49 protein-coding genes and 2 pseudogenes are annotated in these 57671 nt (G+C 53.8%); 20 read left to right on the top strand and 31 right to left on the bottom strand.

Going from position 1 to position 57671, the window contains the following annotated elements:
* Positions 1-248: 248 nt before the first annotated feature.
* From ebgA to A6U95_RS21460, 3 genes are all read left to right on the top strand, one after another.
* Positions 249-3320, top strand: a complete 3072-nt coding sequence (gene ebgA / locus A6U95_RS21470) for a beta-galactosidase subunit alpha (protein WP_065685942.1) — start codon at positions 249-251, stop codon at positions 3318-3320.
* Positions 3321-3323: 3 nt separating this feature from the next.
* Entirely contained in the window at positions 3324-3776 is a 453-nt protein-coding gene (locus tag A6U95_RS21465; protein WP_065685941.1) for a beta-galactosidase subunit beta, read from the top strand.
* A gap of 90 nt (positions 3777-3866) precedes the next feature.
* Positions 3867-5282 (top strand): amino acid permease, encoded by a 1416-nt coding sequence (locus A6U95_RS21460; protein ID WP_065685940.1) that lies wholly within the window; start codon positions 3867-3869, stop codon positions 5280-5282.
* A gap of 41 nt (positions 5283-5323) precedes the next feature.
* On the opposite strand, the gene A6U95_RS21455 is transcribed toward A6U95_RS21460, so the two are convergent.
* A complete protein-coding gene (locus A6U95_RS21455; RefSeq protein ID WP_065685939.1) occupies positions 5324-6025 on the bottom strand; it encodes a GNAT family protein in 702 nt (233 codons plus the stop codon).
* 373 nt (positions 6026-6398) lie between these two features.
* On the opposite strand from A6U95_RS21455, the gene A6U95_RS21450 reads away from it, so the two are divergent.
* The 4 genes from A6U95_RS21450 to A6U95_RS21435 all read left to right on the top strand — a co-directional run bounded on the left by A6U95_RS21450 (position 6399) and on the right by A6U95_RS21435 (position 11077).
* Complete coding sequence (locus A6U95_RS21450) at positions 6399-7118, top strand: gluconate 2-dehydrogenase subunit 3 family protein (RefSeq protein WP_083196438.1); 720 nt, start codon at positions 6399-6401, stop codon at positions 7116-7118.
* Positions 7119-8897, top strand: a complete 1779-nt coding sequence (locus tag A6U95_RS21445) for a GMC family oxidoreductase (RefSeq protein ID WP_065685938.1) — start codon at positions 7119-7121, stop codon at positions 8895-8897. It abuts the gene before it with no gap.
* A gap of 17 nt (positions 8898-8914) precedes the next feature.
* Complete coding sequence (locus A6U95_RS21440; RefSeq protein WP_065685937.1) at positions 8915-10186, top strand: cytochrome c; 1272 nt, start codon at positions 8915-8917, stop codon at positions 10184-10186.
* A 126-nt stretch (positions 10187-10312) separates the two neighbouring features.
* Positions 10313-11077 (top strand): GntR family transcriptional regulator, encoded by a 765-nt coding sequence (locus A6U95_RS21435; RefSeq protein WP_065685936.1) that lies wholly within the window; start codon positions 10313-10315, stop codon positions 11075-11077.
* On the opposite strand, the gene A6U95_RS21430 is transcribed toward A6U95_RS21435, so the two are convergent.
* The 3 genes from A6U95_RS21430 to A6U95_RS21420 are packed head-to-tail and all read right to left on the bottom strand — an operon-like array spanning position 11064 to position 14356.
* Positions 11064-12038 carry a PfkB family carbohydrate kinase gene (locus tag A6U95_RS21430; protein WP_065685935.1) on the bottom strand — a complete coding sequence of 325 codons (975 nt, stop codon included), beginning with the start codon at positions 12036-12038 and terminating at the stop codon, positions 11064-11066. The two genes, A6U95_RS21435 and A6U95_RS21430, sit on opposite strands and share 14 nt — an antisense overlap.
* Complete coding sequence (locus A6U95_RS21425; RefSeq protein WP_065685934.1) at positions 12035-13054, bottom strand: ADP-ribosylglycohydrolase family protein; 1020 nt, start codon at positions 13052-13054, stop codon at positions 12035-12037. Before A6U95_RS21425 ends, A6U95_RS21430 begins: the two co-directional genes overlap by 4 nt.
* A 51-nt stretch (positions 13055-13105) precedes the next feature.
* On the bottom strand, positions 13106-14356 hold the full coding sequence (locus A6U95_RS21420; RefSeq protein ID WP_065685933.1) for a nucleoside permease: 1251 nt from the start codon (positions 14354-14356) through the stop codon (positions 13106-13108).
* Positions 14357-14708: 352 nt separating this feature from the next.
* On the opposite strand from A6U95_RS21420, the gene phoP reads away from it, so the two are divergent.
* The 3 genes from phoP to A6U95_RS21405 all read left to right on the top strand — a co-directional run bounded on the left by phoP (position 14709) and on the right by A6U95_RS21405 (position 18045).
* Positions 14709-15380 carry a two-component system response regulator PhoP gene (gene phoP, locus A6U95_RS21415; protein ID WP_021804688.1) on the top strand — a complete coding sequence of 224 codons (672 nt, stop codon included), beginning with the start codon at positions 14709-14711 and terminating at the stop codon, positions 15378-15380.
* 5 nt (positions 15381-15385) lie between these two features.
* Positions 15386-16843: a two-component system sensor histidine kinase PhoQ gene (phoQ, locus tag A6U95_RS21410; protein WP_065685932.1), complete on the top strand. Its 1458-nt coding sequence runs from the start codon at positions 15386-15388 to the stop codon at positions 16841-16843.
* A gap of 80 nt (positions 16844-16923) precedes the next feature.
* Positions 16924-18045 (top strand): cupin domain-containing protein, encoded by a 1122-nt coding sequence (locus tag A6U95_RS21405; protein ID WP_065685931.1) that lies wholly within the window; start codon positions 16924-16926, stop codon positions 18043-18045.
* A gap of 402 nt (positions 18046-18447) precedes the next feature.
* On the opposite strand, the gene pepT is transcribed toward A6U95_RS21405, so the two are convergent.
* Positions 18448-19680, bottom strand: coding sequence for a peptidase T (gene pepT, locus A6U95_RS21400; RefSeq protein WP_065685930.1), 1233 nt, complete (start codon positions 19678-19680; stop codon positions 18448-18450).
* A gap of 333 nt (positions 19681-20013) precedes the next feature.
* Between pepT and potA the strand changes: the two genes are divergently transcribed.
* The 4 genes from potA to potD all read left to right on the top strand — a co-directional run bounded on the left by potA (position 20014) and on the right by potD (position 23902).
* The gene (potA, locus tag A6U95_RS21395) at positions 20014-21120 is read left to right on the top strand and encodes a spermidine/putrescine ABC transporter ATP-binding protein PotA (RefSeq protein WP_065685929.1); all 1107 of its coding nucleotides are present in this window, start codon (positions 20014-20016) and stop codon (positions 21118-21120) included.
* The gene (potB, locus tag A6U95_RS21390; RefSeq protein ID WP_024485242.1) at positions 21104-21964 is read left to right on the top strand and encodes a spermidine/putrescine ABC transporter permease PotB; all 861 of its coding nucleotides are present in this window, start codon (positions 21104-21106) and stop codon (positions 21962-21964) included. The genes potA and potB overlap by 17 nt, the downstream gene beginning before the upstream one ends.
* A complete protein-coding gene (gene potC / locus A6U95_RS21385) occupies positions 21961-22737 on the top strand; it encodes a spermidine/putrescine ABC transporter permease PotC (RefSeq protein WP_021804693.1) in 777 nt (258 codons plus the stop codon). Before potB ends, potC begins: the two co-directional genes overlap by 4 nt.
* A gap of 118 nt (positions 22738-22855) precedes the next feature.
* The gene (gene potD / locus A6U95_RS21380; RefSeq protein ID WP_065685928.1) at positions 22856-23902 is read left to right on the top strand and encodes a spermidine/putrescine ABC transporter substrate-binding protein PotD; all 1047 of its coding nucleotides are present in this window, start codon (positions 22856-22858) and stop codon (positions 23900-23902) included.
* A 184-nt stretch (positions 23903-24086) separates the two neighbouring features.
* Here the strand turns inward: potD and cobB are convergent, their stop codons facing one another.
* Genes cobB through lolC form a run of 5 tightly spaced genes read right to left on the bottom strand, consistent with a single transcriptional unit; the run spans position 24087 to position 29052 of the window.
* Positions 24087-24926 (bottom strand): Sir2 family NAD+-dependent deacetylase, encoded by an 840-nt coding sequence (gene cobB / locus A6U95_RS21375; protein WP_065685927.1) that lies wholly within the window; start codon positions 24924-24926, stop codon positions 24087-24089.
* Positions 24927-24935: 9 nt separating this feature from the next.
* A complete protein-coding gene (gene nagK, locus A6U95_RS21370; RefSeq protein WP_065685926.1) occupies positions 24936-25853 on the bottom strand; it encodes an N-acetylglucosamine kinase in 918 nt (305 codons plus the stop codon).
* Positions 25854-25905: 52 nt separating this feature from the next.
* Entirely contained in the window at positions 25906-27153 is a 1248-nt protein-coding gene (gene lolE / locus A6U95_RS21365) for a lipoprotein-releasing ABC transporter permease subunit LolE (RefSeq protein ID WP_024531139.1), read from the bottom strand.
* Positions 27153-27857: a lipoprotein-releasing ABC transporter ATP-binding protein LolD gene (gene lolD / locus A6U95_RS21360; protein WP_024485237.1), complete on the bottom strand. Its 705-nt coding sequence runs from the start codon at positions 27855-27857 to the stop codon at positions 27153-27155. The genes lolE and lolD overlap by 1 nt, the downstream gene beginning before the upstream one ends.
* On the bottom strand, positions 27850-29052 hold the full coding sequence (lolC, locus tag A6U95_RS21355; RefSeq protein WP_065685925.1) for a lipoprotein-releasing ABC transporter permease subunit LolC: 1203 nt from the start codon (positions 29050-29052) through the stop codon (positions 27850-27852). Before lolC ends, lolD begins: the two co-directional genes overlap by 8 nt.
* 244 nt (positions 29053-29296) lie before the next feature.
* Here lolC and A6U95_RS21350 point away from each other — a divergent pair, with 244 nt between their 5' ends.
* Entirely contained in the window at positions 29297-30277 is a 981-nt protein-coding gene (locus A6U95_RS21350; RefSeq protein ID WP_065685924.1) for a threo-3-hydroxy-L-aspartate ammonia-lyase, read from the top strand.
* 342 nt (positions 30278-30619) lie between these two features.
* A complete protein-coding gene (gene mfd / locus A6U95_RS21345) occupies positions 30620-34096 on the top strand; it encodes a transcription-repair coupling factor (RefSeq protein ID WP_065685923.1) in 3477 nt (1158 codons plus the stop codon).
* A gap of 374 nt (positions 34097-34470) precedes the next feature.
* Here the strand turns inward: mfd and A6U95_RS21340 are convergent, their stop codons facing one another.
* From A6U95_RS21340 to A6U95_RS21310, 8 genes and pseudogenes are all read right to left on the bottom strand, one after another.
* Positions 34471-35022: a flavoprotein gene (locus tag A6U95_RS21340; protein ID WP_065685922.1), complete on the bottom strand. Its 552-nt coding sequence runs from the start codon at positions 35020-35022 to the stop codon at positions 34471-34473.
* 90 nt (positions 35023-35112) lie between these two features.
* Positions 35113-35577, bottom strand: a complete 465-nt coding sequence (locus A6U95_RS21335; protein WP_065685921.1) for a group II truncated hemoglobin — start codon at positions 35575-35577, stop codon at positions 35113-35115.
* A gap of 49 nt (positions 35578-35626) precedes the next feature.
* A complete protein-coding gene (locus tag A6U95_RS21330; protein ID WP_065685920.1) occupies positions 35627-36496 on the bottom strand; it encodes a GNAT family N-acetyltransferase in 870 nt (289 codons plus the stop codon).
* 30 nt (positions 36497-36526) lie between these two features.
* Positions 36527-37657, bottom strand: coding sequence for an acyl-CoA dehydrogenase family protein (locus A6U95_RS21325; protein WP_065685919.1), 1131 nt, complete (start codon positions 37655-37657; stop codon positions 36527-36529).
* A gap of 7 nt (positions 37658-37664) precedes the next feature.
* Positions 37665-38423, bottom strand: a complete 759-nt coding sequence (locus A6U95_RS21320; protein WP_065685918.1) for a thioesterase domain-containing protein — start codon at positions 38421-38423, stop codon at positions 37665-37667.
* On the bottom strand, positions 38420-40051 hold the full coding sequence (locus A6U95_RS21315) for a GMC family oxidoreductase N-terminal domain-containing protein (RefSeq protein ID WP_065685917.1): 1632 nt from the start codon (positions 40049-40051) through the stop codon (positions 38420-38422). The genes A6U95_RS21320 and A6U95_RS21315 overlap by 4 nt, the downstream gene beginning before the upstream one ends.
* Positions 40048-40401 (bottom strand): phosphopantetheine-binding protein, encoded by a 354-nt coding sequence (locus tag A6U95_RS31600; RefSeq protein WP_241810714.1) that lies wholly within the window; start codon positions 40399-40401, stop codon positions 40048-40050. The genes A6U95_RS21315 and A6U95_RS31600 overlap by 4 nt, the downstream gene beginning before the upstream one ends.
* A pseudogene (locus A6U95_RS21310) lies at positions 40390-43413 on the bottom strand (amino acid adenylation domain-containing protein); the annotation flags it as partial. The gene A6U95_RS31600 and the pseudogene A6U95_RS21310, both read right to left, overlap by 12 nt.
* A gap of 570 nt (positions 43414-43983) precedes the next feature.
* On the opposite strand from A6U95_RS21310, the gene A6U95_RS21305 reads away from it, so the two are divergent.
* Positions 43984-45408, top strand: a complete 1425-nt coding sequence (locus A6U95_RS21305) for an MFS transporter (RefSeq protein ID WP_083196437.1) — start codon at positions 43984-43986, stop codon at positions 45406-45408.
* A 99-nt stretch (positions 45409-45507) separates the two neighbouring features.
* Here A6U95_RS21305 and A6U95_RS21300 read toward each other — a convergent pair whose 3' ends face one another.
* Entirely contained in the window at positions 45508-46179 is a 672-nt protein-coding gene (locus tag A6U95_RS21300) for a metalloregulator ArsR/SmtB family transcription factor (protein ID WP_065685916.1), read from the bottom strand.
* Between the two features lie 158 nt (positions 46180-46337).
* Here A6U95_RS21300 and A6U95_RS21295 point away from each other — a divergent pair, with 158 nt between their 5' ends.
* On the top strand, positions 46338-46832 hold the full coding sequence (locus A6U95_RS21295) for a DUF2938 domain-containing protein (protein ID WP_065685915.1): 495 nt from the start codon (positions 46338-46340) through the stop codon (positions 46830-46832).
* 34 nt (positions 46833-46866) lie between these two features.
* Here A6U95_RS21295 and A6U95_RS30415 read toward each other — a convergent pair.
* From A6U95_RS30415 to A6U95_RS21250, 10 genes and pseudogenes are all read right to left on the bottom strand, one after another.
* Positions 46867-47385, bottom strand: a pseudogene (locus A6U95_RS30415) (IS1 family transposase); the annotation flags it as partial.
* Between the two features lie 274 nt (positions 47386-47659).
* Positions 47660-48196 (bottom strand): glycine zipper 2TM domain-containing protein, encoded by a 537-nt coding sequence (locus tag A6U95_RS21290; protein ID WP_173409428.1) that lies wholly within the window; start codon positions 48194-48196, stop codon positions 47660-47662.
* A 296-nt stretch (positions 48197-48492) separates the two neighbouring features.
* On the bottom strand, positions 48493-49797 hold the full coding sequence (locus A6U95_RS21285) for an NAD(P)/FAD-dependent oxidoreductase (RefSeq protein WP_037374843.1): 1305 nt from the start codon (positions 49795-49797) through the stop codon (positions 48493-48495).
* A 332-nt stretch (positions 49798-50129) separates the two neighbouring features.
* Positions 50130-50672 (bottom strand): alpha/beta hydrolase YcfP, encoded by a 543-nt coding sequence (ycfP, locus tag A6U95_RS21280; RefSeq protein ID WP_024485957.1) that lies wholly within the window; start codon positions 50670-50672, stop codon positions 50130-50132.
* 76 nt (positions 50673-50748) lie between these two features.
* Complete coding sequence (gene nagZ, locus A6U95_RS21275; protein ID WP_029712059.1) at positions 50749-51768, bottom strand: beta-N-acetylhexosaminidase; 1020 nt, start codon at positions 51766-51768, stop codon at positions 50749-50751.
* A gap of 37 nt (positions 51769-51805) precedes the next feature.
* On the bottom strand, positions 51806-52669 hold the full coding sequence (locus A6U95_RS21270) for a phosphotransferase (protein WP_065685913.1): 864 nt from the start codon (positions 52667-52669) through the stop codon (positions 51806-51808).
* Positions 52650-53231, bottom strand: coding sequence for a penicillin-binding protein activator LpoB (lpoB, locus tag A6U95_RS21265; protein ID WP_065685912.1), 582 nt, complete (start codon positions 53229-53231; stop codon positions 52650-52652). The genes A6U95_RS21270 and lpoB overlap by 20 nt, the downstream gene beginning before the upstream one ends.
* Positions 53232-53256: 25 nt before the next feature.
* On the bottom strand, positions 53257-53646 hold the full coding sequence (locus A6U95_RS21260) for a YcfL family protein (protein ID WP_065685911.1): 390 nt from the start codon (positions 53644-53646) through the stop codon (positions 53257-53259).
* A gap of 12 nt (positions 53647-53658) precedes the next feature.
* A complete protein-coding gene (gene hinT, locus A6U95_RS21255; protein ID WP_021178295.1) occupies positions 53659-54009 on the bottom strand; it encodes a purine nucleoside phosphoramidase in 351 nt (116 codons plus the stop codon).
* 131 nt (positions 54010-54140) lie between these two features.
* Positions 54141-54449, bottom strand: a complete 309-nt coding sequence (locus A6U95_RS21250) for a helix-turn-helix domain-containing protein (protein WP_065686205.1) — start codon at positions 54447-54449, stop codon at positions 54141-54143.
* Between the two features lie 167 nt (positions 54450-54616).
* On the opposite strand from A6U95_RS21250, the gene A6U95_RS21245 reads away from it, so the two are divergent.
* On the top strand, positions 54617-55372 hold the full coding sequence (locus A6U95_RS21245; protein ID WP_065685910.1) for an SDR family oxidoreductase: 756 nt from the start codon (positions 54617-54619) through the stop codon (positions 55370-55372).
* A 65-nt stretch (positions 55373-55437) separates the two neighbouring features.
* On the opposite strand, the gene A6U95_RS21240 is transcribed toward A6U95_RS21245, so the two are convergent.
* Positions 55438-56034 (bottom strand): GNAT family protein, encoded by a 597-nt coding sequence (locus A6U95_RS21240; RefSeq protein ID WP_065685909.1) that lies wholly within the window; start codon positions 56032-56034, stop codon positions 55438-55440.
* A gap of 316 nt (positions 56035-56350) precedes the next feature.
* Here A6U95_RS21240 and A6U95_RS30105 point away from each other — a divergent pair, with 316 nt between their 5' ends.
* Complete coding sequence (locus A6U95_RS30105) at positions 56351-56503, top strand: type I toxin-antitoxin system Hok family toxin (protein WP_021178298.1); 153 nt, start codon at positions 56351-56353, stop codon at positions 56501-56503.
* A 148-nt stretch (positions 56504-56651) separates the two neighbouring features.
* On the opposite strand, the gene A6U95_RS21235 is transcribed toward A6U95_RS30105, so the two are convergent.
* Positions 56652-57161, bottom strand: coding sequence for a hypothetical protein (locus tag A6U95_RS21235; protein WP_065685908.1), 510 nt, complete (start codon positions 57159-57161; stop codon positions 56652-56654).
* Positions 57162-57671: the final 510 nt, after the last annotated feature.

The following is a 57671-nucleotide window of genomic DNA, read 5'->3' as shown; positions in this document are numbered from 1 at the left end:
ATAATTACGGGGTTTTTTACCTCGAAACCTGCCAATTTCTGCCACTAACCCACGCCTACCACACCAATTCTCCCTTCTTTTAACCCGATCACAGATCCACCAGCGCATCGGGAATAAAGCGTGATCGAGTTAAAGTAAAATAAATTATTGGCTACATTTTAGTAAACATTTTACTAAAATCCATTCCAAGCATTGACGCATTCCATGCCAAGACTGCGACCTACAGCATTCAGATTAGGAGAGATGACGTGAATAATTGGGAAAACTTTCAACACCTGCATGAGAACCGAATGGCCCCCCGCGCCTACTTCTTCTCATATGACTCGCTTAAGCGTGCCCAAACCTTTCAGCGCGCCCTCAGTAGCCACTTTATGGCACTCAGCGGCCAATGGAGCTTTAACTACTTCACCAACCCGCTGCTGGTGCCCGAAGACTTTTATTCACAAAAGATGACTGACTGGGGCCAGATCACGGTGCCCAACATGTGGCAGATGGAAGGCCACGGCATCCTGCAATACACCGATGAGGGCTTCCCCTTCCCGATCGATGTCCCTTTCGTACCGACAGACAACCCAACTGGCGCTTACCAACGTAGCTTTACACTAGGTGAACAGTGGAGTGGGAAACAGACCATCATCAAATTCGATGGGGTCGAGACCTATTTTGAAGTGTACGTCAACGGCCAGTATGTCGGCTTCAGCAAGGGCAGCCGCCTGACCGCCGAATTTGATATCTCTGGATACGTGCACTCCGGGGAAAACCTGCTCGCCGTGCGCGTCATGCAGTGGGCAGACTCGACCTATATTGAAGATCAGGATATGTGGTGGTCTGCTGGCATTTTTCGCGATGTCTATCTGGTGGGCAAAGAGCCGGTTCACGTGCAGGATCTGACCGTTCGCACCGATTTTGCCGATGACTACCAAAGCGCGACCCTGTCTTGCGCACTGGAGATCGAAAACCTGTCTGGCGCACCACTTTCAGACTACGTGGTCGAGTATGCCCTGTTTGATAACGATAACCTCCTGGCGCAGCAGTGCCTAGGTGCACAAACGCAGACCCATTTTGCTATCAATCTGGCTAATCCAATCCATTGGTCAGCGGAAAACCCTTATCTCTATCAGCTGTATATCACGCTTAAAGACCAAAGCGGCACCGTGCTAGAAGTGATACCTCAACGCGTCGGGTTCCGCGATATCAAGGTGCGTGACGGCCTGTTCTACATCAACAACCAGTATGTGATGCTGCACGGCGTCAACCGCCATGATAACGACCATCTGAAAGGCCGTGCGGTGGGCATGGATCGCGTCGAAAAAGATCTGATCCTGATGAAACAGCACAATATCAACTCGGTACGTACCGCCCATTACCCTAACGACCCGCGCTTTTATGAGCTGTGCGACATTTACGGGCTGTTCGTGATGGCCGAAACCGACGTTGAAACCCACGGTTTTGCCAACGTGGGCGATCTGAGCCGCATCACCAACGATCCTGCCTGGGAAACGGTATTCGTCGATCGCATCGTGCGCCACGTTCACGCGCAGAAGAACCATCCGTCGATCGTGATGTGGTCGCTGGGCAATGAGTCCGGTTACGGTTGCAACATCCATGCGATGTACCATGCCACCAAGGCCATCGACGATACCCGCCTGGTGCACTACGAAGAAGACCGCGACGCCGAGGTGGTGGATATCATTTCCACCATGTATACCCGCGCGCCGTTGATGAACGAGTTTGGTGAACACCCGCACGCCAAACCACGCATCATTTGTGAATACGCGCACGCCATGGGCAATGGCCCCGGCGGCCTGACGGAATATCAGAACGTGTTTTACCAGCACGATCATATTCAGGGCCACTACGTTTGGGAGTGGTGCGATCACGGCATCCTGGCGCACGATGAGCAAGGCCTGGCGTTTTACAAATACGGCGGCGACTTCGGCGACTATCCGAACAACTACAACTTCTGCATGGACGGGCTGATCTTCCCGGATCAAACCCCAGGGCCAGGCCTGAAGGAGTACAAGCAGGTTATCGCGCCGGTGAAGATCCGTGCGCTTGAGCCTCACCTTGGCACCTTCCTAGTCGAGAACAAGCTGTGGTTCACCAATCTGGATGATTACACCCTCACCGTCGAAATCCGCGCAGAAGGGGAAACGCTGGCAACGCTGCCTCTGCGGCTGAAAGATCTGGCAGCCAACTCTTCACGGGAAATCCGCCTTGAGCTGCCTGAACTGGATGAGCGCGAAGCCTTTGTGAACTTCACCGTGCGCAAGAACTCCAGCACGCTGTACAGCCCGGCCAATCATGATATCGCGGTGTACCAGTTCCAGCTCAAAGAGAACACTGCGCAAACAGAAGCCTATACCAACCTCAACGCCCTGCCTATACGGGTAGCGGAAAGCCGCCTGGCGTACTGCATCAGCGGCCAGGACTTTACGCTGACCTTCTCCAAGGTGAACGGCAAGCTGACCTCCTGGATGAGCAACGGGGAAGAGATTATCGCCTCTGCTCCGGCGTTAAGCTTCTTCAAACCGATGATCGATAACCACAAACAGGAGTATCAAGGCCTGTGGGAGCCCGCTCATCTGCAAATCATGCAAGAGCACTTCCGTACATTGGACGTCGTTCAGGCCAATGGCCGCGTTGAAATCACCGTGACCAGCATCATCGCCCCGCCGGTCTTCGACTTCGGCATGCGCTGTTGCTACCGCTACCAGATCAATGCCGAAGGCCAGCTCAACGTGGAACTCAGCGGCGAGCGTTACGGCGATTACCCGTACGTGATCCCGGCCATCGGGCTGGATATCGGCATTAACGGCGGCTTTGATCGGGTAAACTACTATGGCCGCGGCCCGGAAGAAAACTATCAGGACAGCCAGCAGGCCAACCTGATCGATATCTACCAGACCACGGTGGCCGAGATGTTCGAGCACTATCCGTTCCCACAAAACAACGGTAACCGCCAGCATGTGCGCTGGGCTGCGCTCACCAATCGTCACGGTACCGGCCTGCTGGTCAAACCGCAGCAACCGATCAATTTCAGCGCCTGGGAGTACACCAGCCAGAACCTGCATCAGGCGCAGCATACCAATGAGCTGCAACCAAGTGGATATATCACCCTCAACCTTGACCACCAAGTGATGGGGCTGGGTTCCAACTCTTGGGGCAGCGAAGTCCTCGACTCCTACCGGGTTTACATGGCGCCATTCCGCTATGGCCTGACCCTGATACCGCTGCAAGCCGGTGACGTCAGCGCACAGACGCTGGCCAACCATGACTTTGCCAATGACTTCTTCACTCCAACCACCAATGAGGCCTGATCCATGCACGTAATAGACAACCTGGAACAATTCAAAGTGGTTTACCGGGACGGGCGCAAATGGAACCGTTGTGTGGAAGCCATTGACAACATTGCCAATATCAAAGACGGCGTGATGCACTCCATCGGCGATACGCTGGTCTATATGATTGAAGACGGCGTCACCTGCAATCACTCGACCTTTGAAGGCAACCGTCGCTATTTCACCATCCATTACTACCTCGAGGGCGGCGAAACGGTGGAATTCGCGCAGAAATCAGCCCTCACCCCCGTTGAGGCCTACCGCGATGAAACCGACCGCGAATATCTGCAAGGCACCGGGCAAACCTGCGAATTACGTGCCGGGCAACTGGCGATTTTTGACAATCAGGAAGCCTACCGCTTCCACGGCGATAACCGGGTAAGAAAAGTGGTGCTGCGGGTCACCATTGAGGATGGCTACATGTTGAACAAGTGATCCTGCTGATTATGAAGCGAACCGGGCGGGAAATCACTCCCGCTCCATCCAGATTGAGTTCATCATTGATGTCGTTCATCGGAGGACGCTATGTCCGATTCTTTACGTGGCACGATTGGCAAGTTTGCCCTGTTGTCGATGACCTTTGCGGCGGTGTTCAACGTACGCAATATCGTCAACAACAACATTGAACTGGGCTTGAGTTCAGCCCCGGTATTTTTGTTTGCAACCCTGGTCTACTTCATTCCCTTTGTGTTTATTATCGCGGAGTTTGTGTCCGCCAATAAGAACTCCGAGTCGGGAATGTACGATTGGTTAAAACAGCCTCTGGGCACCCGTGCAGCCTATATGGGGTCGTTCCTGTATTGGTTCGTCAACCTGTTCTGGTTTGTATCACTGTTGCCCAACGTGATTGCCTATGCGTCGTACGCCATTATGGGCCGCGAATACGCCTTTTCCCCGGTGATGGTATCGATCATCTCGATCGTACTGTTTGCCGCCACCACCCATATTTCCACCAAGGGTGCCAGTTGGCTGGGCAAGATTGCCGAAGTCGTCGCCTATGGGGTGTTCGCCCTGTTTGCGATTTACGTGCTGGGCGCGTTGATGGCGCTGAGCGGCGCTCACGTCCCGGCGCAACCTATTACGCTGGAGGCGATGACACCGACGGTGAACTGGGCAACGTTGGGTATCATGTGCTGGATCTTCCAGGCGGCTGGCGGTGCGGAAACGGCGGCGGCCTATCTCAATGACGTCAAAGGGGGCCAGAAGTCGTTTATCAAGGTGATTATCATTGCCGGTGCCGTGATCGGCGGGATGTATGCCGTCGGTTCCCTGCTGGTTAACGTGTTTGTCGCGCGTGAAAACCTGACCTACGCGGGCGGCATGGTGGAGATCTTCACCGGGATGGCCAAGTACTTCGGCATTTCCGAAACGCTGGTGGGCCGCCTGGTGGGCATCGTGCTGTTTATCGCCATTTTTGGTTCGATGATGATGTGGACCTCCGCGCCGGTGAAGATCCACTTCTCCGAGATCCCGAAAGGCGTTTACGGCCAGAAAACCACCGAGCTGAACAAACATGGCGTTCCGGTACGTGCTGCATGGTGGCAATTTGCCTTCGTGTTCGTGATGTTGGTGGTTAACGGCTTTGGTTCCGAATCGGTACAACAGATGATGAACACCGCGATCAACCTGACGGCGGGTACGGCGATGCTGCCGCCGATCTTTATCATGGTGGCCTACTTCGTGTTCCGCTGGAAGCATGACGATACGCCGCGCGAGTTCCGCATGGGATCGCGCAAGTTCGGAATGGGCGTGGTTTCGGTGCTGATCACCATCTTTGTGGTCAGTATGACGGCATCGGCATTCCCGCCGGGGGTCGATCTGATGAAAGCCTTCTTTATCAACGTCTGTATGACCGCGGTGTTCTCGGCCCTGGCCTGGTGGTGGATTTCACGCTTCGAGGCCAAGCAGGTAAGAAATAAAGCGGCGCTGAACGAGCAGTAAGCTACATAGGGGCGAACATCCACATGTTCGCCCCCTACATATCAAGGCATAAACGCCTGCAAACGCTGTATCTGCTGGCCGTCGGTACCAAAATTCTCGTCAGCCAGCCAACCTTCGAACGCACTACGCATCTGGGGCCAGTTTTGGTCGATCATGGCGAACCAGTCGGTATCCCGGTTGCGGCCCTTGGTGACCAACGCCTGCAAAAAGCGCCCTTCGTATTGGAACCCAAAGCGTTGCGCTGCCTGCCTGGAAGGCGCATTCAGGCTATCGCATTTCCATTCACAGCGGCGGTAGCCCAACTCGTCAAAGGTATGGCGCAGCATCAGGTAAATCGCCTCGGTGGCGCAAGAGCGCTGCTGCATCAGCGGTGACCAGCAGACGTGGCCAATTTCCAACACGCCGCTAGCCTCTTCAATCCGCATAAAGGCCACCGTGCCGACGGGCATATCGGTGGCTAAATCGAACACCACCAGATTCACCAGCGCCGGGTTGGCCTGCAGGTTTTCCAGATGCGCACGCAGTTCCTGCGGGCTATCCGGTCGCTCCCTCATCAGGTAAGTCCAGTCACGGCCATCTGGCGCTAGCTGGTAAGCCGCAAACAACGCGGCAAAGTCCCGCTCGACGTCCAACATCGCGAGGCGGCAAAATTTGCCCGTCAGCTTCACCTCCTGCGGCCGTGGCAAGGCATGCCATTGCGCCAAGGGTTCACCCACCGTCTGACCATATTGATTTATCGCCATAAAAGTATTCCGTCTGGTTGCTGCAAAAGCAGGTTCTCCACCGCAGCATATACCGATGTCAGATCGCATCATACAGACCAATTAACCCTAGCGACTAGACCAATCAGCCGAAGCTCGTTAGGCGTAATAGTCAAGGCAAATTGTTAATGAAATGATCTAAATCAAAAACAATGTGAAGAAAATGTTTTGAAACAGATGCTTTATTGTTTGTCTTAGCTACCAAGACTTAAACTTAGATCACCATACCAGTAGCTTGCTAATCGTTATTGGTCATGGAATAGCAACTCCCTCTGCCCGTTACTGCCCAAGACAGCGGCGGTGCGTACCTGATTCGCACGCGGGCATTTCTGTGAAACATATTCAAGGTGGAACTATGTCACAACAGCACTCTTCTATACCGCCCAGGCGGAGCTTTCTTAAAAAGACTTTGGCGTTAATCCCACTGGCCGCAGCCGGAGGTACCGGCGTTCTGACGATGACGCCCCTGCCAGCCTCGGCGGCGGGTGTCTCCTCTCACTATGTTCCCGCTTATTTCAATAACGAAGAATGGCGCTTTGTGCTGGCGGCCTGCGATCGACTGATCCCTAGTGATAGCAATGGCCCCGGCGCCGTCGAAGAAGGCGTGCCGATCTTTATCGATAAGCAGATGGAAACGCCTTATGGTCACGGCGGCCTGTGGTATATGCACCCGCCGTTTGTCCCTTCGGCCCCTGAATTAGGCTATCAGTCCAAACTGACTCCGCGTGATACCTATCGCATTGGCATTCGCGGCCTCAATGCGCACTGCCAGCAGCAGTACCAGAAAGCCTTTGTGGATCTGGATCATGCCCAGCAAGATCAGATCCTGACGGCGTTGGAGAAAGGTGAGCTGGACTCCGAAGCCCTGCCCGGCAAAGCCTTTTTCAGCCAACTGCTGCAAAACACCAAAGAGGGTTATCTGGCCGATCCACAGCACGGCGGTAACCAGTCGATGGCCTCATGGAAGCTGATCGGTTTCCCTGGTGCGCGGGCAGATTACACCGACTGGGTCGATCATCCCAATCAGGCTTATCCCCTTGGCCCGGTAAGTATCTCCAGCAAAAGGAATGCATAAATGAGCACGATAAAAAAGCCACCGGTAGACGTGGTGATTGTCGGATTTGGCTGGACCGGTGCCATTATGGGCATGGAACTGACCGAAACCGGCCTGAGCGTATTGGCACTGGAGCGCGGTGAGCAGCGCGATACCTACCCTGATTTTGCCTATCCACGGATTGCGGACGAATTGACCTATGGCATCCGCCTGAAACTCGAGCAGGAGATGGCGCACGAAACCGTCACCGTGCGGCACACGCCAGCGGATTTCGCCGTGCCTTATCGTCAGCTTGGATCCTTTTTGCCCGGCAACGGCGTTGGCGGTGCTGGCGTCCACTGGAACGGCATGCACTGGCGCGCCCTGCCCGCCGATCTGAAAATGCGTACCACAGTGACGGAAAAGTATGGCGACAAATGGGTGCCAGAAGGCATGTTGTTGCAGGATTACCCTCTCAGTTACACCGAGCTGGAGCCTTACTTCGATAAGTTCGAGAAGGTCTGTGGCACCGCAGGCAAAGCCGGTAACCTGCAAGGCAACATCGTCAAAGGCGGCAACCCGTTCGAAGGGCCACGCACTAGCGAATATCCCACTGCCCCCCTCAAGCAGCTCTATTCTGGTTCGCTGTTTGGCAAGGCGGCCGAGTCGCTCGGCTATCACCCGTTCAGTATTCCAGCAGCCAACTGCTCGGAGCCTTATACCAATCCCTACGGTGTGCAACTCGGTCCCTGTAACTACTGCGGTTACTGTGAGCGCTTCGGCTGTTTTATGTACTCCAAGGCCTCACCGCAAACCACCATTCTGCCGGTGCTGATGAAGCGGAAAAACTTCGAATTGCGCACCCAGTCGCAGGTTATCAAGGTCAATCTGGACAGCAGCGGCAAAAAGGCCACCGGTGTCACCTATGTCGACGCCCAGGGCCAGCAGATTGAACAACCGGCGGACCTGGTGATCCTCAGCGCCTTTCAGCTGCATAACGTGCGCCTGCTGCTGCTCTCCGGTATCGGTAAACCTTATGACCCCGTCACTGGCGAAGGGGTCGTTGGCAAGAACTACGCCTATCAGATGAACAGCGGCATTTCGCTATTTTACGATAAGGACACCCACTTCAACCCGTTCATCGGAGCCGGAGCCGCAGGCACGGTGATCGACGACCTCAACTCGGAAAACTTCGACCACGGCGAGTTGGGCTTTATCGGTGGTGCCTATATTTCCGCCACCCGCACCGGTGGCCGCCCGATCCAACAGATGTCATTACCGCCAGGAACGCCCACCTGGGGCAGTGGCTGGAAACAAGGCATCAAAGATAATTATCCGCACTCGATGAGCATTGGCTCTGAAGGCTCGGTGATGCCCTATCGCGACTGCTATCTCGATCTCGATCCCACCTATCGGGATGCCTATGGGCTACCGCTGCTGCGCATGACCTTCGACTGGAAGGCTAACGAGATCAAGATGACCCAACACATTACCAGCAAGATGGCGAACATCGCCAAAGCCATGGAGCCGAAGCAGATGGCGATTTCGGTGATGGGCAGCGGTTCGCACTATGACGTGCGCCCGTACCAATCCACTCACACTACCGGCGGGGCAATCACCGGCGACAACCCAAAAACCAGCGTGGTGAACAAGTACCTGCAATGCTGGGACGTGCCCAACGTGTTTGTCACCGGTGCCTGCGCCTTCCCGCAGAACCTGGCTTATAACCCCACCGGGATCGTCGGTGCGCTGGCCTATTATTCAGCGGAAGCGATCCGTAATCAGTATCTGAACAACCCCGGCCCGTTGGTTCAGGCCTGATACGCAAGGAGAAGACGATGAAAGGATTAACCCCCTCGCTGCTGGCCTTGCTGGTATTAAGCGCCAGCGCTCAGGCCGCCGAGGATACCCACCAGGTTGGGCAAATCGCTCATGGCGAATATCTGGCCCGCGTTGGTGACTGTGCCGCCTGCCATACCGCGCCAGGTGGCATGGCATTCGCCGGTGGGCTGAAGATGACCACCCCGGTTGGTGCGATCTATTCCACCAATATCACTCCAGACAAAACCACCGGGATCGGTGCCTACGATCTACAAGCGTTTGCCGACGCCCTGCGTAAAGGCATTAGGCGCGATGGCACTCGGCTCTACCCGGCCATGCCCTATCCCTCATTCGCCAAAATCAATGATGAGGATATACGCGATCTGTATCTCTACTTCACCCAACAGGTAACGCCGGTGGTGCAGCAGAACAAGGCTAGCGATATCCCGTGGCCGCTGAATATGCGCTGGCCATTGGCGATGTGGGACGGCATTTTCCGCGAGGATGGCGCCTATCAGCCAGACGCTAACCAAAGCGCACAATGGAACCGTGGGGCTTATCTGGTACAAGGATTGGGCCACTGCGGCAGTTGCCATACGCCACGCGGCATTGGCTTCCAGGAGAAGGCGTTGAACCAGACTGATGACGCCTATCTGAGCGGTGGGACGCTGGAAGGTTGGCACGCCGCCAGCCTGCGTGGCGATGCGCTCAGCGGGCTGGGTAGTTGGAACGCGGAAGATCTGACCCGTTTCCTGAAAACCGGCCACAGCGACAGATTTGCCGCCTTTGGCTCCATGGTGGACGTGGTACAAGACAGCACTCAGCACCTGAGCGACGGGGATTTGCAGGCGATCGCCGCTTATCTGAAATCGCTGCCTGCGGGGGATGAGCAAATAACGCCAACGGCCAACCAGCCGCTGGCACTCTACAGCACCGGCCGAGGCAACCCAGGCGGTCAGGCTTATCTGGACAACTGCGCCGCCTGCCACCGCAGCGATGGTCAGGGCTATCGCAATACCTTCCCACAGTTGGCCCATAATCCGGCGTTGCTGGCGGAAGACCCTGCTTCGGTGATCAGCATCATTCTGAATGGTTCACGTACGCCGATGACTATAGACGCCCCTACAGGACTCACCATGCCAGACTTTGGCTGGCGTCTGAGCGACCAGCAGGTGGCCCAGATTGCCAGTTTTGTGCGCACCAGTTGGGGGAATAACGCCGCTCCGGTCACTGCCGATCAGGTCAAAGAAATACGGGAGAACAGCGCCGCCAAACCTTCCCAGCAGTAAACACTACAACGGGCCTGGTCTGCCAGGCCCAACCATTTCCACCAATCTCGTCCTGCACGGTTGCACCGCCCGACGAAATCACCTTAAATAAGCTATCGCATTGAGGCTACAGGATTTCGGTCGTCTATGAGCACGGATCCCAACCAGCGCCTGCTGGACAAACTGCAACACGATCTGACCAGCGCTGGCGCTATGCCGCTCTACCTGCGCTTTAACGAATCGATACGACAGGGCATTGAGCTTGGCATATTGAGCCAAGGGGATTTTCTGCCCAGTGAGCGCCATTTCACCGAACGGCTGGGGATCTCGCGCATTACGGTACGCAAAGCCCTGGCCTGCCTGGAGCAGGACGGCATTATCGGCCGTTCGCGGGGCTATGGCACCTTCATTCAAAATACCGTGGCTCAACCTAAACTGGCCTATTCGCTGGCGGATGTGAAAGGATTTTCACGTGAAGTGATGCTACAAGGGCGCAAGCCGGACACCATGTGGATCAGCCGTGAGCAAATCCCGGCGGATAGCACACTGGCCGAGAAGCTGTCGCTGGCCGAGCATACGCCGGTGTACAAACTCAAACGTATTCACTTTATCGATCAGCGCCCCATGTCGGTGGCGGTGTCTTATGTGGTGGCGGAGGCGATAGCCAACGTTGATGATATTGGCGTTTCTCTGTATGACTACTTCCGTTTGAACAACGTGGAGTTGGGATCGCTGCGTAGCCAGGTCAGCGCCGCCATGAGCGACGGTGAAACCCTGCAAGCGCTACAGCTGAAAGAACCCATGCCGCTGCTGATCATCAAGCAAACGCTGTTCGACAGCCGGAAAAAGCCCATCGAATACAGCGAAAGCTTCTGCCGCAGCGACATGTACGAGTTTATCAGCGAGGATTGAGTTCCTCGCTGGCCAGGAGCTGGGCCAGGGTTGGCGCACAATCTCCACCGGCCTGCGATACCACGTAACCGGCGATGCTATTGGCTAGCGTCATGCTTTGGCGGGCGGTCAGGCCCAGTGCCAATCCGGCGAGCAAGCCGGCGCTGTGGCTATCGCCAGCACCAATGCTGTCTACCACTTTGACCTGGCTAGCGGCGATCCAACCATGATCCTCTGGCCCGACAAAGTAATATCCGCCTTCCCCACCACAGCGCACAATCACCAGTTGCCCGGTGGTTAACCATAATTGCTGGCAAAAACCGGCAATATCTTCCTGCATGCCAAGGTGCTGGGCTTCACGCTGGTTTAGCGTCAGGATCACACCAGGGCGGATTAGGCGTTGCAGCAGGCTCTCCGCCATCACGTCGATGCGCGGGCCAATATCCAGCACCACTCGAACCTGTTCGGGCAGGCGTAACAGCCAATCCACCAGCACGTGGCCCTGCCTGGCACCCAGTTGATAACCGGAAAGGTAAACCAGCCCGCTTTGTGGCGTCACGTCTGCCAACCACTCTGGCTGCCACTGGTTCTCTATGCCATCGATAGAGATAAAGGTGCGCTCACCGTCCGGCTCGACCAGCGCCAGACACCAGCCGTTATCCTCACCACCCACTTGCAGATCGGAACTCACGCCGCGCTGCGCCATCTCGCTACGCAAACGCTCCGCCCACACACCTTCACCCACCGGCAGCAGATTGCGGCTGGTAATGCCCAACTGGCGCAGAGCCACGGCAATATTCAGCGCGCAGCCCCCTAAATGCAGCCCCTGCATCTGGGCCGACACGTCGCCACCGCGTACCGGCAAGGCATCGGCGCTCACTACCATATCCATCACCGCTGCGCCAATCACCGTCACCGGGCACTGTTGATACCAACCGCCCTGGGTCAGCGTCTGTAATAACTCGCGTCTTTCGTTACTCATTCAGCCTCCTGCCAGCGCTGGCGGAAACGGAGAAAGGCCTGCGCGTAGTGGTTAATATCCAGCGGATTCACCCGCTTTAATTCTGCCAACATGGCCGCGTCAAACGCGTCGATACCGTTCAAGGCACCGCAGATCGCCGTGGCCATCGCGCCGATCGTGTCCGTATCACCGCCCAGGTTGGCGCACAGGATCGCACAGCGGGTAGGATCGGTTTGCGCCAGTTCGACCATCGCCAACGCGGCCGGTACGGATTCTATGGTGCTGACCCCTGCGCCAACCAGTTGGTAGACCCGTTCGGAGGCCTGCTCGGTACCGCCAGCCTGTTCGACTACCTGGAAGGCCAGTTCGATACGCGCCGCTAAAGACGCGCTGAAGGTGGTGCTCTGGCGGCGCTGAGCGTAATCTGCCACCCCCGGCAACGCCAGGCGGATCTCTGCCCAACTGGCCCCTTCGACCGCCTTGGCAACCGCCCAGGCAATCACCACCGCACCGGCAACCGCGATATCGGATTTATGCGTCGGGCTGGAGGCCAGCCAGACCTGCTGGCAAAACTGCTCCAACGGCGCAGAAGGCAGCACACAACCCAACGGGGAAACCCGCATCGCCGCACCGTTGGTCACACCGTTATTTTCCAAATTGCTAATCGGCGCGCCCTTCTTCTGCTCCCCCAGCGCCAGTTTGGAACTCGGACCCAGGATGTTTTTGTTGAAGGCATCAAAACTATCGACCCAGCGGATCACGTTGCGGGCAATCAGCTCCGGAACCACTTCACCGTCGGCCTCGATCAAGGCGTCGGCGAGTGCCAGAGCCATCGAGGTATCATCGGTATACTGCGCTGCCGTGAAATAGCAGGCGGCACTGTTTTCCGCCGGGCCGTCGAGGAAGCGGTCGATCCAGCCAAAGTGGCGCTTAACCCGCTCACGCGGCCACAGCTCGGAAGGCATGCCGAGCGCATCGCCCAGCATTTGGCCATAAAGTGCGCCCACCACGCGTTGTTCCTGGGTTAACTGCTTCATCTGTTTCTCCTGAATTTTTACCTTGCCGGGCAACACGCCCGGCGCAACGAATTAAGACCGTGCCACGTCAATCGGGGTGATATTGTCGCTGCGTTCACGGAAGAACAGCAGGAACAGCAGCATGACGCCCACCACCATCACCGCACCCACGCCCCACACGGCAAACCAGTCAAACGTCATACCGTCTCGCGGTTGTTCAAGGGCGAAAGTGGTCATCGCCCGGCCCCCGAGCCAGTTACCAATAAAGCTACCTAATCCCTGGCAAATCAGGGTGATCAGGCCCTGAGCAGCGGTACGCATATGCGGCGGCGCTTTTTTGTCGACGTAGATATAGCCGGTCACGAAATAGAAATCGTAGCTGACGCCGTGCAGCAAAATACCCAGGAACAGCATGCTGTAGGCCCAGACGTCGGCAGTGCCGCCGTAGATAAAGAATACATAGCGGATCGCTGCGGTCACAAAGCCCAGCAGCAGCACCTTCTTGATGCCGTATCGCTTGAGCAGCAACGGTAGCGCCAGCATGGCGAAGATTTCCGAGACCTGCCCCAGCGTCATCCAGCCTGTGGCATTCGGCAGCCCAACCTGCGTCAGATAGCCATTGGCAAACTGGTAGTAAAACGCCAACGGCATACAGAACAGGAACGAGCACAGGGCGAAGGTGGCAAATGAGCGATCCTTCAGCAGGCCAAGCGCGTTCAAGCCCAGTAACGCCTTGATATCCACCGGGCCAGTGCCTTTGGCTGGCGTATTGGGCAGCACAAAGCTGTATAAACCGAGCGCGATCGAGGCTACACCGGTAATGATTAACGGCAGGTTGCTATCGGAAATATTGCCTAAACCCAGCAGCGACGGCAGCATAAAGCCCACCACCAGACCGGAGGCAATCCACCCCAAAGTGCCCAGTACGCGGATGCGAGGGAACTCTTTCTCGGTATCGGTAATGTTGGCAAAGGCGATGCTGTTGGTCAGCGCCACGGTCGGCATATAGGTGATGGCATAAATCACCAGCAGCGGGAAGAAGGTGGCAAAGGTGGTTTGCCAGGCGATGATAAACATCAGCACCCCACCTGCCAGATGCAACCAGCCCAAGACTTTTTGCGCGGCGAAGTAGCGATCGGCAATAACGCCAACCAGCACCGGCGAGAGGATTGCCGCAATCGCCGTACTGCTGTACGACCAGGCAATTTCGCCCGGCGTAAAGCCCAGTTTGTTGAGGTATTGCCATAGGGGAACAAACCACGCTCCCCAGATAAACCACTCGATAAACATCATGACAGACAGCTTCAGATGAGGACGTTTCATTATTATGTATCCTTGCTGGCTACCTTCCCGGCATCGGCTCGGGAAAGCGGTGTAGGGTTCCTGGTATTAGCATCATTACGATACCTATATAATACCTTAATGATACCTTTAGCCCTTTGCAGCGATCCCGCTCACACTTCCGGCAGTCAGGCTTTGTTTAAGTTTTGTTTACCTTTGGCACTGCGCTGTTTATCCTGCGTTTATCAGCCATTGCCGATAATCAATGGATGACAGAATCAAGCGATCAGGGAATGGTCAGCTAATGCGCGTTACCACAACGTGGCAACAGCGTGTAACCTTTTCAGTGTGGGTGCCTGGTGTTGCACCCGCCTAAACAACAGGAGTCTGTACCATGCGAGTACTGGTTGTTGAAGACAATGGCCTATTGCGCCACCATCTTAGTGTGCAAATGCGCGAAATGGGGCATCAGGTTGATGCCGCAGAAGATGCCAAAGAAGCTGACTATTTTCTGCAGGAACATGCGCCTGATATCGCCATTGTCGATCTAGGGTTGCCGGGTGAAGATGGCCTGAGCCTGATCCGCCGTTGGCGTGCCAACCAGATGAAGTTGCCGATCCTGGTGCTGACCGCCCGTGAAAGCTGGCAGGATAAGGTGGCGGTGCTGGAAGCCGGTGCCGATGATTACGTCACCAAGCCCTTCCACCTGGAAGAAGTGATTGCCCGCATGCAGGCCTTGATGCGCCGCAATAGCGGCCTGGCTTCACAGGTGATCGTACTGCCGCCATTCCAGATCGACCTCTCACGCCGTGAGCTGAGCGTCAACGAACAGCAAATCAAACTGACGGCCTTTGAGTACACCATTATCGAAACGTTGATCCGTAACGCGGGTAAAGTGGTCAGCAAAGACTCATTGATGTTGCAACTCTACCCGGATGCCGAACTGCGCGAAAGCCACACCATCGACGTATTAATGGGCCGCCTGCGTAAAAAGCTACAGGCCGAATACCCACAGGAAGTGATCACCACCGTACGTGGTCAGGGCTACCGTTTCGATGCCAAGTGAGCATAATGTTCAACAGAGATAAAAAGCCCTTCTCACTGCGCGCCCGCTTTCTGATGGCCACCGCCGGGGTGATCCTGGCGCTGTCGCTGTCCTACGGGCTGGTTGCGGTCGTCGGCTATATCGTCAGCTTTGATAAAACCGCCTTCCGCCTGCTGCGCGGTGAGAGCAACCTGTTCTTCAGCCTGGCGCAGTGGAAAGACCAGAAGCTGACCATTGCCATCCCGCCCGATCTCGATCTCAACTCCCCAACGCTGGTGTTTATCTACGACGAAAAAGGCAACCTGTTGTGGAGCCAGCGCTCGGTGCCGGAACTGGAAAAACGGATCCAGAAAGAGTGGCTGCAAGAGTCCGGTTTCTATGAGATAGATACTGACACCCGCGTCAGTAGCGAAGTGCTGGGCGACAACCCCAAGGCCCAGGATCAGCTGAAAGACTATGACGATACCGACCATGAGGCGTTAACCCACTCGGTGGCCGTCAATACCTATGCCGCCACCCCACGCCTGCCCGCCTTGAGTATTGTGGTAGTCGACAGCATTCCGCAGGAGCTGCAACGCTCGGATGTGGTGTGGGAATGGTTCAGCTACGTACTGCTGGCCAACCTGCTACTGGTCGTGCCTCTGCTATGGCTAGCTGCGTATTGGAGTTTGCGGCCGATCAAGGCGCTGATAACCCAGGTCGGTGAATTGGAAAACGGCGAGCGCGAGCAGCTGGATGAAAATCCCCCCAGTGAACTACGTGGCTTGGTACGGAACCTGAATATCCTGGTGCGCAACGAGCGTCAGCGCTACACCAAATACCGCACTACGCTGTCCGACCTCACCCATAGCCTGAAAACCCCGCTGGCAGTATTGCAGACCACCCTGCGCTCGCTGCGTTCCAGCAAGCAGACCACCATCGAAGAAGTCGAGCCGATCATGCTCGAGCAGATTAGCCGTATCTCGCAGCAGATTGGTTATTACCTGCATCGGGCCAGCATCAACTCTGGTCAAACCGTGCTGACCCGCGAGATCCATTCGGTTTCTGCCCTGCTCGACAGCCTCAGCGTGGCACTGAACAAGGTCTATCAGCGTAAAGGGGTAGTCATCACCCTCGATATCTCACCAGAAGTCACCTTTATGGGCGAAAAAAACGACTTTATGGAGGTGATGGGCAACGTGCTGGAGAACGCCTGTAAATATTGCCTGGAGTTTGTGGAGATCACCTCGCTGCACTCGGACAAATACCTGACGATCGTCATTGATGACGACGGCCCCGGCATCCCGGAAAGCAAGCGTGAGCTGATCTTCCAACGCGGCCAACGCGTCGATACTCTGCGCCCCGGCCAGGGGATTGGCCTGTCGGTCGCCGCCGAGATCATCGAGCAATATGACGGGCAAATTACCATCAGCGACAGCCCGCTGGGTGGAGCACGGATGGAGGTCACCTTCTCCCGCCAGCACGACTCCCACCATCACGATTAAATTCTATCGCTCAGGCCCCGATCCACGGGGCCTAACTTCCGTTATAATCCCTGCAGGCTCACTCTATCCTGGAATAGAACATGGATTACCAATTAGATCTCGACTGGAACGACTTTTTGCAACGCTATTGGCAAAAGCGCCCGGTAATTATCAAGCGTGGTTTTAACAACTTTATCGATCCGATTTCCCCGGATGAGCTGGCCGGGTTGGCCATGGAGAACGAGGTGGACAGCCGCCTGGTGAGCCATCAGGAAGGTCGCTGGCAGGTTGGCCACGGCCCGTTCGAAAGTTTCGACCATCTGGGCGAGAACAACTGGTCATTGCTGGTGCAGGCCGTTGATCACTGGCATCAGCCTTCCAGTGCCCTGATGCAACCGTTCCGTAAGCTGCCGGACTGGCGCATGGACGATCTGATGATTTCGTTCTCGGTACCGGGCGGCGGCGTTGGCCCACATCTCGATCAATACGACGTGTTCATCATCCAGGGTACTGGCCGCCGCCGTTGGCGCGTGGGCGAAAAAGTGCCGATGAAGCAGCACTGCCCGCACCCTGACCTATTACAGGTAGAGCCGTTTGACGCCATCATTGATGAAGAGATGGAGCCTGGTGATATTCTGTATATCCCACCGGGATTCCCGCATGAAGGCTACTCACTGGAAAACTCGCTCAACTATTCCGTCGGCTTCCGCGCGCCGAATGGCCGCGAGATGGTGAGTGGCTATGCCGACTACGTGCTAGCGCGCGAGTTGGGCAGCAAGCGTTACACCGATCCGGATATCGCGCTGCGCGATCACCCGGCGATGGTTCTCCCCCATGAGGTTGATGCACTGCGCGGGATGATCCTGGAGCTGGTGCAGCAGCCGGAGCACTTCCAGAACTGGTTTGGCGAGTTTATTTCGCAATCGCGGCACGAGCTGGACATCGCGCCGCCAGAGCCGCCTTATCAGGCCGGTGAAATCTATGAGTTACTGCAACAGGGTGAGCCATTACAACGTTTGGGTGGGTTACGCGTGCTGCGCGTTGGCGACCAATGCTTTGTCAACGGTGAGCTAATCGACACCGAACATCTGCAAGCCGCCGATGCGCTGTGCCAGCACGCCAGCGTTGATGCCACCTTGCTGGGCGACGCGGTGGACGATCCGTCGTTCCTGGCCCTGCTGACGGCGTTGATTAACAGCGGTTACTGGTATTTTAACGACTAGGACGCCCCTCACCCCAACCCTCTCCCACAGGGAGAGGGGGCTGGTATGGCGTTATAGTCAGGTACAGTAATTACTCTGTAACGCCGTTGAGGTCTAGGCTTAGTGCCACATTCGGTCGCCTCGCCCTTTGGGAGAAGGAGCTGGTATGGCGTTGTAGTCTGGTACAGTAATTAATCTGTAACGCCGTTTAGGTCTAGGCTTAGTGCCAAAGCCCAGTGGTAGCACATTCGGTCCCCTCGCCCTTTGGGAGAAGGAGCTGGTATGGCGTTGTAGTCTGGTACAGTAATTAATCTGTAACGCCGTTGAGGTCTAGGCTTAGTGCCAAAGCAAAGTGGTAGCACATTCGGTCCCCTCGCCCTTTGGGAGAGGGTTAGGGTGAGGGGCCTTTGTTAATGCAAAAAACTACCGTTTAGCGCGCTCGGCGCTCAGAGTGGCAATGCGCATAATCACCGCCACCGCCTGCTCCATCCCTTCCAGCGTAATAAACTCATGCTTGCCATGGAAATTATAGCCGCCGGTAAACAGGTTTGGACAAGGCAGCCCCTTGAAGGACAGCTGTGCACCATCGGTACCACCGCGGATCGGCTTCATCACCGGCTCAATATCGCAGTCCCGCATCGCCTGCTGTGCCAACTCAATCACATGAGGATGCTCGGCCACCTGCTCCCTCATGTTGTAGTAATTATCCTCGATCGCCACCTCAATGTAGCAATCCCGTGGTAAACCACGGCCAACCTTTTGCGCGACTTCAATCATCTTGCGCTTGCGAGCCTCAAAGCCTTCACGCTCAAAATCCCGCAGGATGTAGTGCATCTCGGCACGTTCGACGTTCCCCTTGATGCTGTTGAGATGGTAAAAGCCCTGATACCCCTCGGTATGCTCCGGTGTTTCCTCGGCGGGTAACTCCTGTTGGAAACGGGTTGCCAACGACAGCGCGTTCACCATCACCCCTTTGGCACTGCCAGGATGTACGTTATTACCGACGATTTTCACCGTCACTGCCGCTGCATTGAAGTTTTCACACTCCAGCTCACCAACTCCACCACCATCAACGGTGTAAGCCCACGCGGCATCAAACGCGGCAACGTCAAAGAAATGCGCTCCCTTGCCCACTTCTTCATCCGGCGTGAACGCCACGCGGATATCGCCGTGAGGTATTTTTTGCTGCTTTAGCCGCACCATCGCGGTCAAGATCTCGGCAATCCCGGCTTTATCGTCAGCCCCCAACAGCGTTTTGCCGTCGGTGGTGATCAGCGTTTGCCCCAGCATCTGATGCAAAATCGGGAACATCACCGGCGATAACACTTCATCACCGATACCTAAGGCAATGTCACCGCCGCGATAGTTTTCCACTACCTGCGGTGTCACATGCTTACCCGAAAAATCGGGTGAGGTATCAAGGTGAGAAATAAAGCCAATGGCCGGCACTGGCCAGCTCACATTGCCAGGCAGCGTGCCCATCACGCAGCCATGTTCGCTTAGCGATACCCGTTCAAACCCCAGCCCAATCATTTCCTGTTGCAACGCACGCGCCAGCTTCAGTTGCCCTTCGGTACTAGGCACATGTTTGACGTTCGCTTTAGCCTGTGTGTCAAATGAGACGTAGTTAAAAAAGCGATCTAGTAGTTTATCCATGGTTCCGCCCTCAGAATTTCGCGTTTCATTATGCGGAACCGATCCGGATCAAATATTGAGACAGGTCATTAATAATCAGATTTAACACAAATCATTAAAGCAAGTGATGGTTTAATAGGGTAACTACCGACGCAAAAATCGGCCAACTGGCATGATTTATGGGCTGTTTGGCTTTCAATTACCGGATTCAGCGTCTATCATGCGCCCTCTTAAATTTTTGATCGGCGCCGCTGGCTTTGAGCTTCAGTACCTGACGGGTCACTCCCGTAAGCTCGCGCAGTCTTTTCCAGCGGCGGTTCTATCTGCACCACCGTACGGGATAGAGACACTAAAATGACTGAACAATCCTCTTTGGTTACACTGAACGCCCTGAGTAAAAGCTTTGACGGCAAAGAGATCATTCGCGATCTCAACCTTGAGATTAACGATGGTGAATTCCTGACCCTGCTTGGCCCTTCCGGCTGCGGGAAAACCACCGTGCTGCGGCTGATTGCCGGGTTGGAAAATGCCGACCACGGGCAGATCGTGCTCGACGGGCAAGACATCACCGCCATCCCGGCCGAGCATCGGCACGTTAACACCGTGTTTCAAAGCTATGCCCTGTTCCCCCATATGACCGTGTTTGAAAATGTCGCCTTTGGCCTGCGCATGCAGAAAACCCCAGAGGCGGAGCTAACACCGCGCGTGGAGGAAGCTCTGCGCATGGTGCAATTGGACGAGTTCGCTCAGCGCCGCCCGCATCAACTGTCTGGTGGGCAACAGCAACGGGTCGCGATTGCCCGGGCCGTGGTGAATAAACCTAAACTGTTGCTGCTCGACGAGTCGCTTTCGGCACTGGACTACAAGCTGCGCAAGCAGATGCAGAACGAGTTGAAGGCGCTACAGCGCCAATTGGGCATCACCTTTGTGTTCGTCACGCACGATCAGGAAGAGGCGCTGACCATGTCCGATCGGATTGTGGTGATGCGCGACGGGCGAATAGAACAGGACGGTACCCCACGGGAAATCTACGAAGAGCCCAAGAACCTGTTTGTCGCCAGCTTTATCGGTGAGATCAATATCTTTGATGCGGTAGTGCTACATCGTATCGATCCACAGCGGGTGCGCGCTCGTGTAGAAGGCCGTGAGTGTGATATCTACGCCGATCTCCCGGTTGAGCCTGGGCAATCCCTGAAAGTTCTACTGCGCCCGGAAGATCTGCGCGTTGAAGAGGTGAACGACAGCGAGCAGATAGATGGCCTGATCGGCTACGTGCGCGAACGCAACTATAAAGGCATGACGCTAGAATCGGTGGTTGAACTGGAAAACGGTAAGATGGTGATGGTCAGCGAGTTCTTCAATGAAGACGATCCTGACTTTGACCACTCGTTAAACCAGAAGATGGCGATAACCTGGGTTGCAAGCTGGGAGGTAGTGCTGGCCGATGAAGAAATCGCGTAATTTGCTGCAAAACCTGGTGATCAGCGGCACCGTCGGCTGGCTGGTGCTGTTTGTTTTTCTGCCGAACCTGATGATCATCGGCACCAGTTTCCTCACCCGTGACGATGCCAATCTGGTGCAGATGGTGTTCACTCTGGATAATTACACCCGGCTGTTTGATCCCCTGTATGGCCAAGTGATGCTCCACTCGCTGAACATGGCGGCGATCGCCACCTTGTGCTGCCTGCTGCTGGGTTATCCCTTTGCCTTTATTCTGGCTCGCCTGCCGCAAAGAGTACGCCCGCTGCTGCTGTTCCTGCTGATTGTGCCCTTCTGGACCAACTCGCTGATCCGTATCTATGGCCTGAAACTGTTTCTCAGCACCCGCGGCTATCTGAACGAGTTCCTGATGTGGGCCGGAATCATCGACACGCCGTTACGCATTATGTATACCTCTGGCGCCGTGGTGCTGGGGCTGGTCTACATTTTGCTGCCATTTATGGTGATGCCGCTCTACTCCAGCCTGGAAAAGCTGGATAAATCCTGCCTGGAAGCGGCCCGCGATCTCGGGGCCAGCAAGCTGCAAACCTTTATCCGCATCATCATTCCGCTGACTATGCCAGGCATTATCGCCGGTTGCCTGTTGGTGCTGCTGCCCGCTATGGGGCTGTTCTACGTGGCCGACCTGATGGGCGGAGCCAAAAACCTGCTGATCGGTAACGTCATCAAGAGCCAGTTCCTGAATATCCGTGACTGGCCGTTTGGTGCCGCCACCAGCATTTGCCTGACGCTGGTGATGGGGCTGATGCTGTGGATCTATTACCGGGCCGCCAAGCTGCTGAACAAAAAGGGGGAGCTGGAATGATCGGACGCCTGTTGCGCGGTGGCTTTATGAGCCTGATTTACGCCTATCTCTATATTCCCATCGTGATCCTGATCGTTAACTCGTTCAACACCTCGCGCTTTGGCATCAACTGGCGGGGTTTTACCACCCACTGGTACAGCATGTTGATGAACAACGACAGCCTGTTGCAGGCCGCTGGGCACTCGCTGACCATGGCGGTGCTTTCCGCCAGCTTTGCGACCATGATCGGCTCTTTGGCGGCGGTGGCATTGTATCGCTATCGCTTCCGCGGGAAACCCTTCGTCGGTGGCATGCTGTTTGTGGTGATGATGTCGCCGGATATCGTCATGGCCATCTCGCTGCTGGTGCTGTTTATGCTGCTGGGGGTCTCGTTGGGCTTCTGGTCGCTGTTATTTTCGCATATCACCTTCTGCCTGCCCTTTGTGGTGGTCACCGTCTATGCGCGCCTGAAGGGCTTTGACGTCAAGATGCTGGAGGCCGCACGCGATCTGGGTGCCAGCGAAATGGTGATCCTGCGTAAAATCATCCTGCCGCTGGCGATGCCCGCCGTCGCCGCCAGTTGGCTGCTAAGCTTCACGCTGTCGATGGATGATGTCGTGGTCTCTTCGTTCGTGACCGGGCCAAGCTACGAGATTTTGCCGTTGAAGATCTATTCGATGGTGAAAGTCGGCGTATCTCCTGAAGTTAACGCCCTGGCGACCATTCTGCTGGTGTTATCGCTAGCGCTGGTACTGACCAGCCAACTGCTGTTGCGCGATCGGCAAAAACACTGATTTGCCAACGGGATAAGCGCCTTTACCCCACTGGGTACGCCACCTATAATGGCCACTCTCTGGGGTATCGCGCATCACGCTATACTGTAAAAACACGCACTGCTAAAGGATCCGCACCATGAAAAAGTGGTCACATCTGCTCGCAGCCGGGATGATGGCACTGAGCCTTGGCTCGGCAAACGCCGCGGACGACGGCAAAACGCTCTATTTCTACAACTGGACCGAGTATGTCCCGCCTGGGCTGCTGGAACAGTTCACCAAAGAAACCGGTATCAAGGTGATTTACTCCACCTATGAATCCAACGAAAGCATGTACGCCAAGCTGAAAACCTACCGGGACGGCGCGTACGATCTGGTAGTCCCTTCCACCTATTTCATCGCCAAGATGAGCAAGGAAGGGATGCTGCAAAAGATCGACAAAAGCAAACTCAGCCACTTTAACGATCTCGATCCCAACCTGTTACACAAGCCGTTCGATCCCAACAACGATTACTCCATTCCCTATATCTGGGGGGCAACCGCCATTGGCGTCAATACGGATGCCATTGATGCCAGCACCGTAACCGCCTGGGCCGATCTGTGGAAACCGGAATACAAAGGCCGCGTGCTGCTCACCGATGATGCGCGTGAAGTGTTCCAGGTCGCGCTACGTAAGCTGGGTTATTCGGGCAATACCACCGATCCTAAACAGATCGAGGCTGCCTATAACGAGCTCAAGACGCTGATGCCAAACGTGCTGGCGTTTAACTCTGATAACCCCGGCAATCCGTATATGGAAGGTGAAGTCGATCTAGGCATGGTGTGGAACGGTTCGGCCTATGTCGCACGCCAGGCTGGAACCCCACTGGAGATCGTCTGGCCGAAAGAAGGCGGTATTTTCTGGATGGATAGCCTGGCTATTCCGGCTAATGCCAAGAACGTCGAGGGAGCGTTGAAGCTGATCGACTTCCTGCTACGCCCGGAGATCGCGGTGCAGGTGGCGGAAACCATCGGTTACCCTACCCCCAATCTGGCCGCGAGAAAGCTGTTGCCTAAAGAGATCGCCAACGACAAATCGCTGTATCCAGATAATGCGGTGATTGAGAACGGTGAATGGCAAAACGATGTGGGCGATACCAGTACGCTGTATGAGACCTACTTCCAGCAGCTAAAAGCCGGACGCTGATCCCCTCAGCAGCTCCCTCTCCCACAGGGAGAGGGAGCTGCTAAAGTGGCATGGTCAGATCTCGCGTTCAATCTGTATCCCCCATGTCCAGGTAAGTTTCTATAACTGATAGCGGACTTGAACCCTCTCCCGGCGGGAGAGGGTTCAAGTGAGGGGCAAGCACCAATCTCCCCCCAACTTCCTGCTACGGTTTATCCGCCCGCTCGACCTTGCCCATCAGGAACTTGTGCACAAAGCGTGGCACCACTTCGCTGGCCGGGCCGTAATGCTTCTCTTCGAACTGGCTTTCCACCAGGCTCGGCTCCAGGTTCAGCTCCATGGTATAAGCCCCGCCCAACCGTGCCTCGTGAACAAAACCTGCCGCCGGGTAAACATTGCCAGAAGTGCCAATCGCAATAAAGAAATCGGCCTTGGCCAACGCGGCGTAAATCTCATCCATGCCCAACGGCATTTCACCAAACCACACCACGTGGGGCCGCAGAGGCGCAGGGAACTGGCAACAGTGGCAACGTTCTTCCACGCTCAGGTCTCCCAACCATTCCACCACCTGCCCAGAACTGGTGCAGCGCACTTTCAGCAGCTCGCCGTGCATATGCAGCACCTGTTTGCTACCGGCCCGCTCGTGCAGGTTGTCGATATTTTGCGTGACCAGCAGGAAGTTCTCCTCACCCAACCACTCTTCCAAATCGGCCAGCGCACGATGAGCCGCATTAGGGCCAATATCCGACTGCTGCAGCTGCCGGCGGCGCGCATTATAAAACTCCTGCACCAAGGCAGGATCGCGCTGAAAACCGTCCAGGGTAGCGACATCTTCCACCTTGTGCTCTTCCCACAGCCCATCGGCAGCGCGGAAAGTACGGATGCCAGACTCGGCAGAGATCCCAGCCCCCGTCAGCACCACAACAAACGGCTTTTTCAGCTCTGCCGCCGCCATGGTATCGCGTTGGAATATCCGCGAGCGAAAACGCTGATGCCGCACATGCTTACTCTTGCGAAACTGACACAACCGATGGCGAGTGTGCATGAACTCTCCTTATTTATGACTTTCCACCAAATTGAGGAACGCTGCCCCGCGAACACCACCGGCATCGCCATAGCGCGCCTTCTCGATGCGTGGCAGTTTGGCTACCCGTAACAAATGGGTGGGCAAACGCTGGGGCAACGCCTGATAAATTGCGGCAAAATTCGATAAGCCGCCGCCAATCACCACCAGGTGGGGGTCGATGATGGTCAGCAGGTTGCCCAGGCAAATGGCCAGGACATCCAGAAAACGTTCTACGTGCGCCACGGCCTGTGGCTCACCGGCCTGATAATGCGCAATGATTTGCTGCGCTGGCAACTGTTGTTGATAAAAATGCGCGTACATCCACTCAAATCCGCGGCCCGAGATGTAATTCTCAATGCAACCGTCATGGCCGCAGCCACAGGGAACGCGAGGAATATCACGCCCGAGCACCTCCAGCGCATCCACAGGCAAGCGGAAATGGCCAAACTCTCCGGTGATAAAGTTACGCCCAGAGACCACTTTACCATTAACGATCAAACCACCACCAACTCCGGTACCCAGGATGATACCCAGCACCGTCGGGTAATGGCGAAACTCTTCGTCCCAAGCTTCCGAGAGCGTGAAGCAGTTGGCGTCGTTATCGACCTTGACCTCACGGCCAATCAGCGCGCTCAGATCGCGAGGCAGCGGCTGCCCCATCGCGGCCGGGACGTTGGCGGTAAACAAGGTGCCATCTTCATTTGGCAGCCCGGGAATACCTATGCCCACCAACCCTTGCGTACCACCGACGGCATCGGCCTCATGGGTGAGATCGCGTAATACCGCCAGCAGTTGCCGGTAGTCGTCACGCGGCGTCGGCACCCGCTTTTGCCAGATACGTTGCAGATTAGCGTCGAACACCCCAAGTTCAATCTTGGTGCCGCCCATGTCGAAACCGTAGTACATAACTCGCCCTCAGGGTAAAAAAATGGGGCCCGCTACTGGCCCCAGGTTTTTATTACTGCCCGCTCAATACGCGGGCCGGATCGATGCGGCTGGCACGTCTGGCCGGATACCAACTGGCCAGCAGGCTAAGCACGATTGCCGTACCCAGTACGATCGCCACGTCAAGCCAGTGCAGCTCGGACGGCAGGAAATCGATAAAGTAGATGTCACCAGACAGGAAAGAGTGGCCCATCAGCTTTTCGATACCTTTCATGATATTAGTCAGTTGTAGCGAGGCAATCACTCCAACCACTACCCCACTAAGGCTACCTACCAGCCCGGCCAACAGGCCATACCAGACAAAGATGGCGCGGATAAAGCCGTCTTTGGCCCCCAGCGTACGCAGCACGGCAATGTCGCCGCTCTTGTCCTTCACGGCCATCACCAGGGTGGAAACGATATTGAAACAGGCTACGCCAATCACCAGCACCATCGCCAGATACATGATGGCGCGGATCATCTGAATGTCGCGATACATAAAGCCGTAGGTACCAATCCAGCTCTTGATATAGACGGTGGCATCAGCGACTTCCCCAGCGTCACGCACCAGCTTGTTAGCGGCGAAGACGTCGTTGACCTTGATGGCGATGCCGGTGACACTGTCACCCATATCCAGATATTGCTGGGCATCTGCCAACGGCACCATGGCCAGACTGTGATCGAGCTGGCCGCTAAGTTGCAGAATACCGGTGACATGCAGGCGAATACGCTTCGGCTGCAACAGTTTCATCTCAGGATCGCTATTGGGGATCATCACTGTGACGTAAGAGCCCTGCTTCACGCCCAGAGCGTCAGCCACCCCTTTGCCCAGGATCACCTGCTGCTCACCGCTTTTGAAGTTAGCCCAGGCATCGCCCTGCACATAACTTGGCAGCGCGCTGAGCTGTTTTTCCTGCGCAGGATCGACCCCTTTTACCTGCACGGCACGTAGCTGAGCACCATTTTCCATCAGCCCGGTAAAGTTGATATAGGGTGCCGCAGCCAAAATGCCCGGTACCTTTTCGACTCGTTGCAGGATCTCCGGCCAGCCGGTGAACGGTTGCTTGACCGGTTCGATCTCACCGTGCGGCACCACCGCCAGAATACGGTTCTGCAGTTCACGTTCGAAGCCGTTCATTGCGCTCAGCCCCACGATCAGCACCGCAACGCCCAGCGCGATGCCGATGGTGGAGATCACCGAGATTAACGAAACCATGCCGCCGCGCCGCCGGCCACGGCTAAAACGCAGCGCCATCAGCAATGAAAGTGGCGAAGCGCTCATTACTCGGCCCCCATCAGGGTCAGTTGCGCCTGTAGATGGCCGTCTGCCATTTCCAACTGGCGGCTCAGGCGTTTAGCGAGTTGCAGATCGTGGGTGACCACCAAAAATGCGGTGCCCTGACGTACGTTCAATTCGCCCAGCAAATCGAAGATGCTGTCTGCGGTGCGTTTATCCAGGTTGCCGGTAGGCTCATCCGCCAATACCAGCGAAGGGTTATTCACCAACGCCCGGGCAATCGCCACGCGCTGACGTTCGCCGCCGGAGAGCTCGGACGGGCGATGTTTGCTACGTTTTTCCAAGCCCACGGCCGCCAGCATCTCCAGCGCCTTTTCCTTCGCCAGCGCCGGTTTCATGCCGCCGATCAGCAGCGGCATCGCGGCGTTCTCCAGCGCGGTGAAATCTGGCAGCAGATGATGGAACTGATAGATAAAGCCGAGCTGGCGGTTGCGCAGTTCAGCTTTGGCAGTAGAAGAAAGCTTGTTCAACGACTGCCCTTTGTAGATCACCTCACCCGAGGTGGGCGAATCCAGCCCCCCCAGCAGGTGCAGCAAAGTACTTTTACCAGACCCCGAGCTGCCGACGATCGCCATCATCTCGCCCGGTTGCATGGCAAAACTGACATTGCGCAGCACGTCGGTATGCAGGTTGCCTTCCTGATAGGTTTTACACAGGCGCTCACACTGCAATAAAGGATGGTTACTCATAACGTAAAGCCTCAGCGGGTTGTACGGCGGCAGCGCGCCATGAAGGGTAAAGCGTGGATAACAGCGAGACCGCCATCGCCACTACGGCAATGATCGTCACCTGGATAGGGTCAACCGCCACCGGCAGAGAAGCCCCGTCGATCAACGCGCCAAGGATCGGCATCAGGTTGTTCAGATTGGTGGCAAGCAGAACGCCTAACAGCGTTCCCAGTAGCGAGCCGATAATCCCGGCGCTGGCCCCCTGCACCATAAAGACCGACATGATCTGCCGCCGCGTCAGGCCCAGGGTTTGCAGAATGGCCACTTCGCCTTGCTTCTCCATCACCAACAGGCCCAGCGAGGTAATAATATTGAATGCCGCCACTGCCACGATCAGGCTAAGCAGCAGCCCCATCATGTTTTTCTCCATGCGCACCGCCTGGAACAACTCGCCCTTGCGTTCGCGCCAATCTTTCCACTGGGTGCCTTCCGGCAGCGTTTGCTGGCTAAGGGTGTCAACGCTCAACGGTTGTTGCAGGAACAAACGCCAGCCGGTGATATTACCCGCTGGGTAACGCATCAGACGTGAAGCATCTTGCTGGTTCGCCAGCAGTTGATAGCCGTCCACTTCACTATTGGCGTGGAAGGTACCAATCACGGTGAACAGACGTTGGCTCGGGATGCGGCCCATCGGGGTAAACTGGCTGGCGCTCGGCACCATCAGACGCAGTTGATCGCCACGCTTGACGCCCAACTGCCCGGCAAGTTGCTCACCGATAATCAGGTTGTACTCGCCCGGTTGCAGCTGTTGCTGTTTAACGTTGACCAGATAAGGCGTCAGCGGATCAGGCTGCTGCGGGTCAACCCCCAACATGACGCCAACGGCCACGCTGCGAGCACTTTGCAGCACCACATCGCCGGTAGTCAACGGGGTGACTCGGGTGACACCATGCAGGTTTTGCACGGCAGAGGCTGGCAGCTGTTCAGGGTTGATGGAGCCCTGTTTACTGGTGATCAGTGCCTGCGGCATAAGCCCCAGGATGTTGTTTTCGAGATCTTTCTCGAAGCCATTCATCACTGAAAGCACCGTCACCAGCGCCATCACCCCCAGCGTAATGCCAATGGTGGATAGCCAGGAAACAAACCGCCCAAAGCGGTCTGAGGCTCGCCCGCGCATATAACGCAGGCCAATAAATAACGCGACAGGTTGATACATGAAATCCGTTTTGTTGCCGTAGCTTAAGCAAAGTGATCAAGGATAATAAAGGCTCTACCGGGTTTATGGAACCACCCGGCCGGTTTTATTCATCATGTTTGCACGGGTTTACAGAAAATGCCGGATTTTGACCTTCCTGATGACACGGTTGTTTCCGCTGACAGCCGTTTAACCGTTTGACAATCCGTTTACAACGGGCAAATTAATAGACTGAACGAATCAATGCCAACCACATGAGGTAGTCATGACCGTTAAGCCCCACTGCATCACCGCCGCCGATATTGCCAAAGCGGCCGAAATCCTGCAAAACCACGCGATCCGCACACCGGTAATGACTTCCCGCCAGGCGGATGAGATCGCCGGTGCCCAGCTCTTTTTCAAGTGCGAGAATTTCCAGCGCATTGGGGCCTTTAAATTCCGTGGTGCCTATAACGCCATCAGCCAATTGGCTCCGGCCCAGCGCCAGGCCGGAGTGATAGCCTTCTCATCCGGTAACCATGCGCAGGCCATGGCGTTGGCGGCCCGTGAGCTTGGGGTGAACGTCACCATTGTGATGCCACATGACGCCCCCGCTGCCAAGCTGGCGGCAACCCGCGGCTACGGAGCTAACGTGGTGATCTATCAGCGGCAAACCGAAGACCGGGAAGCCATCACCCAACGGTTAGCGGCGGAACAGGGCTTAACGGTGATCCCACCTTACGATTATCCGCAGGTGATGGCAGGCCAAGGCACCGCAGCTAAAGAGCTGATCGAAGAAGTTGGCCCGTTGGATATTCTGCTGGTTTGTACCGGTGGCGGCGGATTGCTCTCTGGATGCGCCATTGCGGCACATCACTGGTCGCCCGGTTGCCGGGTATTTGGCGTCGAACCCGAAGCGGGCAACGATGTGCAACAGGCGTTCCGCAGCGGTGAAAAAGTGTGGATCCCGGTACCAAAAACCATTGCCGACGGCGCGCAAACCCAACAGGTGGGCAATCTCACCTTCCCGATCATTCAACACTATGTGGAAGATATCCTGACGGTGACCGACCAACAGCTATGCCAGCAAATGCGTTTCTTTATGGAGCGGATGAAGATAGTAGTCGAACCGACCGGTTGCCTGGCTGCCGCTGCGGCGATGAATCAGGTCATCGATCTGCGGGGCAAAAAAGTCGGGGTGATCGTCAGCGGTGGCAACGTGGACGTCGATAAAATCGGCCAGTATCTCGCCATGGCGCAGAATTGATTAAATTACCGCCAACAGGAAGCTTGCTCGCGCTTTTACCAGTGTCAGTTTATAAGCTGCTAGGCTAGTATAACCAAGGTAAAAGGTGATGGGCTTGAACCACTTGATGGTCCCCTCACCCTAACCCTCTCCCAGAGGGAGAGGGAACCGAATGTGCCACAGCCATACTCCGTTCCTAATCGCAACACCGCTCCCTCTCCATGGGGAGAGGGTTGAGGTGAGGGAAAACGGATTAGCTTTAGCCAAACGCCAGGTAAACAGGATTTTGTGGTATTCACACGTCAAGCGCCACGGTGAACACCACAAAAACTGTTATTCAATTCATTGATTAAAGATAACTGAATGAGCATTTCTGATAAAAGCCGCAGCTCCGCATCGTCCTACCGTTACTCTCTTCCTGACCGCGCGGGCGATTTACGCCAGCTAGGGCAACTCACCGGCTCTGCCTGTGCCGTTGAATGTGCGGAAATCGCCGAACGCCATCCCGGCCCGGTGATGCTCATCGCCCCGGATATGCAAAATGCATTGCGGTTGCGTGACGAAATCCAGCAGTTTACCGATCAGATGGTGACCACCCTTTCCGACTGGGAAACGCTGCCGTACGATAGCTTTTCGCCCCATCAGGAAATCATCTCGGCGCGGCTTTCCAGCCTGTATCATCTGCCGACCATGGCACGCGGCATCATCATTTTGCCGGTGAATACGCTGATGCAACGCGTCTGCCCGCATGAGTTTCTGCATGGCCATGCGTTGGTGATGAAAAAGGGCCAACGGCTGTCGCGGGATCTGCTGCGGGCACAGTTGGAACAGGCCGGTTACCGCAGCGTCGATCAGGTGATGGAACATGGCGAATTTGCTACGCGCGGTGCGTTGCTGGATTTGTATCCCATGGGCAGCGAAGAGCCTTATCGCATCGACTTTTTCGACGACGAGATCGACAGCCTGCGCACCTTTGATGTGGATAACCAACGCACGTTGAGCGAAGTGGAAGCCATCAACCTGCTGCCAGCGCACGAGTTCCCGACCGATAAGGCCGCCATTGAGCTGTTCCGCAGCCAATGGCGTGAACAGTTTGAAGTGCGTCGCGACGCCGAACATATTTATCAGCAAGTGAGTAAAGGCACCTGGCCTGCCGGTATCGAATACTGGCAACCGCTGTTCTTCAGCCAGCCGCTGCCCTCCTTGTTCAGCTATCTGCCAGCCAATACGCTGCTCGTCAACACCGGCAACCTGGAAGGCGCCGCCGAGCGTTTCTGGCTTGATGTCAATCAACGCTATGAGAACCGGCGGATCGATCCGATGCGGCCGCTGCTGGCCCCGGATACCCTTTGGCTGCGGGTCGATGCGCTATTTGCCGAGCTGAAAGCCTGGCCGCGAATGGCGTTGAAAACCGAGGAGCTGCCCGCCAAAGCCGGTTGCACCAACCTTGGCTATCAAACCCTGCCGGATCTCGCCGTCCAGGCCCAGCAGAAGGCCCCACTGGATAATCTGCGACGCTTTATTGAAAGCTTCACCGGGGGCGTGGTCTTCTCAGTAGAGAGTGAAGGCCGCCGCGAAACCCTGCAAGATCTGCTTGGCCGCATCAAGCTGAGTACCAGCCTGATCCATCATCTGGATGAGGTCGAAGCATCGGGCCGCTACATGATGGTCGGCGCCTCCGAGCGTGGCTTCCTGGATACGCTGCGTGACCGGGCGTTGATTTGTGAAAGCGATCTGCTCGGTGAGCGCGTCAGCCGCCGTCGGCAGGATAATCGCCGCACCATCAATACCGATACCCTGATCCGCAACCTGGCAGAGCTGCACCCAGGGCAGCCGGTGGTGCATCTGGAACACGGCGTTGGCCGCTACGTTGGCCTGACGACGCTGGAAGCCGGGGGCATCAAAGCGGAATACCTGATCCTCTCCTACGCCGGTGAGGACAAACTGTACGTGCCGGTCTCTTCCCTGCACCTGATCAGCCGCTATGCCGGTGGAGCCGACGAAAACGCTCCACTGCACCGGCTCGGCGGGGATGTCTGGTCTCGAGCCAGGCAGAAAGCCGCCGAACGCGTGCGTGACGTGGCCGCCGAGCTGTTGGATATTTACGCCCAACGTGCCGCCAAGAGCGGTTTTGCGTTCAAGCATAATCGTGACCAGTATCAACTGTTTTGCCAGACCTTCCCGTTTGAGACCACGCCAGATCAGGAACAGGCCATCAACGCGGTGCTGAGCGATATGTGCCAGCCGCTGGCGATGGATCGTCTGGTGTGCGGCGACGTCGGCTTTGGTAAAACTGAAGTGGCGATGCGTGCCGCCTTCCTGGCCGTCGAGAACGGTAAGCAGGTCGCGGTACTGGTGCCGACGACACTGTTAGCACAGCAGCACTTCGACAACTTCCGCGATCGCTTTGCCACCTGGCCAATCCGCATCGAAATGATGTCGCGTTTTCGCAGTGCCAAAGAGCAGCAACAGATCCTGGAAGAGGCAGCCGAAGGCAAAGTGGATATCCTCATTGGCACCCATAAGCTATTGCAGAGCGATCTGCGCTGGAAAGATCTGGGGTTGTTGGTTGTCGATGAAGAACACCGCTTTGGCGTACGCCACAAAGAGCGCATCAAAGCAATGCGGGCCGACGTTGATATCCTGACGCTGACCGCCACGCCAATCCCGCGCACCCTGAATATGGCCATGAGCGGCATGCGCGATCTGTCGATCATTGCTACCCCACCGGCCCGCCGTCTGGCAGTGAAAACCTTTGTCCGCGAGTACGACAGCCTGGTGGTGCGCGAGGCCATCCTGCGTGAGGTACTGCGTGGCGGCCAGGTGTATTACCTGTATAACGACGTTGAGAATATCGATAAAGCCGCCGAACGCCTGGCGGAGCTGGTGCCGGAAGCGCGGATTGCCATTGGCCACGGCCAGATGCGGGAACGCGATCTGGAACGGGTGATGAACGATTTCCACCACCAGCGCTTCAACGTGCTGGTCTGTACCACCATTATCGAAACCGGCATCGATATCCCCAGCGCCAATACCATCATTATCGAACGGGCCGACCGCTTTGGCTTGGCACAGTTGCATCAGCTGCGTGGCCGCGTCGGGCGTTCTCACCATCAGGCCTATGCTTATCTGTTAACGCCAAACCCGAAGGTCATGAGCACTGACGCACACAAGCGGTTGGAGGCGATTGCCACGCTGGAAGATTTGGGGGCCGGGTTCGCGCTCGCTACCCACGATTTGGAAATCCGTGGTGCTGGGGAACTGCTGGGAGAAGACCAAAGCGGCCAGATGACCACAGTGGGCTTCTCGCTGTATATGGAGCTGTTGGAAAGCGCCGTCGACGCCCTGAAGAACGGGCGTGAGCCTTCGCTGGAAGATCTCACCAGCAATCAGACGGAAGTGGAACTGCGCATGCCAGCGCTGCTGCCCGATGACTTTATCCCGGACGTGAATACCCGTTTATCCTTCTATAAACGCATTGCCAGCGCTAAAAATGAGGGTGAGCTGGAGGAACTGAAGGTTGAGCTGATCGACCGCTTTGGCCTGCTGCCGGATGCAGCACGTAATCTGCTGCAAAGCGCGGCGATGCGTCAACAGGCGCAGATACTGGGGATCAAGCGTATCGAAGGCAACGAGCGCGGGGGCTTTATCGAGTTTGGCGATAAAAACCGGGTCGATCCAGGTTATCTGATTGGCTTGCTGCAAAGCAAACCGCAGGTTTACCGCCTGGATGGGCCGACCAAGCTGAAGTTTATGTTGGATCTTAGCGACCGGGCCGAACGATTGAAGTTTATCGGCGAACTGCTGGCGGCGTTCAGAGAGCATACTTTGGCCGCTTGATGGTCAATGTCCCCTCACCCTAACTTTCCCAAAGGGTTAAGGAATTATAACTAATTTTTATTATATTTTTCAAATAGTTAGATGGTATTTTTTACGAATTGTCTGTTCCATTTTGTTCGTAAATTAGCAGTGAGAGAATTACGATCGACTTCTTCCCGTCTGCTTGAAGCTGTTTTTTTAGCCCTTTCATGGGTAGAAACAGCCTATTTTGCGCCAAATCGTAACCCTCACTGCCGCTCGCGGTTAATCTTACTGTTCCCTTCCGTAATTCCGCCTGGCCGCCCACATGATCGCAAGTGCATCAATGATGTTCTGCAACAACAGAGCTGGCGCGACCATATACCACCGCTCATGGATTTCGATATTGTAGTGTTTTATATAAGCCGAGCAGTTAACAACTTCACCACATCATCTACAGAGGGCAAAGATGGATGGCTCACCATGCGGTGTAACGCAGTATCATAGTTTTCATGCCAAACAGGTTGAATCATTTCATAACCATCCTCGCGCAGTTGGTTAACGTTGCGACGTACAGCAGCTTTCTTCCACATCACGGTCCCCATTACCGGGAAGAACAACACCGGAAAATCCGCAGCAAGCACTACCGTGGTCAAGCGATTTGGCGCAGCACCTTGCGCGACCGAGGCCAGCGTATTCGCCGTTGCAGGCAATACCGCCATAATGTCATGGTCAGAAACAATCTTTGAAGGTTTGTCGCTGGGCCAATCAGCAGGTTTTTCACCCGCAATCACACGGTCAGCCCACAGCCCGAGCGTTTCCGCGGGGATAAACTGCTCTGCTTGCCGAGTCATCAACACGGTTAACGAACAGTGAATATTCTTTTTGATCGCCTTCAGGTACTCAGGAAGATAGGTGATATCCACCGAGCCGGTGGCACCAATTAAAATCCGCTTCTTCTCCGTCATGATCGTGCTCCACACAAAGCTCTCTAATAGCCACTGCTATGAAAGTAAAAGCCGCAGCCTCTACTTTCATGCATCAAATACCCGCAGAAATTACAGCGTACCAGGAGGTGCTTCACCCCAGCCCCACTTCTTAATCGTTTCCCGCTTAGGGCGTGGCGCTTTAGGTTGCGAATTCGCCTGGGCGCGACGCGATCCCCACTCAATATAAGCGGCAAATGCGGAACGGAACTCAGGATCGGTAGGCAAGTTAACCTCGTCCACACACTCCATCATCAAATCCACCCAACGCTGACGCTGCTCCGGTTGGATACTCCTGCCGCGATGCTTGGAAACCATGCCCTTAAATCCGCCTCGATAAGCCGTGTAATTAGCCTCCCCCCCCAGAACCTCTTCCAGCCAGATAGCGACATGCTCCGGGTGGTCACCCGCCATATGAGCAAACATCGGCGCTAATAACTCATCCTTTTCAACCTTGGCGTAAAAGGTCGTCATGAGTTTTAGCAGAACCTCTCTTCCACCCATCCATTCAAATAAAGTTGGTGTATTTTCTGACATAAGTACTCCAGCAAAGTTAGTTGGTGATGATTCAGACAATATTGATAACTCAACCTAATTCCAGAGAAGCCAGGGCATTAATTCCTGGCTGATAATCTGCAGGCGGTTCCCCACGATACATCCGGCAAGTATGAAACAATGTTTTGAACCCTAAAGAGCGGACAAATTCGATGGCTTGTTGGGCGTATTCTGGAATATCTAGAGTGACATTCGTCTGCTGCGGTATCTCATTCATCGCGGCCAACAACAGTGCTTTCATATTTTTCTCATTAGCGGCATAGAAAGGCCCGACTCGATAACCATCATCGGAAGGACGTAAACCAATTACGCCTTCAATCCCTTCATTACCCACTAACAGAAGTCCTTTTCGCCCTTGGTCGAAAAACCACTCAGCAAGTAAACCGGCACGAGAATACCCGACAAAATTCGCGTCAAAATCAATCACAGAGGTAATATTTTTTTGATCGACGAGTTCTATATTGTGTAGTTCGACAATGTTTTTAGTCGCCGCTCCCACCATACGGAAAGTGTGATAGTGTGTTTTGAACCCATACTTCTGATAATTGTCCTCTTGGGCGGGCATGCCATCCAGGCCAATACAGCGCCCTTCAGCATGTTCAATCGCCATACTCCAAACCGCCAAGCCAAACCCTTGACCGCGAAAATCGGGATTAACAATATAATGGCCGAGATGAGCGTAATTTTGCGCGTGGTTCACAACAGATATCGAAGCAATCGGCCTATCTTGCCAATAACCGATATAAAAACCCAGCGTATCTACATTAAGGAAACGACTCGCGTCTCCTTCCCCAAGATCCCAGCGCTCCTGACGTGCCATTTCCACCACCACCGGCCATGTTTCGGGTGTAGCGATACTTACCTGAAATTGGCTTTCAGGGCATTCGGTTATTTCATTCATAGTATCTCCTAACCGGACGAATAACTTCGGTTACAACCCCATAGACTTGCTAATAAACTCTTTAAGCACTTCACTCGTGCCGCCATAAATAGTTTGCACCCGGCTATTTGCCCAGGATTTTCCTATATATGAATCACTCATATAACCAGCCCCTCCATGCAACTGCAAACAGCGATCGGCCACTTTTATCTGAAGCTCAGTAGTCCAGAGTTTAATTCTTGCCGCATCAACCACGCTGAGGCTTTTCTGGTTAAAGCGAGCGATTGCATCATTTAAATACACCCTGGCTATTTTTACTTCCGTATCCAGCTCCGCCAGCATAAACCTATTCGCTTGAAACGATCCGATAGGCTGCCCGAAAGCCTTACGGTGCTTTACCCATACCAGCGTTTTTTCAAGTAGATATTCCGCTGTGGCAACGGCAACGGTCGCAATGCTCAATCTTTCTCGCGGCATCCCTCCCATAAAATAGAGGTTGCCAATATTCTCGCGACCAATAAGATTTTCGCAGGGAACCCGACATGCGGTGAAATGAAGATCGGCGGTATCACTGGCATGCCAACCTATTTTTTTCAGCAATGGCCCGCGCTCAAAACCCGGGGTGTTTCGTTCAACGATCAGCAAACTGGTGCCCTGCCCACGTGACGCCTCTGAGGTTCTTACCGCGGTCAGAATAAGATCGGCATTAATCCCATTGGTGATATAGCTTTTATGACCATTGACAATATAGTGCTGCCCTTGCTTTACCGCGGTCGTCTCAAGATCTGCCGAATCCGATCCACCATTGGGTTCGGTAATAGCGATCGCCGCAATAAGTTCACCGCTGCACAACCCTGGCAGCCAGCGAGCTTTCTGCTCATCGGTACCGTGGCTGTCTATATAACTGGCGATCACATCATTATGAGAGATAATGACTGGCGCGGTCATCTCGGCGCGAATTAACTCCTCCGTCAGGACAGCAGCATAGTGATAATCAGGCTTCTGCTGACCGCCCAATTCACGGACAACGCCCAATCCTAATAACCCCACTTCACCCGCGTGGCGCCAAAAATCACGCCCGATCAGGCCGTTAGTTTCCCACTCAGATAGAAAGGGATTAGCCTCACGCGCCAGGAAATCACGGCAGGTAAGTCGAAAATGTGTTAACTCTGTGTTTTCCATAATATCCTCAGAAAGATTCCGCGACCAATGCCTGAGTCTCTGGTACCTGCGAAAATAGCGCCTTTACCAAGTCAAAATAGTTATAAATAGCGAAATGGCCCCCTTCGATAGGGTGTAGTTGGGTGGTGGCAAACGTGTGGTTCCGCCACGCTGCTTGCATTTCTTCAGTGACATGTTCATCTTGATCCGCTGAGATAACGGCCAAGGGTTGCGACACTTTTTTATCCACAAACGCCAGGAACTGATGGCGCAAGATATAATCGGTACGGAGCGAGGTCACCAGCCTGCGGGCGAAGGCGGGCTCATTGAGAATGCTCTCTGGTGTCCCATTATCCGCACGCATTTTTGAAATGATTTGATCGTCCGTCCACAAATGTCGGTCATCGTCAGCCTGCACGCTCGGTGCGATAGAGCCTGAAATCACGGAAAACAGCGGGCGCATAGCATAGTTTTCCGCCAACGCCGCACTCACGATAAAACTCAGCACGCCACCAAAACTATGACCAAACGTCACCCATTCGGTCGTCCCAGCCTGCTGGCGCAGGGCAAAGTCCGCATGGATATCGGCGCAGATCCGATCGACCAACAACGGCAGATTGTCGATCACCTTTTCACGGCTCAGCACGTCACGGCCAGGTATCTCGATAGGCTTGAATACCAGATTGGAATCCCCTTTGAAGCGGCCAAGCCAAGCACGATAGACGCTCGCGCTGGCGCCTGCGTGTGGGAAGGCATAAATGACGCGCTTGGGCGCAGACGAATTCATATATGGCTCCCCAGTAAGAAAGAGGCGATACGCTCAGCAACCATCACGGTAGTGAGGTTCGTGGGCATCGAGGGGATACAAGGGAAGAGTGAAGCATCTGCAACGGCGATTTGGCTCAGGCCGTGCAGGTTACCCTGTTCATCCGCTGCAGTCTGCGGATCGCTCGCACATCCCATCCGTACCGTACCAGAGGCATGCCAGCCGGGGCTGAGCAGATTTTTGATGGCGTTATGCATAACCTCATCATTGTCGATCATAGCCTCAGACCAGAACTGGATACCGTCGAGATATGTCGCAAGCTCAGGATGATTGATCAACCGCCACATTTGACGTACACCCCCGACCAAGCGCGCGATATCCTCTGGCTCCTGTGATAACGGCAGATCGATCATCGGCAGTTGCTGACTATCCCTGCTCTGGATAAACACTCGTCCTCTGGACTTGGGACGCATCAGCATCACAGAGGCCCCCACCAAGCGTGGGTAATCGGTGCGATTCTGAAAACCGGGTACGGTCTTGCTCGCCACGTTGTTCATTAATCCTAATTGCACATCAATCTGCGCATCGTACCCGCTGTTCAAGCGCGCCGCAGTTTGCCGCCACGGTGTTTCCTGGATGCTATTTCCAGATTTTGGGAGTGCCCATAGTACTACCGAAGCGTGATCGGACAGATGGTTGCCAATGGCAGGCAGATCGGCCACCACGGGAATATCAAGTTGTTGTAATAAACGCGCATCTCCAACGCCGGAACGCTGCAAGATTGCCGCAGATCCTATCGCCCCGGCGCACAGCACGATCTGGTTGGCACGATAGGTAGTATAGCCCCCGTCGTGCGACGCTTCGACACCAACAGCCTTGCCCGCGTTAAACAGCACTCTCTCGACCGTCATGTGCGAGAGGATCTGAAGGTTTTCCCGCTCGCGTGCCGCAGAAAGATAGGCGCGGTAAAGATCGTACCTTTCCGCTCCCTGCACCACATTGGCTGGTACGACACCCACCGCCGCACTTTCTCCCTCATTCAGATCGTCAACAAAAGCGATGCCGTTCTGTTGGCATATATCGGCAAAGGCTTTCTCCAATGGCAAGATATCGTCCCCTACAGGCCTCCGCAACCTGAGAGGCCCTTGGTGACCATGCAGTGAAGAATGCGGACGGTCAACGTCATTTTCCAGCTTCTTGTACCACGGCAAAACGTCACACCACGCCCATTGACGACACCCCATATTTACCCAGCGGTTAAAATCGCTGGGAAAGGCCCTTAAGGCTACGGCACCGTTAATCGCAGACGATCCCCCCATGACTTTCCCCAGGCGATAGCCAAAGGCTTTACGCCGGTTACGCTCTAACGGCTGATTATCATCTACCTGGACGAAACGAGAAAATCGCTCTGTCCCATGCACGTTGGCTTCGTATGACCAGTTATAGCCTTCAAGAACCAGGCGGGAAGCATCCCGCAACGGACTATCAGGTTGAGCAACGTCAGAATCCTGCCCCGCCTCAAGCAATAAAACACTGTGTTTGCCACTTTCGGAAAGACGAGAAGCCATCACACAACCCGCTGTCCCGCCTCCGACCACAATAAAATCATAATCAACCTGCTCTGGAGCCGGTTTAAATGGATGCGTCATGCGTATTGCTCCTGAATCTTGTCCGCTACGCTGGAAAGGATGCGCGAAAAATCACGTACTGAGGCATTCATAAACAGGCTCTCGATCATATCCTGTTCACTGGACGGGCCGACCTTGAAGGTTTCGCGTACCGCGCTCAACAGCCCTACCGCATGCAATGAATCGCCACCGATGTCGAAAAAACCATCATTGACATCAAAGTCACCGTGTTGCAGCTGTTTTGACCATAAGGCGAATACACGGGCCTCAAGCTCATCGGCGGGTTCACTCTTATCCGACGCAGCTACCACTTCCCCCCATAGCACGGGCAAAGCGTTACGATCTATTTTCCCATTAGCTGTCAATGGCATACTGTCCAATAAGACAAACCAGGTTGGTATCATATAAGAAGGGAGATGAGCTTGAGCGAGTTCGCGTAGTGTACCTTCCAACGCGCTCTTTTCGTTCTCGCTGGCCAGTTGCTTCGGCACAATATATGCAGCTAGCTGCTTTTGGCCGGTTTTCGGGTGGCTTACCGCAGTGATCACGACGTGGTTCGCCTGCGGATTCTCCAACAGGCAAGCCTCTATTTCACCCAGTTCGATGCGATAGCCATTAATTTTTACCTGATTATCTTCACGTCCCAAGATCTCAATCAGTCCTTCATCAATATAGCGTCCCAAATCACCGGTTCTATACAGCCGCTCGCCAGTGATCGGATGGTTAAAAAATCTCTCCTGCGTTTTTTCAGCATCGCCCAGGTAACCTTGTGCCACGCCAGCGCCTGCAATGAACAGCTCACCAGTAACCCACTTGGGACAAGGTTCAAGCCATTCATTGAGCACATGAAATTGCTGATTAGCCAATGGCTTACCGTAAGGAATGCTTTTCCAGGCGCTATCTACATGCCGGATTGGGTAAGCAATTGACCAGATTGAACCTTCTGTCGCCCCACCAAGGCTGATCACATCAATACCGTTGACGGCGGCCTTGATTTGATCCGGCAGGTTGACCGGGATCCAGTCTCCACTCATCAGCACCAGACGCAAAGCACTGCCAGAAAGCTGCGAACCGGCCCGCTCTACCAAGGCTTTCATTGGTGCCGGCACGCTATTCCACAAAGTCACCCGATGTTTGGTGATCTTTTCAGCCCATATTTTCGGATCGTTAGCCTCATTTTCCGCAGCAAACAGGATGCTGCCACCGGCTCCCAGAACTCCAAAATAATCATAAACGGATAGATCGAACCCCGCTGGCGCAACGGAGAAGACACGGTCATGCTGATTGACGTTGAAACGACGATTAATATCCAAAACCGTATTAGCGGCGTTGCGGTGCGTAATCATTACCCCTTTTGGCTCACCAGTAGAGCCGGAGGTAAAAATAACGTAGGCCAGATCATCCAATGTCTGTTTTGCCACCAGTGAAGGAAACTTCATCGGTGCAGCACTATTAATGACCACCCCGATGTTGATTAATCCATCTATTGGTTCCAGGCCAGCAGGCGTCACGATGGCTTTCGCAGCACAGCGCTCAATCAACCGCGCTTTACGCTGCTCAGGAAATTGTGGGTCAATCGAGACATAAGCCGCACCCGCGAACAGTACACCCAGAATGGCGGCCAGCATTTCCGGCCCTTGCGGCAGAGAAACAGCAACGATGTCACCCGGTTCAATGGCCACAGCAGCACTCAGTTGCTCGGCAACGTGGTTACCGCTGGTGACCAACTCCCCGTAGCTGACCTCTCTTTGCCCCTGAATAATCGCCGTTTTGGTTGGGAACTGACGTGCAGCATGCAAGATCAGATCCTGCAACAACGCAGGTGGCATACCATCATCCGTCGAATTTGCAGCCAGTCTCTCCTGCATGTCGTCCGTGTTCAAGGTCACTACCGCACCCTGTTGTGACCAAATCTGCGGGTTTTCGCCACAGGCGTTCAGCAGTTTAACGGCTGCCTCAAACATCATTTCCGGCATACCCGCCGGGAACAACCCTTCGACGTAGTTCCAGTTCATCACCAGATCGCCATTGATACGCAACAACTGATTTTCGAGCCAGACGCCGGGCGTTTGGGTGCTGCTATACTTGACCATCGCCGTGCCTTCCCAGCCATAGTCGGTGACAATATCTCGTAGTTCCGCATTCAAGGTATTGCTGAATACCACCGGGAAAGAGAGCGCCCGTCCTCCCTGGCTCCGACGCGTCATTTCGCGTAGAACCTGAATCCCATTGAATGAGGAATGCCAGTAGTTCAACAACTGTTCAGTCTGCAACATCACCAAGCGCTGACCAAACGCCTCCGACTTACCGTCTTTAACACACAACAGGCTTGACTGAAGATAATTCCCTACGCTTTGTTGCACATCCGGGAAATAGTTACGTCGCGCATGCTGGGTTAAAGTGAGAGTAAAGTTCTGGCGCCGCGACCACTGCCGCAAGGTTTCAACATAAACGCCAAGAAAGAGTGTTTCCAGGGTAATACCCTGTGCAGTCGCGATCTGACGAAGCTTATTGACTAATTCCAGTGAGATCGGGTGTGAAAGCGTTTTAAATATGGGGTTTTTAATTAATTAAGGTGACTGATACAGTGGTAGTTCAGGAGCTGCGGGCATCGCACCCACTTTATTTAACCAATAATCCTTATCCCGGCAGCCTTGCTTACTCTGCAGAAGTTGCCTTTCTCTTTCGATATAATCGCCAAAATTAAATTCCGGCTCGGATTTTACTACATATGGATTTTGATAGAACCGCCACCAATCCTTCATCACTATTTTCACACTATGCAAATCAAGAAACATCAATTCAAAACAGAGGTGTAAACGAACCTTCATCTTATTCAATAAGGAGGCTCTAATCTCGAAAGACGGTGCAACAGCCAACGAACGTAAATGCGTTTCCATGTCACTTCGTGTGCTATTAATAAATTCCTGCAACTGGTTATCATCCATGTATTGGCAATCCGTCACGGCAATCTCATAATGTTCAAGGGCCGCAGAAATTCGTTGACGGCCACTATCAGTCAGTTCGGCGCGCAGCATGGCATGCAGGGACAGCGTTTGGTTCAAGGCTGCATTGAGCCGCTGGAGATCGGGGTTGAAAATTTCGACTTCAAAATAGTAATGCGTTGCAATCCCTCCCAGAGGTATTCCTGCATTGCGACCAATCAAATAAGCGTATTGAATATCGGTTAGCGGAAATGACTCATCCTCTTTTCTTTCCACTGTTTTATCAAAGGTTGTCGAATCATCTACAGGTAGTTTCCCATTAAGCAACTCATTTATTTTAGTGACATTTTTTTCAACGGAATGTTCAATCTGATTGGTGATCAGGTCATTTTCTTTCCCTGAAAGTTTTAAGCCAATTCTCTTGGCCGATTCCTGCATGACTCGCATAAAAAGCCCCTCTGAGATTATTCAATAAAAATAGCATGAGAGCGTTACGCATCCATCAAAACGTTTAAGAATACCAATTACTTAAAGTTAGGGGTAAAACCTCCCCCAAAAATACCGTTGTAGCAGCAAACATCGGATAGATGAGATGCCCAAGCCCTTCATATAAACATCGTGAATATTTCATTACAACAATCAATCAACTGATCAATTGATTGTTGAAATACTACATTAATATGTTTTATGACGTCAAGCATAAACATCACAGTGCATAACAATTTGATATCATAAAAAAAACAAGCAATTACTCGTAACAAATTGAATTAATTGAAATAAAATAAAAAACCATTCAGCACTCATGATAAGGAACCAGTAATGACCATCAATAAAGTAATGAAAAATTAATATTAATTTATACGCATTTTTCTTTTTAACTTGACAACATCAGATCAACACGCACAATACTCAATTAATCAATTGAATGATTTTATTTATTCATAAATAAAATTAATGATTACACATAGGAAGTAAACTTATCCAACAGATGACAAGTAGGGTGGTAAAATGAGTAATGATTTTGTGACAGACAAACGCGATTCGGCCCTTCCTGAAGATATGGCTCGACCATTAGTCGTAGAGGAAAATAACGCTTTAGTGTTTGCTATTCTCGCCTCCATTCAGGCAACGCTGATTTTTACAATTGTCATGATTGGAGTCCCACTACCAGCGATTGGCACAGAATTCCAGTTGGTTCAAGCCGAACTGGTGTTGGTGAGTGCTGCCTATGGGTTGCCATTTAGCGGCCTGTTGCTGTTTGGCGGGCGACTAACTGATCGTTACAGTGGAAGAAAAATGTTTACTTTGGGGATGCTTATCTTCGGCCTTGCGTCATTGAGCGGCATGTTCGCTTCCTCCTATTGGATTCTAGTAGCAATTCGCTTTTTGCAAGGGATCGGTGCCGCGCTTACGGCTCCAGCCCTGATGGCATTATTGCGCCAACTCTACCGAGAGGCGGGCCAGTTCAACCATGCAATGGCAACCTGGGGCGGAGTATCGGTTCTGGGGGGAGCCGTTGGTTTTCTTTCATCAGGCATCATCACCACTTGGCTGTCTTGGCGGTGGATGTTTATTGTTCCGGTTGTTGTTAGCTTGTCCGGTCTGCTTTTGGTACGCACAATGATGAAGCCGCTCCCCCTACATGATAACGACTCTCCTGGTCTAGATTTGAGTGGTGCTCTATTGGCGACTAGTGGCATTTCGCTGTTCAGCTTTGGCCTGATCATGAGTGGCGAATATTCTTGGCTGACTGCGCCTGTCTATCTGCCTGTTGCCGCTGGCCTGCTGTTCATTTTCACTTTCATGCTCGTCGAGCGACATGTTAGCTCTCCTCTGCTACCCCCTGGTTTTATCCTCAACCCAATGCGCATGACTGGCCTGATTGGTATTCTACTGGCCGCTGCGGGTATGGGCTTGATTACCTTTTTACTTTCCCTGTATCTGCAACAATTTCGCGGTTGGTCCTCTTTTGCAACCTCCATGGCCTTTATACCTTATACCGTTGGACTCCTAATTATGAATCGTGCCGCCGGGGCCCTCATTATGCGCTTCGGCGCCTTGCAAATCACAATTGTCGGGCTACTGCTCGGTGCTGCGGGGCTGCTTTTATTGGCACAGCTCAATGAGCAAACCCACTATGTACTTGGCCTGCTTCCTGGTTTATTTATCCTCCCCGCCGGAGCTTCTTTGACCTTTTCCGGCAGTGCGGTACTTTCTACGGCAAATGTTCCCCTACGCGAAGCGGGCCTTGCGGGCGGCGTAATGAACACATCAATGGAGTTAGGTCCAACTATGGGGCTGGCTGCATTAATGGCAGTAGCGGCAACCCAGGCAAACGTAGTTAATGGCTATGCATGGGCATTTGGCACTGCAGGAGGAGTCTATTTACTCGCAGCGATAGGCGCGCTAATTTTAATGAAAAAGATCAATTAGCCTTAATAATCGAAATACCACTGGAACCATAATGTTGAGTATCAGGATCCAGTGGTGTTTCCGTGACAGGTTATACCAGTAAACAGAGAAAACGAGGACTTACCGGTTAATTTGCACCTCCAACCCGGCGGCCTTCCACTCCGGAAAGCCATCCTCTAGGCAACGAGCGAGAAACCCATTGGTATGCAGGGTTTTCATAGCGTTGAGAGAGAGGACGCAGTACGGCCCGCGGCAATACGCCACCACTTCCTGTCCTTTAAGCAGTTCAGATAGGCGACCCTCTAGTTCTTCGGCCGGAATATTGACCGCTCCAGGCAGATGGCCAGAGGCGAACTCTTCGGGGGGACGCACATCCAGCAGAGTAATATCCCCCTCATTCAAGCGATGCAGAAGCTCTTCGCGAGAAATCGATTCCAGCCGTTCACGCTGGCTGAAAATATCAGTAACGAATGATCTGATCTCGCTATGTCGATATTCCACAAATTGCCGAATCGCCGTCAAGATATTCTGGACTGGCCCATTGCCCAAACGGTAGTAGACGTTTTTCCCTTCGCGGCGTGATTGCACAAACCCCGCACGTTTGAGATGTTGAAGATGCTGAGAAGCATTGGCTATCGTAAGACCAGCCAGTTCCGCTAGCCTTTCAACCGGTCTTTCTCCCTGTGCGATATGCTCAAGCAGTAGCAGACGATGTGAGTTCCCCAAGGAACGTGTCACTTCTGCAAATTCATTAAGAACTTGACGTTGACTATCGCCATTGAGTGTTGACATATTGTTTTTACTACCCCATCATTCAATATAATAATTGAAAGATATTATATCAAAGGTTGAAGGAGCCCACCAGTTTACTGCTGCTACCTTTCAATCGAGATTGTGTTACAGAACATGTTACGTTTTCCACGTCCTAGAAGCGTAAAAAGGATCGTTAAATGGATATATTATTACGTGCAGTGCTGATTGGTACTGGAGCAACCTTAGTAATGGACATCTGGGCATTACTGCAAAAACGCTTTTTTGATATCCCTTCGCTCAACTATCAGTTAGTCGGGCGCTGGTTAGGACACATGCCAAATGGCAAGTTTTTTCACCATACCATCATGCAGACAACACCAATAAGCGGAGAAAAGGCTCTGGGGTGGACGGCACACTACGCTATCGGCGTCGTCTTTTCTCTGATATTTATTTATCTCATGGGGCAAGACTGGCTTGAGCACCCCACATTTTTGGCAGCACTCATTATGGGCATTATAAGCGTCATAGCCCCTTTCTTTGTTATGCAACCTGGATTTGGTTTTGGCTTGGCTGCATCCAAGACACCGCAACCTAATATAGCGCGCCAGCGTAGTCTAATAGCACACGGTTCGTATGGTGTTGGGATATATCTGAGTGCTGTTTTGCTACAGTACTGCTGGCCGATAAGCTGAGAAAAGTCACTAACGCGGGTAATGACTCCAATAAGTAGAACATGTACTTTTCGATGGAGGCCCCGATGACCTTTTCTTGCAACTCAATCGACCATGAGAATCAGATTGTTTTATGGTACATGCGCTTTATAGGGGTTCGCAACGTTAGGTTATTACGTTAAATACATTTAGTAAATATGCAGCCCGTCAGATGCTTATCCTTCTGTACTTTCCGGCTATAACTGCCCCATTCATCACTGGCTAGCATGCCGATATTGAACGGGATCAGTAATCGGCAAGTTTCATCGGTGCGGTGCCCAAAGGTGTAGGCCAGTACACTGCCTGTTTTGGTATTGTTTGCATACTAGAGCCAGTGCTGGCGAACCTTATTGCAGACAAAGCTCCACTGTTCATCGAGTTCGCAGGTAAGCGCTACATCAGCATGAGCGACTAGTGAGGACGTTATCCGCTTCGGCGCGAGTTATTAAAGTACGCATGACGGCGTTGATACCGACTTTTAGCGTTCTTACCGTATCCGGACACCAGCACCGTTGAAGGCCTAATCAACGATTATCGGCGCCAGAACGATTCCTTCTCCCTGTGGGCTGAGGAATCCCCAGAAAAATTGAGACGAGAAGCAGGCTGTTTTTCACCTAGAAACGGGATGAAAAACAACCTTAAGCAGACGAGAAAAGGTCATCGTAATTATCTCACTGCCAATTTGCGAACAAAATGGAACAGATTGCTCGTAAAGCACTCGTTCTAATTATCTGAATCCACTAAAAAAATTAGTAGGGATTATTCCTCAGCCCTGTTGAAGGATTGTTGTGAGGAGTAAACTGCGAAGATCAGACTTTGGTCAGTATCAACTGACCGCTTTTATCCAGCGGGATCTGGGTGCCTGGATCGTGATCCATGCGGATTTTGCCCTGCTGGTCGCCAATCTTGTAAGTCACGTCATAGCCCAGCATTTTCTGCGATTTGTCATACACCGTTTTGCAGCGCTGCTGCGTGCTGGTGGTAGTGTCGTTGTCTTGCAAGGCACCCTGTACCTGGTGACCGGCATACCCGCCACCCAGCGCACCTACCACGGTCGCAACATCACGGCCCCGGCCACCGCCAAACTGGTGGCCAATCACGCCCCCGGCAACCGCCCCCAGCACGGAGCCAGCGATGCGGTTTTCATCCTGAACCGGCGCACGATGGGTCACCGTGACGTTACGGCACTCTTGCCGAGGGGTTTTGATGGTTTCTTTGATCGGTGTTGCGGCGAGAACCTGCGCATATTGTGGGCCAGGAGTGAATACGTCCAGACCAGCTACGGCAGCAATTCCCAGAGCGGCTGCAATACCAATCCCAACACCGGCTAACATTGATTTGTTCACAGGAAATCCTCCTGAATGTGTTACCACGCATTATGCACCGGGCGAGCTCGCCGTGATCACTGGCGATCCCCCGGTTTACGGCGTGCGTGACGCGCCGTCTGTAAACTCCCTAAAGTCTGCACAAGGAAGTTCAGCCTCGCAATAAGACTCAATGAGCAAAACGCACTGTAAACGGGCCAAAACCCATGAATTGAGAAGAATCCTATCCCTGCCAGCTCCCTATCTCACGGCAATAAAAAAACCCACGCGGCAAGCCTACGTGGGTTTTCATCAACCGAACGAATGGGTTAAAAAAATCAGTGCATCTTCAAGCGCGGACGGATCACGCGGTTGATACCACCCACCAGCATCATCAGGCCGGTTTTGGTATAGCCATGCAGCGCTACCTGGTGCATACGGTACAGCGAAATATACACCACGCGGGCAATACGCCCTTCGACCATCATTGAACCGCGCATCAGGTTGCCCATCAGACTACCTACGGTGCTGAAGCGGGAAAGCGAGACCAGTGAACCGTGATCCTTATAAACGTAAGGTTTCATCGGCTGATCGTGCATCATCGCCAGGATGTTGCTATAGCAACGTGATGCCATCTGGTGAGCAGACTGTGCCCGTGGTGGCACAAAGCCGCCGCCTTCACGTGGGCAGGAAGCGCAGTCACCGATAGCAAAAATGTTGGCATCACGGGTGGTTTGCAGCGTTGGCTCAACTACCAGCTGATTGATGCGGTTGGTTTCCAGCCCAGCAATCTCTTTCATAAAGTCTGGAGCCTTGATGCCGGCCGCCCACACCATCAGATCGGCATTGATAAATTCGCCGCCTTTGGTGTTCAGGCCATGCTCATCGGCACTGGTCACCATGGTATTGGTTAATACCCGCACGCCAAGTTTGTTCAGTTCCTGATGCGCCGCTGCGGAAATACGCGGCGGCAGCGCTGGCAGAATACGCTCACCGGCTTCCACCAGGGTAACCTTCAAGGCGCTGTTATCCAGCCCTTCAAAACCGTAGCTGTGCAACTGTTTGACCGCGTTATGCAGCTCTGCCGACAGCTCAACGCCGGTAGCCCCACCGCCCACGATGGCAATATTCACGCTCTCCTTCTCTTCCGGATTGGCAGAGAACTTGAGGAACAGGTTCAACATCTCGTTATGGAAACGGTGCGCCTGATTCGGGTTATCCAGGAAGATGCAGTTATCTCTTACCCCTGGGGTGCCAAAGTCGTTCGAGGTGCTGCCGAGCGCCATCACCAGGATGTCGTAGCTCAACTCGCGGGCGGGAACCAGCTGGCAGCCTTGCTCATCGCAGATCTGCGTTAACTGCAGCGTTTTATTTTCACGGTCAATGTTGACCAGTGAACCCAGTTGGAAGTTGAAGAAGTGATTACGCGCATGTGCCAGGTAGTTCAACGCATCCACACCGTCATCCAGGGAGCCGGTAGCCACTTCATGCAGCAACGGCTTCCACAGATGGCTGTGGTTGCGATCCACCAGCGTGATCTCCGCTTTGTGCTTACGACCCAGTTTATGGCCCAGGCTGGTTGCCAGCTCCAGACCACCGGCACCACCGCCGACAATAACAATTTTTTTCTTTGGCGTTGTCAAAATGACCCCCTGAATGTGAACCAATTGTTGCCTAAGGGTAAATAAACAATATCCTTAGAATACATAGGGTTCGCTTAAGTTAAACCTGCAATCTGGGGCCAGAATAGCACGAGAGGTTATTTGGTCATACCAAAATTGATGTACATCAAAGTTTTTTGGTTAAAGGCTGGACGAAGGGATTTTTTGAGGATTGTGATTCAAATAGTTAGCGTGAGATCACAGTTTTACATTTTGCTGCCCACCGGCGAAAACGGGCACGATAAAAACAAAAAAGCCGCAATTGCTGCCCTTGGGGAACAGCGTTCACGGCTCAAAAATGCGTTATAAAACTGTTACGCCAATGTCTTGAACGCTTTGATGCGTTGCAAGTGCGGCGAGATGTTTTTAAACTTGTGACTCTGCTGTTCATCCCAGACGATTTCATAATACTTGTGCAGCAACTCGGCACTACGCTGGCTGTCCAACACTTCGTCCTGGCGAGAAAGCACCACCAGGCAGCGATCGCGGTTCTTCTCACGGAAATCTTCCACGCATTTGGTGGCGATATCGCGATACTCTTCCGGCCGGTCGATCTTGCCGTGCATATGTTCTTCCGGGTACAGGTTCGGGTTGAAGATCACCTGACGGATGCCGCACAAAAAACCGATACGTTCGGCCCAAAAACCCCCAAGACCCACACCGCAGATCAATGGATGGGCATCCCCTTCCTGCTGTACCGCCTTGTCCACCTCTTTCAATAAATGCTGCATATCATGGCGCGGATGCAAAGTGCTGTAGCTGATAAAGCGCACGTCCGGATCGATGAACTGTAACTGCATAATCTTTTCATGATTGCCGGGACTGGTGGAATCGAAGCCATGCAAATAGATAATCATGTGGTTCCTCGCAACAAGCTGGGGGCCGCTGGCAGCCCCCATTATTAACGCCGCCTTCTTGCGGCGCCCTGGCCGTTCACCCCGCTGAGCGTTGCTTATGCTCTTCCCAGCGTTCATGCAATTGACTCAGCGCATGATGCGCCTTTTGCCAACGGTCGGAATCGCGCAGTTCCTGACGGGTGAACTGACCGCGATGATATAACCGCTGCAATTTCTCTACTTTGACCGGGGACAGGTTATCTAACACGCTGACCGCCCCTGCCCGATTATTACAAACCAGGATCATATCGCAACCGGCATCCAGCGCCGCCTGGCCACGTTCGGCATAGCTGCCCATGATCGCCGCCCCTTCCATCGACAGATCGTCAGAGAAAATCACGCCCTCAAAGCCTAGCTCCTGACGCAAGATTTGCTGCAGCCAGTAAGGCGAGCCGCTGGCCGGGCGCGGGTCTGCTTCAGTATAGATAACGTGGGCTGGCATGATGGCATCCAGCAATCCGCGTTGGATCAGCTCACGGAAGATAGTCATATCATGTTCGCGGATTTGAGCCAATGGCCTTGGATCGCGCGGAGTTTCTTTATGCGAGTCCGCCGTGACTGCGCCATGCCCTGGGAAATGCTTGCCGGTGGTTTTCATCCCGGCGCTGTGCATCCCCTGGATAAAGCGTTCGGCCATCACTAACGCCTGCTGCGGATCGCTATGGAAAGAACGCTCGCCAATCGCCGCGCTGGCGTGGCCGATGTCCAATACCGGGGCAAAGCTGATATCGATATCCTGGGCAATCATTTCCGAGGCCATCAGCCACCCGGCTTCCTGAGCCAGACGCCCGCCTTCCTGAGCATCGTTGAGCGCCGCAAAGGACTGCGCCGCCGGTAAGCGGGTAAAACCTTCGCGAAAGCGCTGTACGCGCCCGCCTTCCTGATCCACCGCCACTACCAGCCGCGAATGCGAGGCCGCGCGGATTTGGCGAACCAGCTCACGCAACTGCTGCGGATCGGCAAAGTTGCGGGTAAACAGGATCAAGCCCCCTACCAGCGGGTGTTTTAAAATTTCGCGTTCTTCTGCGTCCAGCTCATAGCCGACGACATCTAGCATTACTGGGCCCACGGCCACCTCACATCAGTATTCATGATTAATTTGACGATGATAAACAAAAACGCCGGTATAACGCTGCGCCCCAACGCAAAAATTCCGCATCCCGACACTGCTGCCAGCGCACTTCGCACCACATCAGCATCAGGTAATCCACCCACGGCAACCAACGCTGAACCTGTGAGGCCAACTGCGGCAAATCGGCATAGCCGTGGGGTTGGTATTGCTCTAAAAAGCGTTGTTGCACAGCCGGGGAAAATTGATTGAAGCGAAACATCGCCGCCAGCTCAAGGGCGATATCGCCATCGGCGGCATACTCCCAGTCGATCAGCCTTAGCTGACCGGCCTGTCGCAGCAGATTACCGGCATGAATATCCATGTGCAGCGTTGCCAACTGCAACGGTCGCGGCATGGTGCCGTTGATGAAATAGCGCTGCCAACGCAGCCAGGCTGGCGTGATCCGCCGGCGATCAATTTGCTGCCAATAGCGGGTATATTGCTGTTGCAGATCCAGCCGGTAACCACTCAACCCACGGTTATGCAACCGGGCGGTCAACTCTGCCAACTCCCCGTTGGCCGTTAAGGAAGCAAACGCCGTTTCGTCAACGCTCTCACCGGCAAGCCATTCGACGATCAACCACTCAGGGCTCTGTAACCACACCTTTGGCCCCATGCCTAATCCAGCACGCTTGAGCACTTGCCCCTCACGCCGACGGTTAACGCCGAGCATGCGTTTTTCTGGCGTCTGCGGACGGGCTAGCAGTTGCACATCGCCACTGTCGATCCGCCAGCTCTCGCCGCTCAACCCTTCTACCAGGCTAAAATGACAACCGGCGGTATTTACCGCCGGCAGCCTGTTACTCAAGAGTCGCCGCAGCTGGGATTCAGTATTTGACGTCGCCATTGCCTGACCAGACGATCTCACCGGTTTGTACCAGCATCAGTTGCATTTCCATCGCCGGTGACTTCACATCGCCACTGACGTCGCTATACAACACGTATTGCGCATTGACGATGCGCGCCAGGCCAATCGCCTTGCTGCGCGATCCGAGGCTGTCTTCCGCCGACAGGCCCAGCGTTTGTTTGGCGCTCGCCAACTGCGATTCCGGCACAACGGCAAAGGTGTTGTTGGATGCCAAAGCCTGATGCAGCGCCGAGGTGGCGTTGCCGATGCTCAATGAGCCATTGGTATTGTTTTTCACGCTGTCCAACAGCAATACGCTGCCAGGCGTGACGCCATCAGCCTTCAGCATCTGATTGACCAACGGCTGCACGCTGCCCAGCCAGTCAAGCTGCTGGATCTTCGGCGGCTGTGGCACCGGCTCGGTGGTTGGTGGCAACGGTTCAGGCTGAGGCTCTGGTTGCGGTTGTGGCTCTACCGTCACCGGTGCCGTAGGCTCTGGCGGACGTGATGGACAACCGGTTAACACCAACGCGGCCAGTGCCACCCATAGGAACTTTTTCATTACCTTCTCCAACGTAACCCAAAACTTATAAGTATAAATACAGACGTACACGCTTGGCATCAAGATTGCCATTCAACGAATAAATCTCGGTGTCTGAATTGGCGGCAACGGTGACCGTACGCGGCTGTTCAAAAGGCAGGATATCCAACCCCTGTTTGTCATACCAGTAGAAACGATAGTGGAGGGTCACCGGCGTCGTCTGGGTGTTGCTGAGCACCGAACTGGCCCGCAGGCGGCCAGATGCGTCGGCAATAGACGGGTTATCCGCCAGAATACCCGCCGTCAGTACCGGTGAATCCATCACCACCGTTTGCCGTTCATTGACCGAGATGCCCTTCGGGCTGCTACAGCCCATCAGCATCGCGGCGGGGAGCACCAGCGCCATCAAGTAACGCGTCGTGTGGATATAGCGCATGGTCTTCCTCGGTTAACGTGACAACAACGGGCCCAGAGCGCGCCCACCGACTAAATGCATATGAATATGATAGACCTCTTGCCCGCCGTGACGATTGCAATTGATGAGCAAGCGGTAACCGTCTTCGGCAATCCCTTCCTGCTCGGCAATTTTGGCCGCCACGGTGATCATACGGCCTAATGCGGCCTCATGTTCCACGGTCACGTCGTTCACCGTTGGGATCAGGACGTTCGGCACGATCAGGATATGGGTCGGTGCCTGTGGGGAAATATCACGAAATGCGGTGACCAGCTCGTCCTGGTAGACGACATCGGCAGGGATTTCACGGCGAATAATTTTACTGAAAATCGTTTCTTCGGCCATCTGGAACTCCTTGTTCAGCGAAAATATTGGTTTACGCAGTATGCGTGACAAATTCTACTGCTATCAACCCGATTGCGCACTTTCCGTATCGAGTGATGGAGAATCACTCAACCTTACGAGTTTACCAGCGGTTATTGGCTACCAATCAACTGCGGCGCATGGCCACGCATCCAATCGGCCAACGAGTCTAACGTGGGGCGCAACGTTTTACCCAGAGGCGTTATCTCGTATTCCACCCGTGGTGGCACCTCAGGAAACACTTGCCGAGTGACAAGACCGCATTGTTCAAACTGGCGGAGCTGACGCGTCAGCTCTTTTTGCGCGATTGGGGCCACCGCGCGCTGTAATTTGCTAAAGCGTATTGGACCGTCGATCACCATCAGGCGATACAGGATCGGGATCGCCCATTTTCCCGAAACCAAATTGACGAAGCTCACCATCGGGCACGGTTCTCCCGCCGGCGGTAACGGGAAATTTTTTTCGACCTGCCCTTTCACTATTGACGCCATTGCATCCCACCTTGTCTTTTAGTATCCAAACGGTACCTACTATGCAAAAGGTACTGAGAGACCAATAATGGCGTAACTGACCAACGAGAGGAAGGGTTATGTCACGATTAACAGGTAAATACGCGTTGATTACCGGGGGAACCAGCGGCATCGGGCTGGAGACGGCCCGGCAGTTTATTGCCGAAGGAGCCACCGTGGCGATCACCGGGCGCAGCGCAAGCGGGTTAACAGCGGCTGGCGAAACGCTAGGGGATGTCGTGCTATTGCACAATGACGCCGGGGATATCGGCCAACAGCCTGTTTTAGCCGCGCAGTTGGCTAAAAGCTGGCCCCGGCTGGATATCCTGTATATCAACGCCGGTGATGTCACCCACCTGCCGTTACAGGAATGGGATGAACAACGCTATGACCAACTGATGAACACCAATCTCAAAGGCCCTCTGTTTTTGATCCAGGCCCTGTTACCGTTGCTGGGCAATCCTGCCTCGGTGATCCTGTGTGGTTCCGTCAGCGCGCATATTGGCCTGGCGCAAAGCAGTGTCTATGCCGCCAGTAAAGCCGGGATTTTGTCTTTGGCGCGTTCGCTTTCTGCTGAGCTGCACCCGCGCGGTATTCGTGTCAACGGCCTTAGCCCTGGCCCAACGGCAACTCCGGCGCTGGGCAAGCTGGGTTTACCGGCACAGGCTGAACAGGAATTGCGCGAAGAGATCCACGCGCTGGTGCCGATTGGCCGCATGGGGACTGCGCTGGAATTGGCCAAAGCCGCCGTATTCCTCGCGTCTGACGAATCCAGCTACATGGTGGGCAGTGAACTGCTGATCGACGGTGGCGTGGGGAATTTAGCACGGAGTTGAAAGGCTATTGTAGGGGCGCTGCATGCTGCGCCCAATGAGATCATGCCAATGTTTGCTCCACGAGTTTAGCGCTTCAGCAAAACTTCCAACCTGGCTTTCACCTCACACCATTCATCATCGATAATGCTGAACCTGACCGAGTTACGTTTGCGCCCGTCGGGCATGATGCGCTCATGACGTACAATCCCCTCCTGCTTGGCACCAATCCGCAAAATTGCCGCGCGTGACTTGTCGTTCAGTTCGTCGGTGGTGAACTGTACCCGTACCGCCTGTAATACTTCAAAGGCATAGCCGAGCAGTAGGTATTTCGCTTCAGTATTCACGCCGGTACGCTGCACCGATTGGCTCAGCCAGGTGTGGCCGATTTCCATTTTGCGATTAGCCCGGTCGATTTTCCAGAAACGGGTACTGCCGATAATTAGCCCGCTATCCTGCTGAACAATGACAAACGGCAGCATGGAGCCAACATCACGGCCTGCCACGGCGGTGGCGATATAGCTGTCGATCATACTGGCACTCGGCACTGCGGTAACCTTCAGGTTCCACAGTTCGCCATCAGCAGCGGCGATCAGCATTGCCTCACGGTGCTCTGGCTGCAAGGGTCGTAGTTCTATTTGTTTGCCGACCAACGTTGGTGGCTTGAGCACGGATGGGGTGGACATTATTCCCTCTCTTGCAACGATCGATGAACTGCCATCAGCATCGCAATAAACAGGGAAAAAAACCAACAAATTAAACAGGATGTACACTGATCCCGTTCAGCTTACTTGTTCTATGTAACAAAGCGCTGATTTATTACCAGGCGGGATTACTGTTAACATTCGCTTGGGTGCTCTGGATCTTTTTGTCCTGAGCATTAACAAGGGATAGAAAGAGAAAAGCCCCGAATCGATGTAAATCAACCCGAGGCCACTCTTATGCCCAAACACCATAAAGGTAGCCTCTTACCCGCCGAAAGGCAAGGACAAGGAGGCTATCATGCCGCAAAAGTTAGTAGTAATGGCCCTGGTTATTCTCTGTATCACCGTACTGGTGTTCACCTGGATGACCAGGAAAAGACTCTGTGAGATCCGCATTCGTAGCGGAGAAACGGAGGTTGCGGCCATGATGGCTTACGAATCCGCAAGGTAAGGCAACCCAACGGCGGGGCTTGCCCCCGCCTGTTGGTTGTTTGAGCAGAGATCCATGAGCACCCCTTCCATCCAAAAGAAGACTTTCCCCGCCTTTACTAGCACTATCTCGTTCCCAATGTCCTCTTCTTTTTGACAATGTGCCACCTTTAAGGGAAAGTTATAGCGTAAGTCACCACCATACCAAGGGCATTAGTTCGTTTTTCAATATATATCTTGTTATTAAACTCATAGTTGCCCACTGGATTGCATACTCTAATACTCATGTCTAAATCTGCATCATTAACTTCTGCCCCAGTACAACTGTTGCGACTCCCGTAAGCATAGGAATACGTCGTAGTATATGAAGATGTTTTACTGGGTAGATAGTAAGTAGCCGTTATTAATAACATGATAGCGACAAGCACCGTTACGATGCTAATAGCACCATAAAGCTTAATATAATCAATGAATTTACTGCTATTAAACGCGCCACTTCTGATAATCAAAAGTGAGATAAGCAAAGCCAGTGCCAGCGCCGTCACAAACATATAACGCACACTTGTACGATTCAGAAAGGTTTGACGATAGATCTCACTACGCCATAGTACCATCCCCAAAACGAATCCCAAAAATAGTATCGTCACGCTAAAAAGATAAGGATAAGAGTATTTTTTCATCGCCAATGTCCTTCTGGCTGGCTTCATGATGCTAATTTTTTGTACTAACGGATATAAACTTAATACCGAACTCATGTCAATAACGGTTACTAGCTCAGAAAAGAGCATAAAAAAAGGGAGGCCTAAGCCGCCATATTGAGGGTAATAAAAACAAGCAGTTACATAGTTATCAATGATTTAGATACCTGTAACTGCGTGCTGAAAACGGCTATAGCGTGGGCGTTTGGGTCAATTTGTGGTCATGGGAACTACTTCCCCAGATGCGGACGTTAATAACCCATTTCATTCAGCATTCCGCTGATAATAAAGTCACTCTCTATTTTTTTTACATACTCTTCGTCAATTATTTCTTGAAGCAACCTAGCTGACTCTAGATAAGAATCATAAAAGTTAGTTACAACTAATTCATCAAAATTTTCTAATACATGCTTCACATCTGCAAGACGTAACCAATTAAGATCTCTTCCGAGTTGTTTATATTCATCCCTTTCTGTCTCTTATACACATCTC

Origin of the sequence: Serratia sp. 14-2641 (genome assembly GCF_001692375.1) — a bacterium.
GTDB lineage: Bacteria > Pseudomonadota > Gammaproteobacteria > Enterobacterales > Enterobacteriaceae > Chania > Chania fonticola_C.
The sequence above is the reverse complement of the archived record's forward strand: the minus strand, read 5'-3'. Positions and strand labels throughout refer to the sequence as shown.

Bases quoted from the DNA above. Each gene is read 5' to 3' on its own strand.
- A6U95_RS21270 (WP_065685913.1), bottom strand. From the start codon at position 52,669: ATGGCGACGTCAAATACTGAATCCCAGCTGCGGCGACTCTTGAGTAAC.
- A6U95_RS21315 (WP_065685917.1), bottom strand. From the start codon at position 40,051: ATGACGCATCCATTTAAACCGGCTCCAGAGCAGGTTGATTATGATTTT.
- A6U95_RS21260 (WP_065685911.1), bottom strand. From the start codon at position 53,646: ATGCGCTATATCCACACGACGCGTTACTTGATGGCGCTGGTGCTCCCC.
- ycfP (WP_024485957.1), bottom strand. From the start codon at position 50,672: ATGATTATCTATTTGCATGGCTTCGATTCCACCAGTCCCGGCAATCAT.
- phoQ (WP_065685932.1), top strand. From the start codon at position 15,386: ATGTTCAACAGAGATAAAAAGCCCTTCTCACTGCGCGCCCGCTTTCTG.
- A6U95_RS21305 (WP_083196437.1), top strand. From the start codon at position 43,984: ATGAGTAATGATTTTGTGACAGACAAACGCGATTCGGCCCTTCCTGAA.
- lpoB (WP_065685912.1), bottom strand. From the start codon at position 53,231: ATGAAAAAGTTCCTATGGGTGGCACTGGCCGCGTTGGTGTTAACCGGT.
- A6U95_RS21420 (WP_065685933.1), bottom strand. From the start codon at position 14,356: ATGAAACGTCCTCATCTGAAGCTGTCTGTCATGATGTTTATCGAGTGG.
- A6U95_RS21250 (WP_065686205.1), bottom strand. From the start codon at position 54,449: ATGGTGAGCTTCGTCAATTTGGTTTCGGGAAAATGGGCGATCCCGATC.
- lolE (WP_024531139.1), bottom strand. From the start codon at position 27,153: ATGAGCGCTTCGCCACTTTCATTGCTGATGGCGCTGCGTTTTAGCCGT.
- lolD (WP_024485237.1), bottom strand. From the start codon at position 27,857: ATGAGTAACCATCCTTTATTGCAGTGTGAGCGCCTGTGTAAAACCTAT.
- A6U95_RS21235 (WP_065685908.1), bottom strand. From the start codon at position 57,161: ATGAAAAAATACTCTTATCCTTATCTTTTTAGCGTGACGATACTATTT.
- lolC (WP_065685925.1), bottom strand. From the start codon at position 29,052: ATGTATCAACCTGTCGCGTTATTTATTGGCCTGCGTTATATGCGCGGG.
- A6U95_RS21350 (WP_065685924.1), top strand. From the start codon at position 29,297: ATGACCGTTAAGCCCCACTGCATCACCGCCGCCGATATTGCCAAAGCG.
- phoP (WP_021804688.1), top strand. From the start codon at position 14,709: ATGCGAGTACTGGTTGTTGAAGACAATGGCCTATTGCGCCACCATCTT.
- A6U95_RS21300 (WP_065685916.1), bottom strand. From the start codon at position 46,179: ATGTCAACACTCAATGGCGATAGTCAACGTCAAGTTCTTAATGAATTT.
- potC (WP_021804693.1), top strand. From the start codon at position 21,961: ATGATCGGACGCCTGTTGCGCGGTGGCTTTATGAGCCTGATTTACGCC.
- A6U95_RS21455 (WP_065685939.1), bottom strand. From the start codon at position 6,025: ATGGCGATAAATCAATATGGTCAGACGGTGGGTGAACCCTTGGCGCAA.
- A6U95_RS21335 (WP_065685921.1), bottom strand. From the start codon at position 35,577: ATGTCAGAAAATACACCAACTTTATTTGAATGGATGGGTGGAAGAGAG.
- A6U95_RS21245 (WP_065685910.1), top strand. From the start codon at position 54,617: ATGTCACGATTAACAGGTAAATACGCGTTGATTACCGGGGGAACCAGC.
- A6U95_RS30105 (WP_021178298.1), top strand. From the start codon at position 56,351: ATGCCGCAAAAGTTAGTAGTAATGGCCCTGGTTATTCTCTGTATCACC.
- A6U95_RS21240 (WP_065685909.1), bottom strand. From the start codon at position 56,034: ATGTCCACCCCATCCGTGCTCAAGCCACCAACGTTGGTCGGCAAACAA.
- A6U95_RS21295 (WP_065685915.1), top strand. From the start codon at position 46,338: ATGGATATATTATTACGTGCAGTGCTGATTGGTACTGGAGCAACCTTA.
- A6U95_RS21330 (WP_065685920.1), bottom strand. From the start codon at position 36,496: ATGAATGAAATAACCGAATGCCCTGAAAGCCAATTTCAGGTAAGTATC.
- potD (WP_065685928.1), top strand. From the start codon at position 22,856: ATGAAAAAGTGGTCACATCTGCTCGCAGCCGGGATGATGGCACTGAGC.
- nagZ (WP_029712059.1), bottom strand. From the start codon at position 51,768: ATGCTAGATGTCGTCGGCTATGAGCTGGACGCAGAAGAACGCGAAATT.
- potA (WP_065685929.1), top strand. From the start codon at position 20,014: ATGACTGAACAATCCTCTTTGGTTACACTGAACGCCCTGAGTAAAAGC.
- pepT (WP_065685930.1), bottom strand. From the start codon at position 19,680: ATGGATAAACTACTAGATCGCTTTTTTAACTACGTCTCATTTGACACA.
- A6U95_RS21320 (WP_065685918.1), bottom strand. From the start codon at position 38,423: ATGAATTCGTCTGCGCCCAAGCGCGTCATTTATGCCTTCCCACACGCA.
- mfd (WP_065685923.1), top strand. From the start codon at position 30,620: ATGAGCATTTCTGATAAAAGCCGCAGCTCCGCATCGTCCTACCGTTAC.
- A6U95_RS21340 (WP_065685922.1), bottom strand. From the start codon at position 35,022: ATGACGGAGAAGAAGCGGATTTTAATTGGTGCCACCGGCTCGGTGGAT.
- A6U95_RS21445 (WP_065685938.1), top strand. From the start codon at position 7,119: ATGAGCACGATAAAAAAGCCACCGGTAGACGTGGTGATTGTCGGATTT.
- hinT (WP_021178295.1), bottom strand. From the start codon at position 54,009: ATGGCCGAAGAAACGATTTTCAGTAAAATTATTCGCCGTGAAATCCCT.
- nagK (WP_065685926.1), bottom strand. From the start codon at position 25,853: ATGTACTACGGTTTCGACATGGGCGGCACCAAGATTGAACTTGGGGTG.
- A6U95_RS21460 (WP_065685940.1), top strand. From the start codon at position 3,867: ATGTCCGATTCTTTACGTGGCACGATTGGCAAGTTTGCCCTGTTGTCG.
- A6U95_RS21425 (WP_065685934.1), bottom strand. From the start codon at position 13,054: ATGAAGCAGTTAACCCAGGAACAACGCGTGGTGGGCGCACTTTATGGC.
- A6U95_RS31600 (WP_241810714.1), bottom strand. From the start codon at position 40,401: ATGCCATTGACAGCTAATGGGAAAATAGATCGTAACGCTTTGCCCGTG.
- A6U95_RS21325 (WP_065685919.1), bottom strand. From the start codon at position 37,657: ATGGAAAACACAGAGTTAACACATTTTCGACTTACCTGCCGTGATTTC.
- potB (WP_024485242.1), top strand. From the start codon at position 21,104: ATGAAGAAATCGCGTAATTTGCTGCAAAACCTGGTGATCAGCGGCACC.
- A6U95_RS21440 (WP_065685937.1), top strand. From the start codon at position 8,915: ATGAAAGGATTAACCCCCTCGCTGCTGGCCTTGCTGGTATTAAGCGCC.
- A6U95_RS21450 (WP_083196438.1), top strand. From the start codon at position 6,399: ATGTCACAACAGCACTCTTCTATACCGCCCAGGCGGAGCTTTCTTAAA.
- A6U95_RS21435 (WP_065685936.1), top strand. From the start codon at position 10,313: ATGAGCACGGATCCCAACCAGCGCCTGCTGGACAAACTGCAACACGAT.
- A6U95_RS21405 (WP_065685931.1), top strand. From the start codon at position 16,924: ATGGATTACCAATTAGATCTCGACTGGAACGACTTTTTGCAACGCTAT.
- A6U95_RS21465 (WP_065685941.1), top strand. From the start codon at position 3,324: ATGCACGTAATAGACAACCTGGAACAATTCAAAGTGGTTTACCGGGAC.
- A6U95_RS21430 (WP_065685935.1), bottom strand. From the start codon at position 12,038: ATGAGTAACGAAAGACGCGAGTTATTACAGACGCTGACCCAGGGCGGT.
- cobB (WP_065685927.1), bottom strand. From the start codon at position 24,926: ATGCACACTCGCCATCGGTTGTGTCAGTTTCGCAAGAGTAAGCATGTG.